The following is a 57,671-nucleotide window of genomic DNA, read 5'->3' on the forward strand; positions in this document are numbered from 1 at the left end:
AGCGGTGCTGCGGGCAACGGCAGCATGCCGTCGATGGTGCCGCAGGATGTGCTGTTGAATCCGCCGCAAACCAGTGGCGGCAGCGAGGGCATCCGCAATCCGGAGCGCGGCCCGCGCCCGACCGGCCGTGAGGGAACCGAATAATGAAGAATTCGCTAGTCATCGGCCTGATCGTCGCCGTGTTGCTGACCCTGATGGGCTCGGTGTTCGTGGTGCGCGAGGACCAGACCGCCATGGTGCTCAACCTGGGCCGCGTGGTGCGAGCCGACCTCAAGCCCGGCCTGCACTTCAAGATCCCGGTGGTGGAATCGGTGCGCGTGTTCGATCGCCGCTTCCAGGTGCTGGACACCGCCCCGGCGCGCTACTTCACCGCCGAGCAGAAAGACGTCAGCGTGGACTTTTTCGCCATCGGCTATATCTCCGATGTGCGGGCCTTCTATCGCGCCACCGGTGGTGAGGAGTCGGTCGCCAATTCGCGCCTGGCCCCGATCATCACCGACTCGCTGCGCAACCAGATCAACTCGCGCACCCTACAGCAGCTGGTCTCCGGCGACCGCAGCGAATTGATCGCCAACCAGCTCAAGGGCATCAACGGCGCGATCAAGGGCCTGGGCATGCAGATCACCGACCTGCGCATCAAGCAGATCGACCTGCCGACCGACAGCCAGGTGATCACCGACGTCTACGAGCGCATGCGCGCCCAGCGCAAGCAGGAAGCCAGCAAGCTGCGCGCCGAAGGCGAGGAGCAGGCCCTGACCATCCGTGCCCAGGCCGACCGCGAGTCCACCGTGATCGTGGCCGACGCCGAGCGCGATGCGCAGAAGCTGCGCGGCGAAGGCGATGCCGACGCCGCCCGCATCTACGGCCAGGCAGGCTCCAAGGATCCGTCGTTCTACGCGTTCTACCGCAGCCTGGAGGCGTACCGCGGCTCCATGACCGACGGCAACGGCGTGGTGGTGCTGGATAAGAACGACCCGTTCCTGCAGTACCTCAAGAGCGATCGTTGATCGCTCTGCGCTGAATCGACAACGCCTGCGGAGTGCGGGCGTTGTCGTATGTGCCTGTCACTGCCGCGCCCCCACCGTAGGAGCGCACCCGGGCGCGACGACCTTGCCAGGGATGCCCGTCGCGCCCAGGTGCGCTCCTACGCAGGGCGCGTGTCGGCCAATGGATCGGGCGCATGGCGCTTCGTGCACTGTGATGCCCATGGGTATGTCCGGAATCCCAGCTGCCTGGAGCGCCTCTCCCGTCGTGTTGACCAGACTCGACTCGGTAGGAGCGCACCCGGGCGCGACGGGCCCTATCGGCGGACCCCGCTGATTGCCGTTGATAGTCAGTCGCCATATGGATTCCCCCTAGCGCAGAACGCGGCAACCGCCGATATCCCGCGTGGTCCAAGGCCGTCAGCATCGCGCCATGGCCAACATCGACTCCCCAGGGCATCGCGCGCTGCGCCGCGGCAGGCAGTCTTCGCCCAACAGCGTGTACCTATTGACCACCACGACATGGCAGCGTCGCGCCGTATTCGCAGATTTTTTGCTTGCAGCAACTGCCTGCCGGGCATTCACCGCAGCAACGCCTTGCGATGCCAGGCTGCTGGCCTGGGTGTTGATGCCGGATCACGCACATTGGCTGTTGCAGCTGGGGAGCGTCACCGCGTTGGCCGACGCCGTGTCCCGCATGAAAGCGTGCGTAGCGCGTTCGGTGAACGATCAGCGGCAGCATCACGCACCGGTCTGGAGCCGCAGCTACCATGACCACGCGTTGCGCAAAGACGACGACCTGCACGCAGCCGCGCGTTACCTCATCGCCAATCCGCTCCGGGCCGGGCTGGTCACCCACGTCGGTGATTATCCGTTCTGGGACGCAATCTGGCTCTGAGCGTCGAGCCGCCAGCAGGCCTAGTGCATGCCCACCGTTTGCCGCGCGCCGCCGCGTAGGAGCGCACCTGGGCGCGACCGGCTTTACCGGGAATGCCTGTCGCGCCCGGGTGCGCTCCTACGCGGGGCGCGTGGAGGGCGCTGACGCGGCACACTGCAGTTCCCCACGTCCTGGTGTTGCTGATGCATGAATTTCTGTCCGCGTTATGCCTGATCGCCGTCATCGAAGGCCTGCTGCTGTTTGCCGCGCCCACCGCCTGGAAGCGCATGGTCGAGCAACTGTTCAGTCTGCCCACCGCGCAATTGCGTGTGATTGGTGGTGTGACGCTGGTGCTGGGCGCGATTGCACTGTGGATCGTGCGTCACTGAGTGGGTGGTCCATTCCGACCGCAACGGGCAGCGTAGGAGCGCACCTGGGCGCGACGGCTTTACCGGGAATGCCGGTCGCGCCCAGGTGCGCTCCTACGAGCCATTGGGGTTGTCGCGACGGGATCTCCCGGGCTAGGGGCCCGCAGCGCTCGGAGCACCGCGTAACCGACGGCCAGCCGCAATCTGACCCGCCCCCGATCCGCCGGCCGCCAGGGGTAGTGCACGTCACCGGAAACCCGGATAATGCACAAAAGCCGGCCGGGCACGCTCACACAGGGCACCTCGTTCGGCTTTTTCCGTGTCAGGGCTTCACGCGCCGCTGCAACGCTCCCCGATGGAGCCGCGCGCCAGGCGGCGCCGCCAGCCGTGAACCGGTCCCATCCCGCGGCCCCGATGGCCGCAGCAAAACTCAGGAGTTCACCCGTCATGGGTCAGTCAGTTGTCGTGCTCGGTGCCCAGTGGGGCGATGAAGGCAAAGGCAAGATCGTCGATCTGCTTACCGAAGAGATCGGTGCGGTGGTCCGCTTCCAGGGTGGCCACAATGCCGGCCACACGCTCGTCATCAACGGCAAGAAGACCGTCTTGCATCTGATTCCGTCCGGCATCCTGCGCGACGACGCGCTGTGCCTGATCGGCAATGGCGTGGTGATCTCCCCGGCCGCGCTGATCAAGGAAATCAGCGAGCTGGAAGGTGCCGGCGTGGAAGTGCGCTCGCGCCTGAAGATCTCCCCGGCCGCGCCGTTGATCATGCCGTACCACATCGCCCTGGATCAGGCGCGCGAGAAGGCCGCCGGCGGCAAGGCCATCGGCACCACCGGCCGCGGTATCGGCCCGGCGTACGAAGACAAGGTCGCCCGCCGCGGTATCCGCATCGCCGACCTGCATTACCCGCCGCAGTTGGAAGAGCTGCTGCGCACCGCGCTGGATTACCACAACTTCGTGCTGACCAAGTACCTGGGCGTGGAAGCGGTGGACTTCCAGAAGACCTTCGACGAAGCGCTGGCCTTCGGCGACTACGTGCAGCCGATGAAGTCGGACGTGGCCGGCATCCTGCATGATCTGCGCAAGCAGGGTAAGCGCGTGCTGTTCGAAGGCGCGCAGGGCGCGTTGCTGGACATCGACCACGGCACCTATCCGTACGTCACCAGCTCCAACACCACCGTCGGCGGCGCACTGGCCGGCACCGGCGTTGGCGCCGATGCGATCGACTACGTGCTGGGCATCGCCAAGGCCTACGCCACCCGCGTGGGCGGTGGCCCGTTCCCGACCGAGCTGGACGATGAAGTGGGCCAGGGCATCCGCGACCGAGGTGCCGAGTACGGCGCCTCCACCGGCCGCCCGCGCCGCTGCGGCTGGATGGACATCGTCGCGCTCAAGCGTGCGGTGGCCATCAACGGCATCTCCGGCCTGTGCATCACCAAGCTCGACGTGCTCGACGGCATGGAAAAGCTCAAGGTCTGCATCGCCTACGAATACCGCGGCAAGCGTACCGAATACGCCCCGCTGGACGCGCAGGGCTGGGAAGAGTGCACCCCGGTGTACCTGGAGTTCCCGGGCTGGACCGAAAACACCCACGGCATCACCGAGTGGGACAAGCTGCCGGTGGCCGCGCGTGCCTACCTGCGCGCGCTGGAAGAACTGGCCGGCTGCCCGATCTCGATCGTCTCCACCGGCCCGGATCGTGACCACACGATGGTGCTGCAGGATCCGTTCGCCTGATCGGCTGACGCCAGACGCGGCATCGTCCAACGGCCCGGCTTGTCCGGGCCGTTGGCATTTGAGGATTGCTGAGATTTGCCATGACTTCCGGCGGTGCCTGCGGGCACTGTTCCGGCGGATCATCCGCGGCCTGGCGCCGCTTGCCTGCCCACTTCGCCCACATCGAGAATTTCCCATGCGTCTTCCCCTGGTGACCGCCATCGCACTGGCCCTGGTCGGTACAAGTCCGGCTGCCTGCGTGCTCGCCGCCGCGCCCGCGCCGACGAGCGCCGCCGCCTCGTCCATCACCACCCAGTTACCGCGTACGGCCAAGCCCACGCATTACGCGGTGGAGATCACGCCGCATGCCGACAAGATGACGTTCGACGGCAAGGTCGCCATCGACGTCAGCGTGCTGCAGGCCACCGACCGCATCGTGTTGCAGGCGGCCAACCTGAGCTTGGCGCATGGCACGCTCACCCAAAAAGGCGGCAAGCCGCAAGCTGCCAAGGTCAGCACCGATGCCGAGGCGCAGACCGCCACGTTCGCGTTCGACAAGCCGCTGGCAGTGGGCGAGTACGTGCTGTCCATCGACTACAGCGGCGTGATCAACACGCAGGCCAACGGCTTGTTCGCGCTGGATTACACCACCGCGCAAGGTGCGCGCCGCGCGTTGTTCACCCAGTTCGAAAACTCCGATGCGCGCCGCTTCATTCCCTCCTGGGACGAGCCCAACTTCAAGGCCACCTTCGACCTGGCGATCAATGCGCCGGCCGGGCAGATGGCAGTGAGCAACATGCCGGTGGCCTCGTCCAAGCCGGGCGCAAACGGCCGCACCCGCATCGCATTCCAGACCTCGCCCAAGATGTCCACATACCTGCTGTTCGTCAGCGTGGGCGATTTCGAGCGTGCCACCGTCACCGCCGACAACGGCACCGAGATCGGCGTGATCGCGCAGAAGGGCAAAGTGGACCAGGCGCAGTTCGCGCTGGAATCCGGCCGCGATGTGCTGCACGAATACAACGCCTACTTCGGCATCCCGTACCCGCTACCCAAGCTGGACAACATCGCCGCGCCCGGGCGCAGCCAGTTCTTCAGCGCCATGGAAAACTGGGGCGCGATCTTCACCTTCGAATACTCGTTGTTGCTGGATCCGGCGGTGGCCAACATCGACACCAAGCAAGGCGTGTTCACCGTCGCCGCGCATGAGATCGCGCACCAGTGGTTCGGCAACCTGGTGACCATGGCGTGGTGGGACGACCTGTGGCTCAACGAGGGCTTCGCCAACTGGATGGAGGCGCGCACCACGGCAAAACTGCATCCGGAATGGGATATCGACAAGACCGGCCCGGCGCTGAAGAGCCGCGCGGCGATGCGGCGCGATGCGTATGCGACCACCCACCCGGTGGTGCAGCACGTGGCCACCGTGGAGCAGGCCAGCCAGGCCTTCGACGCCATCACCTACCAGAAGGGTGAGGCGGTGATTGCCATGCTGGAAGACTACGTCGGCTCGGACCACTGGCGCACCGGCGTGCGCAGCTACATCAAGCAGCACCAGTACGGCAACGCGGTGACCGACCAGCTGTGGCAGCAGATCGACGCGGTGGCCCCGGGCAAGCAATTTACCCAGGTGGCGCACGACTTCACGCTGCAGCCGGGCGTGCCGTTGATCAAGGCCAGCAGCCGCTGCGTCGGCGGCCAGACCGCGGTGACGCTGGAGCAGGGCGAGTTCACGCTGGACCGCCCCGACAATCAGCCGTTGCGCTGGCATGTGCCGGTGGTCCTGCGCAGCGGCAATGGCGCGCCGCTGCGCGTGCTGGTAGACGGCACGGCCCAGGTGCAGGTGCCCGGCTGCGACGCACCGGTGGTGGTCAATGCCGGGCAAAAGGGCTACTTCCGCACCTGGTATGCGCCCGCGCAGTTCAAGGCGCTGACCACCAGGTTTGCCTCGCTACCGGTGGTGGACCAGGTGGGCGTGTTGAACGACACCAACGCACTGGCCGGTGCCGGCGTGCAGGCGCAGGCCGATGTGCTGGATCTCACCGCCCAGGTGGCGGCAGGCGCATCGCCCGATGTCTGGGACATGGTGGCCAGCATCTACGACGATGTGGATGGCAGCTTCGAGCGCGACCCGGCTGCGCGGACGGCATGGCGTGCCTATGCCGTGCCGCGACTGTCGGCCGAATTCGCAACGCTGGGCTGGGACAACCGCGCTGGCGATTCGGCGCAGATCCAGCAGTTGCGTACCCGCCTGATCGCCACCCTCAGCGACATGGGCGATACCGCCGTGATCGCCGAGGCGCGCCGGCGCTTTGCCGCCTTCCAGGCCAACCCCGCCTCGCTGTCGCCGGAGCTGCGCGACAGCGTGCTGGGCGCGGTTGCGCACAATGCCGACGCCGCCACCTGGGACGCCTTGCATGCCTTGGCCAGGCAGGAAACCTCGTCGATGGTGCGCGACACCTATTACGACTTCCTCTCCATGCCCAACGACGAGGCGCTGGCCAAGCGCGCGCTGGAACTGGCATTGACAGCCGAGCCGGGCGCCACCACCGGTGCGAGCATGATCGACCGGGTCGCTTCCCGGCACCCGGAACTTGCCTTCGACTTCGCAGTGGCGCATCGCACGCAGGTGGACACCCTGGTGGATTCCACCTCGCGCGCCCGCTACTACCCCGGCCTGGGCATGGACTCGGCCGAGCTTGCCACCGCCGACCGGATCAAGGCCTATGCCGAGCAGTACATCGCGCCGACCTCGCGGCAGGCCGCAGACAACGCCATCAACACGATCCAGACGCGGGTGAAGCTGCGGGCGGCGTCGCTGCCGCAGATCAAGGCGTGGTTGAAGGCACGCAAGCGCTGAGTGTTGCGGTCATCGCAGCACAGGAAACAGCCCGGTCTTGCCGGGCTTCACAACTATCCGTCTTCCAGACGAACTCAAGATGCGCGTTGCCGCAGCAGCGAAGCGGGGCGGCACGACGTCACATCGCTTCATCCTGGAAGCGATCGCCGAAACGGCGGAATCGGTCGAGCGTCGTGCCGATTTCGATGCGGTTGCCGAGCAGCGTTATGCCGGCATCGTGGCGTCCGGGAAGACCATCGCCTGGGACGACATGCGTGGCTATCTGGAAAAGCGCATGGCCGGCGAGCCGGCAAAGCGTCCCACGGCCCGCAAACTAGCCCGCTAGCATGGCGCGTATCGCGCTGGCACCGGAGGTTGCACCGGATCTAGAGCGGATCTTCGACCACCCCCAGCGCCATGAGGCCGCACATGTCGCAGCACGCCTGCACGAGGTCATTGCGGCAATCGATGTGCTGGAAACCAATCCGCTGATCGGCCGGCCGGCGGCGGCAGGTGCGAACTGGTGATCGGTCACGGCGCGCACGGCGATCTGGCGCTGTACTGCATGTCGCGCAGATCGGCACGGTGTTTGTGCTGGCCGTTCGCTCGCAACGTGAGGCGGGCTTTGCGGGGCCGTGATGTTCGCAGTTCCCCCATCGCCGTAGCCAAGGCAGACGTCGCCGCGTCATGCCCCAAACGCACCATCGATCGTATGCATCGCCCCGGTGACAAAACTCGCTTCCGGGCCGGCGAGCCAGGCCACCATGCCGGCCACTTCGTCGGCGCGGCCATGGCGTTTGATCGCCATGAAGCTGTGCATCAGGTCTTTCATCGGCCCGTTTTCCGGGTTGGCGTCGGTATCGATCGGACCCGGTTGCACCACGTTGATGGTGATGCCACGCGGCCCGAAGTCGCGTGCCAGCCCGCGTGCCAGCCCCTGCAGCGCGGATTTGCTCAGCGCGTAGGACGCCATGCCGGGCAGCGGCATGCGGTCGCCGTTGACCGAGCCGATCACGATGATCCGCCCGCCGGGTGGCATCTGCCGCGCGGCCTCCACGGCGGCGTGGTAGGGCGCGTGCACGTTGATGCGGAACAGCCGGTCCACCGCGTCCGGATCCTGGTCCAGGGCATCGCCGAACAAGGCGATGCCGGAGTTGACCACCAGCACATCCAGCGGCCCGCTGCGGCGCACCGTGTCGATGACCGCATCGCGGTCGGCACTGTCGGCCAGCACCGCGGTACTGCCGGTGTCACCGGCCAGGCGCTGCGCCGCGTCGGCAGAACCGGCATAGGTAAACGTCACCCGTGCGCCCTCGGCCACGAAGCGCCGCACGATGGCGGCCCCAATCCCCCGGCTGCCACCGAGCACCAATACCGACTTGTCTTTGAACGCTGACATGCATCACCTCGCAATTAATGTAGCGAGTAATACATAATAGATTTCGTCTGCCGTCAAGGATTTTGTAACTATGACTACAGAAATTCCCCGGGCCCGCGGCCGGCCGCGCGCATTCGACCCGGACCAAGCGGTCGCCACCGCGCAGCAGCTGTTTCATGCGCGCGGCTACGACGCACTGAGCGTGGCCGACCTCACCCAGGCGCTGGGCATCAACCCGCCCAGTTTCTACGCCGCCTTCGGCAGCAAGGCCGGCCTGTATGCGCGCATCCTCGACCGCTACGCGCAGACCGGTGCCATCCCGTTGCCACAACTCCTGGACACCGCCCGCCCGCTGGCCGACGCCCTGGCCGACGTACTGGAGCAGGCCGCCCGCTGCTACGCCGCAGACCCTGCCGCCACCGGCTGCCTGGTGCTGGAAGGTACGCGCAGCAACGACGCGCAGGCGCGCGAGGCGGCCTGCGGTTTTCATGTCGCAGCCCAGGAGTTGATCCGCTCCCACATCGCCAAGCAGCGCCCGCACGACGCCGACCGGCTGGCGGATTTCGTCAGCACCACCATGGCCGGGCTGTCCGCCAGCGCGCGGCATGGGCAGAGCCTGGAGCGTCTGCTGGCGAGTGCGCGCTTGGCGGGGGAGGGGATTCGGGCGGCGCTGCGCGGATAAGAAGAGTGCGAGCGGGCAGAGGGCTTTCGATGGCGTGCGCGCACCTGCTCGCTAATCGAGGTGCGCTTGCCGCTACCCAGTACGGTCAATCGGCAGGTGGTACGAGATGGTCGTGATCTGCCGTCGCTCAGGCGAAGTCGTTGTCGGGTTACTGGCGCGGCGAATCAGCAAGAGGGCCGGGTAGAGCCCATGGTCCATTCCATGTTTTAGGCTGGCTTTAACACAGGCCACTTCAACCTCCTTGTGCAATGCTGGTGAGCACATGGAGCCGCGCGCAGCGTGTTGGTTGAACGTTTCAAACTATCCGAATTGCTGTCCAACCCGGATGGTCGCGCTGAATGCCTATTAGATGGCATCGTTGCGAGACCCAGTGTCTATTTCGGTCCCACAGTGAGAGCGCCGCCGAACCATTTTCGTCTGCGATCAGTCACTTGACCGAGCCTCCTCATGCAGCCACAGCCCGCAGTACTCGTCCTCTCCGTTGAAGGATGCCCGCGACGAAGCGGGCGCATTGCATCGTGGCGGCCCGCTTCAATCAGCTCGACTGCAGCGAAGGTGAATTCGAGCGGATTCATAAAAAACGGCACAAGCGATCGGTTGCGCATCAGTAGCCTGCCAATCGCCGCAATTCCATGCCTGCTTTGAATCGGAAGAATTCATCCAAGCATTGCCTCTTTCAGCGCTGGATCGCTGATATAGACATAACACCCCTTCATGCCTCGGCTCATCAAAGTTTTGTAGGTATTCCGGATGATGCGATCTACACGGTCATGAATCTCCGGATTCCCTTTGGATTGTGACTTATATCCTCGTATCGAACGGTCTTGCTTTGAACGCTTACTGGGATCGGTGACTAAGCGGTCGCCGCGCCAAACCAAGTCGGGACCAATGATCACGCCTACATAGTCCAACTCCAACCCCTGGCAGGTGTGGATACAACCGACCTGCTCGACGGAGTTTTCAGCGATTGCCCATAAGCTGCCATCGCTCCCGAGATTCCATTGCGCCTGATAGCCATGCTCGGGAATTTCAATGTCCCAAGCGTTCGCATCGCTTTTGCTTTTCCAATCCCAGCAGTAGCCAGCGACAACCCGAGACTTGTTGTTAAGCTTGTTTTTCTCCCGGATCAGATTATGCAGTTGCAACGGGGAATCGACGACGCGGAAATCAAAGGCACTCCGGTCGAAGTCGGAATTAGCGGTTTGGCGAATACCGAGAACGTTGTCTAGCCAGGCGATGTATCCGTCCGAACCGGCGCAGCGGAATTGCGACGCCAGCTCCAGTTCGGTCACTTCAGCATTGAGAACTCCGGCCCAGCGGCGCAATTCGCCGGTATGGCCGATGTCTGACAAGGTGACAACCTGATCGTCGTCCACGAAGAAGATGGCGCAATGGGCGCTGCGGATCAGTTCCATCACCTGGTTCTCGCCAAGGTTGCCGTACAGGCCGCTCTTCTGATTGAGGCGATGTGCCTCGTCCACCACCAGCGCGCCAAACACATTTGGCTCGGTCTGATGAAAGTTGCCTGAGCCGGAGAACAGGTTGCCGATTTCAATCTTACGCACATGTCCGGCCAGTTTTTGCGCATACACCGCGCGTGGAGCGGCGTTTTTGGACACATACTTGGTCGTGAGGCCACGCTTGGTCAGCTCAACCAGTAGATTTACTGCCACGACGGACTTTCCAGTGCCGGGTCCGCCCTTGATGATCACGACCTGTTTGCGTTCCGCGCTAGCCTGCGCTGCCCGTGCCAGGCAGGTTTCGTATACCAGCTTTTGCTCGTCGATCAGCACGAATTCCTGGTTACCCTTGAGCATGCTGACCATGCTGTCGGCAAGCATCTTGGAGGGGCGAATGCGGCTTTGCTCGATCTTATAAAGCAATTCGCCGCTATCGCCTTTGCGGACATGCTGACGAATGAACTCGCGCAGCTTGCGCTTCTCCTCCACGCCCCGTAGGAACAACGGCGCCTTGTCGGTGTAAGTGGTATAGCGCGGATCGTCGATGGTTCCATCGCGAAAATGGTTGTGCAGGTACGCGCATGGTTTCAGCTCTACGCCTCCTTCGTGCACTGCTTGGTTGAAGCCTTGCAGCAGGGCAGCGTAAGACCAAGCCTGGTAAGAAGGGTGCGGACCCTCGCTCTCGTATGGTCCGCCACGCTGAGCCTTGACGATGCCGTCTTTATCGGTAACGGATGAAGTGGACCACTGCTTGAGCTCTACGATGATCGCGCGCGCCTCATTGGTCTCACCCAGCCCGCTCAGGATGAAGTCGATGCGCTTTGCGGTTTGAGCGATGCCAAATTCGATTCCAATGCCCATGTCATCGGGCAGGGCATCATCACTAAGCACGTCTGCCATTTGCGTGAGGGAATGCCGCCACGCTCTGAACTCGCTCTCGGGCGCATATCTTCCCGTCTTGACGGTGTAAGCGTTGGAGACCACCCGTTCGATGGGTTGCTGTTGCGAGAGCTGAAGGAACGCGGCTTTGGTCGACTGGTAAACGATCACGCTTGGCTTTTCCCCAGGTTTGCATGGAACAAAGCAGCATTGTGCACTTGCCGATACGTCACATGGCAAGTGATGCAGCCTCGTCTAGAACTAGATCTGAAATTCCAGTTCGGCCAAAACGGACATGAGGTTCTAGTCTCTGCTCTTGTACTTGACCTATTTCTGTGGACATAGCAATCTTTGCCTTACGGAGCCTCGGAACTCCTCGTACAGCGGGTTGCCACCTCCGAAAACGGTGGTTTCTCTTGATTTCACGGATGCGAGAGATCCTATGACCGAGGCCCATCGCCACTTGGACGCCGATCCTGGCTACTTTCTGCCGGAGCACGCGCAATATCGCCTTCAGCAACTGCGCGACCACATGCGCTTTTTGGCACGTCTAGCGCAGCCGCGCACTCAGGCCGAGGAGCAGGCCAGGCAGCCTGCCATCTGCATGGACGAGATGGCGTTCTGCCTTGAACTACTGGCCGAGCAGGTAACGCAGGCGCTGGCGCAGATGAAGTGGCCCGCGCGCCTGGAGCCCGATGCTGCTTACAACGCCACCGACGCAGGGGAGGCTGCAAGAGCCGATTAGCAACGGCCTTGCCGCGCACACGGAAACAGGCAATGGCCGATATGTAGACGCTGCGTTTGCCTTCGGCGTCAAGCGGAGCAGGTGGATGCGCTGGAAGAGTTGCTGACCATCACCGCCCATGGCGATGTGATCGCTGCCGGTAACGCTGATCGGCTGGAACGCTGCACCTCAGTGTCGGCCAGCTGTATCTGCAGTGCGCTGTTATCCGGGAAAGGCGATCAGTATTCCGCCAGTGAGCCGGTATACCAGTAGGCTTTGCCTTTGATCGTGCGTTTGTCGAACTTGAGCGTGCCTCGCTTGCCCTTGATTTCAAGCGTGAACGACGGCGGCAAGTCGGTGCGCCCGGGGTTGGTGAAAACGATGCGCATGTGGTTGGCAGTTGGCTTGAAGTACCACTGCGTGCTTTCCGATGGAAGCCCGCGTGATGCAATGTCCGGCCAGGTCATGACCAGGCCGCCGATGCCATCAGGGTCGCCTCCGCTATAGACCAGAAAGCTGTAGCCAGCGGTATCTGTTTCAAACGACAGGACATCGCCGGTGGCGGCAGCGGACGTACTTGTCAGCAGGGCGATCAACAAGATCAGACTGGTCCATAGACTGCGCATGTGTGTTTTCATCGTTCGTCCCTGCGATGGATGTCTATTGTTTGCCGAGTCGCTACGGGTAGGCATAAGGACCCACGATCCAGGACGCATTGCCTGGAATAACGCGCTTGCCAACGGTCAGGCGGCCACTTCTGCCCTCTATCTCGACGGTAAAAGATGGGGGATATTTAGGATCACCTGGATTGACGAATTTGGCGCCTGCGCGGGTGTGTTCCTTATCCATGTGGTACTTCACACCGGTGAAAGGCAGGTCCCTGTGTGCATAGCCGGGCCAGCGAATCATGGCGCCGGCAATGCCGTCGTTTTCCTTGCTTCCACCACCGACATACAGTTCGACTTCGTAGGTGTTGTCAGCGCTTCGAAAGGTGACCACCGTACTTGTGGCCAGTGCAGGAGCGCTGGTAAACGCAAACGTCAGGAGCAGCGTCAGTAGCATAGCCACCTTGGGCGTGATTCGATTTCGCATGCGACATCCTTCCTTGGTATGAAGCTGGATCTTATCTGATCGAAATACTGTAGCGGGCACAGGCGCACAGCATCAGCTGTGCAATTGCCACTTACTACGCCGAATGAAGCGGCCGATCACACCGGCGCAGACTTCAAAATCCCAGACAGACTCTCGCGCAGGATCAGCTGCAGATGCATGCGGTTGAGTTCCATGCCGCTGGTCATCACGCTGTGCAGGCCGCCGCACATGGCGGCGACGGCGAAGACGCGGGCCTGGAATTCCTGTTCGCTGCTGGCCGGGTCGGCGTGGCCGCGCAGCAGGCGCTTGAGCAGGGCGCTGAGGTGTTCGATCAGGGATGCGCTCTGCCGGCGCATGAAGGCGGCCAGCACCGGGTCGCGCAGGGTGGCCAGGTGCAGCTCCAGGTCGATGCGGGTGCGCTTGATGTTGATTTCCTGCAGCAGCCATTCTTCGAGCAGGCCGGCGATGAAATCCACCACGTGCACGTTGGCAGGGCGTTCTACCAGCCACATCTGGCGGATGGCGCGCATGTAGTTGCGCTCGAGCAATGCGCGCACCAGCGCGTCCTTGTCTTCGAAACGTTGCAGCAGGCTGCCGCAGCTGACCTTGGCGCGCTCGGCGATTAGTTCGAAGCTGGTGGCGCTCAGGCCGATGACGTCGATGCACTGCTCGGTGGCGTCCAGCACCTCTTCCAGCAGCAGTGCTTCGCGCTCTTTTGCCGTGCGCAGCAACAGGACGTTGGACATGGGCAGCAGGGTGTCGGGGGGCTGCAGTATACCGGCGCGGCGTTACCCATCCGTTGCGTTCGCTTGTTGCCGTGCCATCAGTCATGCATGCGTGTGCGTATTGAAACACCGGTCACAGATGCGCTGGTCGACCATGTTTTCACGGCGGCTGTGCGACACGTGAGGTCGACGTTGTGCAGGAGAAGCATGTGAGTGAGAACAGTGCGGTAGCCGGTGTCTCGGCGCAGTGGCCGGCGCGGTTGTGGGTGGTGCGGCATGGGCAAAGCGCGGGCAATGTGGCGCGCGATGTGGCCGAGTCCAACGGCTCGGCCTTGATCGACCTGGAGCATCGCGATGCGGATGTGCCGTTGTCGGCGCTGGGCGAGCGCCAGGCCGAGGCGTTGGGGGCGTGGATGGCCGGTTTGCCCGAGCACGAGCGCCCGACCCTGATCCTGAGTTCCACCTATGTGCGTGCGCGCCAGACCGCCGCTGCGGTGGCGCGTGCGCTGGGGCAGCCGGCTGAGTCGGTCAGCGTGGACGAGCGTTTGCGCGAGAAGGAATTCGGCGTGCTCGACCGTTACACCACGGCCGGCATTCTTGCGACCTTTCCGGAGCTGGCCGAGCAGCGCAAGCTGGTGGGCAAGTTCTACTTTCGCCCGCCCGGTGGCGAGAGCTGGTGCGATGTGATCTTCCGCCTGCGCGGGGTGGTGGGCGACCTACAGCGCAACCATGTGGGCGCGCGCGTGCTGATCGTGGGGCATCAGGTGATCGTCAATTGCTTCCGCTACCTGATCGAGCGGATGGACGAGGCCACCATCCTGGGCATCGACCGCGAAGGCGATGTGCCCAATTGCGGCGTCACCGAATACGCGGCTGTGGCCGATGGGCAATCGCTGGAATTGCTGCGCACCAAGTTCGTGCCGCCGGAGCTGGCCGACGAGCCGGTGACCACCGAGTCCGACCGCCCGGCCGGGGCACGCTGATGGCCGCCCCGCGCGTGCGCATGCTCACCATGGCCGCATTGCGGGCCATGCCGTTGCCGGCCCCGGGTGGCGACAAGGAGCAGCGCGGGCGCGTGTTGATCGTGGGTGGCTCGATGCGTGTGCCCGGTGCGGTGCTGCTGGCCGGCGAGGCCGCGCTGCGCACCGGTGCCGGCAAGTTGCAGATCGCCACCGCCGCCAGTGTGGCGCCGGGCATGGCCTTGGCGGTGCCGGAGGCGCTGGTACTGGGGTTGGCGCAGAACGGGCAGGGCGAGATTGTGCGCGGGCATCGCGCGCTGGACGGGGCGATGGCGGCCTGCGATGCGGCAGTGATCGGGCCGGGGATGGCGTCGTCGGCCACCACCACGGCGATGGTCAGGCGCGCCGCCGAGCAGGCGGTGTGCACCTTGGTGCTGGATGCCGGTGCGCTATCGCGTGGCCTGCGGGCGCCGATCGGGCGGCCATTCGTATTGACGCCGCATGCGGGCGAGATGGCGACCCTGGCCGGCGACGACAAGGCAGCGGTAGAAGCGGCACCGGGCGCGTACGCGCTGAAGTTTGCGCAGAAGCTGCGCAGCGTGGTGATTGTCAAGGGTGCAGACAGTTTTATTGCCGGCCCGGATGGGGTGGTGTGGATGCATCGCGGGGGCGCGTCCGGGTTGGGTACGTCCGGGTCTGGTGATGTGCTGGCGGGATTGATCGCCGGGTTTGCCGCGCGCGGCTGCGATGCGTTGGCCGCTGCGTTATGGGGCGTGTTTGTGCATGCGGCAGCGGGCAGGCAGTTGGCCAGGCGGATTGGTCCAGTGGGGTTTTTGGCGCGCGAGCTTGGGCTGGAAGTGCCTGGGATTTTGGATCGGTTGGCGCGGGGGTGATCGACGCTCGTCGCGTTGATGCGGCGCGCAGACCAAGCCCCTCTCCAGTGGGAGAGGGGTTGGGGTGAGGGTACGTTTGCTGGAGTCGTGGGGCTGTCTTTCCAGTTGGGGTTTAGGTTGTTGCTTTGATCGCAGGGGGCGGGTTGCACTCTTGGCAGACGTACCCTCATCCGGCTCTTCGGGCCACCTTCTCCCGAGGGAGAAGGGAGTGTCCGATGGTGGAAGGGTGCACGGTTGCGCTCGTTTGTTGCGCGATGTTGCGCCGCGTTGGTCGGTTAGGCTTGGTCACCAACCTGGGAGGGTGCACGGTGAAGCGAACGATTGCGTGGTCGATGGTGGGGGTTCTGGGGGTTTGGGGCGCTGCGACTGAGACGGTGTTGGCCTCTGTAGCAACAACAGCAACAGCAACAGCAACAGCATCGGCATCAGCATCAGCATCAGCATCAGCATCAGCAGCAGCAGCAGCAGCAGCATCAGCAGCAACAACAACAACAACAACGCCGACTCCGGTGCCGGCATCGACGGCATCTGCATCCACGCCCGCATCGAAGGCGGTAGAAGCTGCAGTTGCGGATGCTGCTGCTCCGCCAGCAGCACCCGCCGGCGCACTACGCGTTTACACCTCCGCCCAAGGCGCAACGCAGCAGATGCGCGTCAGCACTGTCGATGCGCCCAGGGCCGGGCATGCGTTGACCGAGAAGGAGAACTCCATCTTCGTCAATCCGCAGCGGCGCTTCCAGGAGGTGCTGGGCATCGGCGGGGCAATCACCGATGCCAGTGCCGAGACCTTCGCCAGGCTGCCCAAGCCTGCGCAGCGCGCATTGCTCACTGCCTACTACGACCCACAAAAGGGCATCGGCTATACGCTGGCGCGCACCACCATCCACAGTTCGGATTTCAGCAGCGGCAGCTATACCTATATCAAGGAAGGCGATGCGGCGCTGAAGAGTTTTTCGGTCAGGCACGATGAGCGTTATCGCATCCCGATGTTGCGCCAGGCCATTGCGGCGGCCGGCGGCAAGTTGACGACATTTGCCAGCCCGTGGAGCGCGCCGGCCTTCATGAAAGACAGCAACAACATGCTCAAGGGCGGCAAGTTGCTGCCCGCGTATGCGCCGGCCTGGGCCACCTACTACACGCGCTTTATCGCGGCCTACGAGAAGGCCGGCATCCCGATCTGGGGCATCAGCCTGCAGAACGAGCCGATGGCGGTGCAGACCTGGGAGTCGATGGTGTTTTCCGCCGAGGAAGAGCGCGACTTTTTGAAGAACCACCTCGGCCCGACGATGGAGCAGGCCGGCTATGGCGACCGCAAGATCATCGTGTGGGACCACAACCGCGACATGATGCTGCACCGCGCGCACGTGATCTTCGACGATCCGGAAGCGGCGAAATACGCGTGGGGCATGGGCTTCCACTGGTACGAGACCTGGGCCGGGTTCGCGCCGATGGTGGAGAACGTGGCGGCGGTGGCGCAGGCGTACCCGGACAAGCCGCTGTTGCTGACCGAAGCGGCGGTGGAAAAGTTCGACCCGGCAAAGTTGCAGTACTGGCCCAACGGCGAGCGCTATGGCACTGCCATCATCAACGATCTCAATCATGGGGCGGTGGGCTGGACCGACTGGAATGTCCTGCTCGACCAGCACGGCGGACCGAACCACGTGGGCAATTACTGCTTTGCGCCGGTGCATGCCGACACACGCACCGGCGAAGTGATCTACACGCCGAGCTATTGGTATATCGGCCACTTTTCCAAGTTCATCCGCCCCGGTGCGCGGCGGGTGAGCGCGGCCAGCAGCCGCAGCAATCTGGCAACGACGTCCTTTCTCAACACCGATGGCAGCCTGGCGACGGTGGTGATGAATGCCAGCGATGTGGCGATCCGTTACAACCTGTACGTGGGCGAGGCATCGAGTGAACTGGAGATTCCGGCGCATGCGATCCAGACGGTGGTGATGACGCAGTAAGCGCAGGCCGTGGGCGGAGCATTGGTGGGGTTGCGTACCCTCATCCGCCCTTCGGGCAGCTTCTCCCGGTAGGAGAAGGTAGGCTTCGCATGATCGAAGCCGTCTTTGCGTAGCTGGTCGAACTACCTTGCGGTTCGGTCTTGCTGATGCATCAGCATTCAAGATTGCCGCCAAGACCAATAGCGCCATCGAATAAAACCCTGCGGACCGCTGCGCATGCAGCGATCGGCAGGGTTCTAGTGGCATTACGCGAAAAAACGCGCTTTCAGCTTGCTTACGACAGCAGCAAACCACCGGTGGCACCGAACACTTCGCCCGTCACATAGCTGGATTCCTGCGAGGCCAGGATCACATATAGCGGCGCCATCTCCACCGGCTGGCCGGCACGCTTGAGCGGGGTTTCCGAGCCGAACTCGGGAATCTTTTCCGGCGGCTGGCCACCGCTGGGTTGCAGCGGGGTCCATACCGGGCCGGGGGCGACGGCGTTGACGCGGATGCCCTTCTCGGCGACCTGTTGAGCCAGGCCCTTGGTGAAGTTGACGATGGCCGCCTTGGTGGACGCGTAGTCCAGCAGCGTCGGCGAGGGCTGGTAGGACTGGATCGAGCCGGTGTTGATAATGGATGCGCCCGGCGGCAGGTGCGGGATGGCCGCCTTGCACAGCCAGAACATCGCGTACACGTTGGTCTTGTAGGTGGCGTCGAACTGCTCGGTGGTGATGTCGGCGATGTCTTTCATCGCGGTCTGCTTGCCGGCGATGTTGACCAGCAGATCCAGCCCACCGAGCTCCTTGACCGCGCGTGCGACCAGTTGGTTGCAGAAGGTCTCTTCCTTCAGGTCGCCGGGGATGCTGATCGCCTTGCGGCCTTCGGCCTCGATCAACTTCACCACTTCCGCAGCGTCCTGCTCTTCTTCCGGCAGGTAGTTCAGAACGATGTCGGCGCCTTCGCGTGCGTAGGCGATTGCAGTGGCGCGGCCGATGCCCGAGTCGGCGCCGGTGATCAGCGCCTTGCGGCCCTTCAGGCGGCCGAAGCCCTGGTAGCTCTGCTCGCCGTGGTCGGCCTTGGGCTGCAATGCATGGATGGTGCCCGGCGCTTCCTGGGTCTGCTCGGGGAACTTGGGCTGCGGAAACTGGGTAAGCGGGTTCTGCATTTCGTACTGGTTCTTGGTGCTGGACATGCGCTGGCTCCTGCAGTGGGGGATGGCAGGGCCGCAGCGTGCTGCGGCCGATGCGGAGCAGTCTGGAAACCACGGCGATGCGTGCGGGTGAACGAATGTTGTGCATGATGTGAACGCGCCACGCAGATGGCGTGCGTGCGGTGCTGCTGCGCCGTGCACGCAGGCCACGACCGGGAGGACCGCAATGCAGTGTGTAGGGATCGATGGCGCCGGCAGCGGCTGGCTGGCAGTGTGGCAGGCCGGCGATGGATTGCAGTTTGCCGGCTACCCCACGGTGGCCGCGGTGGCGAGCGCATTGGGGGACGTCGCTGTGCTGGGCGTGGACATTCCGATCGGTCTGAGCGAGCACGCGCCACGCGCTGCGGATGTGCAGGCGCGGCGCTTTATGGGTGGGCGCCGCGCATCCAGCATCTTTGCCGCGCCCTTGCGCGGCATGCTGCATGCACCCACGCAGGTGGAAGCGTCTGCGTTGCATCGGGTGTTGGACCACGACGGGCAGCGTGGCTTTGGCGTGCAGTCGTTTGCGCTGCTGTCGAAGATCCGCGCCTGGGACGATGCCTTGCGCGCCGATCCGGCGTGGGCGGAGCGCGTGTTCGAAGTGCACCCCGAAGTGTCGTTCGCCGTGCTCGCCGGCGGGCACGGCCTGGCGGCGGGCAAGAAGAGCAGTGCAGGCCACCAACAGCGCGCCGCCTTGCTGGGCCAGTGCTATGGCGCCAGGCAGGTGGCCGCGTTGCTGGAGCGCGTGCCGCGTGCGCTGGCCAAGCCGGACGATGTGCTGGATGCCCTGGTGGCCTGCTGGAGCGCGCAGCGCATTGCCGCAGGCACCGCCGGCAGCCTGCCGGCGGTGGTGGAGCGCGACGCCTGCGGGCTACGCATGGGCATTCACTACTGACTCAGCGCGTCTGCGTCGACATCGAATACGGCCGCTGCGCCGGATCGGTGGCCCATTGCGTGTTCGGCGTGGCCTGCATGCGGAAGCGCAACTCGCCGCCGGCCTGGATTTCTTCATGCGTGAGGTAGGCGCGGGTCAGCGGCTGGCCGTTGAGGGTGGCGCTGCCGACGTAGCTGCGCGCCTTGCTCAGGCCATCGGCGATCACGCTGAAGCGCTTGCCATTGGGCAGCTTGAGCGTGGCGCGCGGCAGGAACGGCCGGCCGATGATGTACTGGTTGCTGCCCGGTGCCACCGGATAGAAGCCCAGCGTGGTGAACACGTACCAGGCCGACATCTGGCCAAGGTCATCATTGCCGGCCAGGCCTTCGGGGCCGGCGTGATACTGGGTGTCCATGATCTGGGTCAGCCGCGCCTGGGTGCGCCAGGGCTGGCCGGCGTAGGCGTACAGATAGGCGACATGGTGGCTGGGTTCGTTGCCGTGCGCGTACCAGCCGATCAGGCCGGTGATGTCTTCCATATGCGCGAACACCTTGGGGTCGACCTTGGCATCGAACACCGCATCCAGGCGCGCCAGCAGCTTGTCGTCGCCGCCATGTGCGGCGGCAAGCCCGGCGACGTCCTGCGGCACATACCAGGAGTATTGCCAGGCATTGCCTTCGGTGTAGTCGCTGCCGTAGCCGCTAGTGGATGGATCGAATGGTTCGCGGAAGTTGCCGGCACGGGTACGCGCGCGCATGTAGCCAGTGGCCGGGTCGAAGGCGTGCTTCCAGTTGCCGGCGCGCTTGCTGAATTCTGCGGCGATGGCGGGCTTGCCGAGCTTGTCGGCCATGCGCGCGATGGTCCAGTCGTCGAAGGCGTATTCCAGCGTCTTGGAGGCGGCTTCGCCTTCTTCGTCGATGGGCACGTAGCCCAGCTCGCGGTACTGCGCGATGCCGTCGTAGGGGCCGTAGTTGGCGCTGGCGACCATGGCATCGAGCGCTTCGTTGGCATCGAAGCCGCCGATGCCTTTCATGTAGGCGTCGGCAATCACCGGCACGGCGTGGTAGCCGATCATGCACCAGGTTTCCAGGCCGTGGAACGCCCAGATGGGCAGGATGCCGTAGGCGCTCTCGCGGCGCGAGGCGAGCAAGGAATTGACCATGTCGCTGCTGCGTTGTGGCGGCTGCACCAGGGTCAGCAGCGGATGCAGCGCGCGGTAGGTGTCCCAGAGCGAGAAGGTGGAGTAGTTGGTCCAGCCACGCGCCTGATGCACGGCGTTGTCCGGCCCGCGGTACTGGCCATCGCTGTCCATGAACAGGGTGGGGCCGAGCAGGGTGTGATACAGCGCGGTGTAGAGCTGGGTGCGTTGTTGCGGCGTGCCTTGCGCATCGATCGCCGACAGCGCCTGTGTCCACTGCGCGCGCGCATCGGCGCGCACGCGGTCGAAATCGAAATCGGGCACTTCCGCATCGAGATTGGCGATGGCGCCGGCCTCGCTGACCGGCGACAGCGCAACCTTGACCACCAGCGGTGTGCCGTCGTTGGCAACGTCGAACACGCCGACCAGCTGGCGGCCTTCGATCTGTGCGCGCTGCGCGGGGTTCTTCTCGCCCGGCGGCGGAAAGCCCTTGTACGGGACGTCCTGCTCGGTGTCGTGCAATTGGGTGGCGGTGAGCGGGCGGGAGAAGCGCATGGCGAAGTACAGCTGGCGGCCGGGTGCCCAGCCGCGGGTTTCGCGAAAGCCGGTCACGGTGCCATCGCCGCGTACGCGCAGCCGCGACCACTGCACCTTGCCGGGGTAGTCGTACAGGCTGGTGCGCAGGTCCACCAGTACATGCGCCGGCGTGCCCTTGGGGAAGGTGTAGCGATGCACACCCACGCGCGCACTGGCGGTGAGTTCGGCGCGGATGTTGCGGTCTTTCAAGGTCACCGCGTAATAGCCGGGCTGCGCCTGCTCGCTGGCATGGTTGAACTGCGCGGTATAGCCGCTGCCCGGTGTTGCGACATCGCCGCGTTCGAGTTTGACCTGGCCGGTCTGCGGCATCAGCAACACATCGCCCAGGTCCGAATGCCCGGAGCCGGAAAAGTGCGTGTGCGAGAAGCCGACAATCGTGGTGTCGCCATGCCGGTAACCGGCGGCCCAGCCATAGGCCTCCTTGCGCGGCTTGATCTGCGTGTCCGGGCTCAGCTGCACCATGCCGAACGGCAGCGTGGCACCGGGATAGGTGTGGCCTTCGCCACCGGTGCCGATAAAAGGATCCACCGCGCTGAAACCCGCGTCGTCTGCGCGTGGCGCCGCGCTGCCGGCAAAGCTGACGCAGGCGGCAAGCAGCGCCAGCCAACGCAGGAGAGAGAAGGCGATTGAGCGATGCTGCATGCGAACGGTTCCAGGCGGATGCAGCGCCGGACCGTAGCACAGCTGTCGGGCCTGATCGCATGACATCCATGCCTGCATCGTTGAGCTCGCTAACCGGTGCGCGGCGGGCGGCGGTGATGCCTGCGGCTGTCTTTGAGAGGTTGCCGGCGCTGCGCGCAGGAGACAGCGGATGCGCAGATCCGTCGCCTTTCTGCACGGAACGAGCGCAATGCCAGCAGCTGCGAGAGAGCGTGCGAATGCGGGGCCTCGGCTGCGGGCAATCGCAACGGCAGGCTGCTGAAATCGCGCAAACCGTCCGCATATCACCCGGATGGATCTGTTCGATACTCCCACCGCGCCCGTGCAGCTGCTGCACGATACGCAGGGCGGCGTGCGCTACTGGCCGCAGCTGCTGGCGCCTGCCGTGGCGCAGCAGTGCTTTGCCGCATTGCGCCAGGCGACCGACTGGCGCAGCCAGCGCCGCGAGATGTATGACCGTGTGGTGGAGGTGCCGCGGCTGCTGGCATCGTATCGGCTGGACGCACCGCTGCCGCCCGGGCTGCCGCTGCAGGCGCTGCTCGATGCGGTGCAGGCCGTGTTGCCCGCGCCGTACAACGCGGTAGGCCTGAATCTGTATCGCGATGGCCGCGACAGCGTGGCGATGCATCACGACAAGCTGCAGACGTTGCTGGCGCCGCATCCGATCGCATTGGTGTCGCTGGGCGCGACGCGGCGGATGCAGCTGCGCGCAAAGGACGGCAATACGCGTGCGATCGGTGTGGAACTGGCGCCCGGCAGCCTGCTGGCGATGAGCCATGCCTCGCAACTGAGCCACGAGCACGGCATCGCCAAGACCGCACGTGCGGTGGGCGAGCGCATCAGCGTGGTGTTTCGCGTGCGCCCGGCCGAGCGCATGGCCGCCGGCCAGCACGGGCCGCACTGGGAGCCGGTACAACCGTAGCGTGGCTGACAAGCGTGGTGTGGCTTCGTCGGCACGGTGCGGAGCAGGCCGGAGTCTCCCGGGCAACAGGAGCGACGGGATCACACGAGTGCCGCGTACCGGCTGCGGGCCCAGTGCCGTGTTCGCTTGACGGCCAGCGCAGCAGCTACGTCGGCCACCTTCTGCGCGTACGGTTGCGGTTGATTGTGCCGGTCACCGCTGGTGAGCGTGCGGTACCGCTGGCAGCCGCGTGAGGTGTTTTGCCTGTGCAAACACCGCACTGGTGCGCGCGCCGGTGCTGCTCGTGCATGCGCTCTGTCGCGCACGGCATGGCCCGTTCGGGTGATTGCCATCACCCTCACGGCTGGCCATGCTTGCATGTACTCCCCCCTCAGCGTCGCCACTCCATGTCCCTGGCCGATACCCGCCACCATCAGATGTTTCCCGAGCTGGACTCGGGCCAATTGGCGATCACGCGGCGGTTTGCCAGCGGGCCGGCGCAGCGTTTCGATGCGGGCGAGCTCGTCTTCGACGTGGGTGATGCGCACGCGCCGGTGTGGGTGGTGCTGGAAGGCGCCATCGAAGTGGTGCGTCGCGACGGGTTGGGCAACGAAAAGCCGATCACCTTGCAGACGCCCGGCCAGTTCACCGGCGAGGTCAGCCAGCTGGCCGGGCGCGCCTCACTCGCCGGTGGGCGTGCCGGGCCGCAGGGCTGCCTGGCGCTGCCGTTCGACACCGCGCATCTGCGCGCGCTGATGATCAGCTCGGCCGAAGTGGGCGAGGTGGTGATGCGTGCGTTGATCCTGCGCCGCGTCGGCCTGATCGAAGGCGATGCCTCGGGCTCGGTATTGATCGGCGAGCCGGACGATCCGCATCTGACCCGGTTGCAGGGCTTTCTGACCCGCAACGGTTACCCGAACACGGTGATCGATGCCTCCGACGAGGAAGGCCGCGCGTTGGTGCAGCGCTTCGGCATCCAGGAGCAGGAACTGCCGGTGATGGTGTGCCCGAGCGGGCGGGTGCTGCGCCAGCCCAGCGATGCCGAAGCGGCGCATTGCCTGGGCATGACGCCGGACATCGACCCGGACAAGCGCTACGACGTGGCCATCGTCGGCGCCGGCCCGGCCGGTCTGGCGACGGCGGTGTATGCGGCCTCCGAAGGCCTGTCGGTGCTGGTGCTGGACCAGCGCGCCATCGGCGGCCAGGCCGGTGCCTCGGCACGCATCGAAAACTATCTTGGCTTTCCGACCGGCATTTCCGGCCAAGCGCTGGCCGGGCGCGCCTATAACCAGGCGCTGAAATTCGGTGCCGAGCTGGCAATTCCGATCGAGGCCGGCACGCTGGAATGCGGGCGCGACGATGGTGCGCTGAAGCTGGATCTGGCCGACGGCAAGCAGCTGCTGGCCAGCACCGTGGTGGTTGCCTCCGGGGCGCGTTACCGGCGCCCGGAGATCGACGGGCTGGAGCGTTTCGAAGGCCATGGCGTCTCGTACTGGGCCTCGCCGGTGGAAGCGCGGCTGTGCGAGGGCGGCGTGGTGGCGCTGGTGGGCGGCGGCAATTCCGCCGGCCAGGCAGTGGCGTTTCTGGCACCGCGGGTGAAGGAACTGCACCTGATCATTCGCGGCGAAGGGCTGGAATCGTCGATGTCGCAATACCTGATCGACCGCATCGCCGTGCTGCCGAACGTGCAGCTGCATACCGGCACCGAAGTGTCCGCGCTGGAAGGCGACCCGGAGCGCGGCCTGCAGGCGGCGGTATTGCGCACGCGCGCCGATGGGCAGACCACGCGGGTGGAATTGCGGCACCTGTTCCTGTTCGTCGGCGCCGACCCCAACACCGGCTGGCTGCAGCAGTGCGTGGAGACCGATGCGCGTGGCTTCGTCGTCACCGGCAACGCACGCGGCGATGGCGTGCCGGCCTGCCTGCCGCTGGAAACCAATCGCCCCGGCGTGTTCGCCATCGGCGATGTGCGGGCCGGCTCGGTCAAGCGCGTGGCCGCGGCGGTGGGCGAGGGCGCGGCGGTCGTCGCGCAGATCCATCAATACCTGGCACACCAGGCCAACCCGGTGCCGGCATCCGAACTTGTCAGTTCCTCACAGGAGTCCACCACCTCATGAGCGACCAGTGCACACATACCGCGCAGATCAGCGAGGTCACGCCCAGCGCACGTGGCTGCGAAGACTGTCTGGCCATCGACAGCACCTGGGTGCATCTGCGCCTGTGCCGCAGCTGCGGCCACGTGGGGTGCTGCGATGATTCGCCGCACAAACACGCCACGGCGCATTACCACGCCACAAGCCACCCCATCATCGAAGGCTACGACCCGCCCGAAGGCTGGGGCTGGTGCTATGTGGACGAGGTGGAAGTGGAGTTGCCGGACCAGACGCCGCAGCTGGGGCCTATACCGCGGTATGTGTGAGGCGGCGCGGTGGTTTGGCGGGGTGTGGATGGGGGGCTGGGCGCCGCTGGGAATCGGGAATCGGGAATCGGGAATCGGGATTGGGGAATCGGGAATCGTAAAAGCGGTTTGCGTGCTGTTTGATTGGGTCGGGCGGGGATTTTGTGTGGGGCGATGGCAAGTCTGCTGAGGGGGACGGTTCGCTTGCTTCGCGGCGCCCACTTACTCCGGCCAGTGCACCTGCGGTAGTTCGCCGATCGTTGGGCGGGCGAACAGATAGCCTTGCTGCAGGTGGATGCCCATGTCGCGCAGGGTGCGGTATTCGTCCGGGTGCTCGATGCCTTCGGCAATGACGGCGATGCCGAGTTCCTCGCACATGCGGGTGGTGTGGCGGACGATGGCCTGGCGGCTGCGGTCGGCGTCGATGCCGCGCACCAGGGCGATGTCCAGCTTGAGCAGGTCCGGCTGGAAATCGGCCAGCAGGCCGAGGCCGGAATAGCCGGCGCCGAAGTCGTCGATGGCGGTCTTCAGGCCGCGCGCCTGGTAGGTGCGCATGATGTCGAGCAGATGCGCCGGCTCGGCCAGGTGTTCCTGTTCGCTGACCTCGAAGATGATGGCGTCCAGCGGCCAGCCGTACTGCGCAGTGGCCGAGAGCGTGGCGCGCAAACAGTGTTCGGGGTTGTAGACCGCGTTGGGCATGAAGTTGATTGACAACAGGGCCGGCAGCGCGATCTGCGCGGCGCATTCGATCGCCTTGATGCGGCAGGCCTGGTCGAAGGCGTAGCGGTTGCGCTCATCCACGGCGGCCAGGATGCTGCCGGCCGATTCGCCGTTGACGCCGCGCACCAGCGCCTCACCGGCGTAGATGCTGCGGGTGGACACGTCCACGATCGGCTGGAACGCCATGGTGATGGCGGTGGGAAAGTCCTGGCCGTCGCGGCAGGCGTTGCAAACGGGGAGCGTGGGCATGGCTGAGCAATCGTGCGGCGTGGAGGTAGCCTAGCGGTATCGGCCGCAACAGCGCGTCATTGAGTCTGCACACGCATCCTCGCGCCATCCTCACCTGGGGCGTCACCGGGCTCGGCGATAATGCGCCATTCCCCGCATCGGACGCCCCATGACCGCTCTCACCGAACGTTACGCCCTGGCCGTGGATTACGCGCGCATTGCCCATGCCGGGCAGGTGCGCAAGGGCACGCAGATTCCGTATCTGAGCCATTTGCTGGGCGTGTCCACACTGGTGCTGGAATGCGGCGGCGACGAAGAGCAGGCCATCGCCGGGCTGCTGCACGATGTGGTGGAAGACTGCGGCGGCGGTCATGAGGCCTCGATCCGCGCGCAGTTCGGCGATGCGGTGGCCGACATCGTGATGGCGTGCACCGATGCCACCGCCGAAGACAAGGCCGAGGTGGACAACACCGCCAGCGCGCGCAAACGCGATTGGCGCGAGCGCAAGCTGGCCTACCTGGAGCACCTGCGCAACACGCCCGAGCGCGCCTTGCTGGTGTCCGGCTGCGACAAGCTCTATAACGCGCGCACCATCGTGCAGGACCTGGAAAACCCGGACGTGGGCCAGGACATCTTCAACGTATTCACCGCAGGGCGCGCCGGCACGTTGTGGTACTACGGCGAGCTTGAGGAGATCTTCCGCACGCGTGGCGCGGCGACTGCACGGCTGTTCAGTGGTGTGGTGGCGCGCATGCAGGCGCTGGCGGAGACCGGCGAGCAGCCGGTGCCGGCGCACGCGCTGGGGTGATTGCGTTGTAGAGCGGCTGGTTGGTGAGTTGGCTGCAGGGCCCTTGCCCGCCCACCCTCGCGGGACACGCCGCCAGTACGTCCGTGTAGGCTCTTACGCGGCATCCATGCCGCGTAAGGTCCCGCGACGGTGGGCGGGCAAGGACCTGTCGGGATGGTCGGTGTGCATGGTTTTCGATAAGGCAACCGACTGACTTTCTGGTGAGGTGTTCTCGCCGCTCTTGACGCTGTGGGTGTGCTGCAGGGCCCTTGCCCGCCCACCCTCGCAGGACACGCCGCAAGTACGTCCTTGGAGGCTCTTACGCGGCATCCATGCCGCGTAAGGTCCCGCGACGGTGGGCGGACAAGGGCCAGTTGAGTTGGCCGGCGCGCATGGTTTTCAACAAAGCAGCCGGCAACTGTCTTGTGCGGTGTCCTTGCCGATTGCGGGACCGTGTGGTGGCATGGATGCCGCCATCTAGCCCCCACGAACGGGTTTACGGCATAGCCAGCGAGCGGTGAGGGCACCGCGCCTTCGACCGATGCATTCCAGGGCGAGCAGCAAGTTGCTTGAGTGGAGCGCCGCAGGACTCGCCGTCAACACTGACACCGGCTGTATGCGGCACGCGGTAGGCTGGCGCATTGTCGAATGTCGGTGTGTCACTCATGTACAGCGCAGCGTCGTCTTCCTCCGGCCTGGTGCGCGTGCGCGGTGCGCGCGAGCACAACCTCAAGAACGTGGACGTGGACATCCCGCGCGATGCGCTGGTGGTGTTCACCGGGGTGTCCGGCTCGGGCAAGTCGTCGCTGGCGTTCGGTACCGTGTTTGCCGAAGCACAGCGGCGTTACCTGGATTCGATCTCGCCGTATGCGCGGCGCCTGATCGACCAGGTCGGCGTGCCGGAAGTGGATTCCATCGAAGGCCTGCCGCCGGCGGTGGCCTTGCAACAGGCGCGCGGCGCGCCGAGTGCGCGCTCGTCGGTGGGCAGCGTCACCACCATCTCCAACTCCCTGCGCATGCTGTATTCGCGTGCGGGCAGCTACCCGCCGGGGCAGGACATCATCTACGCGGACGGTTTTTCGCCCAATACCCCGGCCGGCGCCTGCCCTACCTGCCATGGCCTGGGGCGCATCTACGATGCGACCGAGGCGACCATGGTGCTGGATCCCACGCTGAGCATCCGCGATCGCGCGGTTGCCGCCTGGCCCGGTGCCTGGCATGGCCAGAACCAGCGCGACATCCTCACCACGCTGGGCCACGACGTCGACCTGCCGTGGCACAAGCTGCCGAAGAAGACCCGCGACTGGATCCTCTACACCGACGAGCAACCGGTGGTGCCGGTGTACGCCGGCTACAGCCTGGACGAGGCCAGGCGCGCGCTGCGCCGCAAGGAGGAGCCCAGCTACATGGGTACCTTCACCAGTGCGCGGCGCTATGTGCTGCACACCTTTGCCACCACGCAGAGCGCGCAGATGAAAAAGCGCGTGACGCAGTACCTGATCAGCACGCAGTGTCCGCAGTGCGACGGCAAGCGGCTGCGGCGCGAGGCGCTGTCGGTGACCTTCGCCGGCCTGGATATCGGCGAGCTGTCGCGGCGGCCGCTGGACGAGGTGGCCGACCTGCTGCGCCCGGCTGCGGAAGGTGCCGGTGGCAAGCGCAACGACAAGCGCAAGCAGGCCGACACGCATCCCGAGCAGGCGATTGCCGCGCAACGCATCGCCGCCGACCTGCGCGCGCGGATCGAGGTGGTGCAGGCGCTGGGCCTGGGCTATCTCAGCCTGGAGCGCAGCACGCCGACGCTGTCGCCGGGCGAGCTGCAACGGCTGCGGCTGGCCACGCAGATCCGCTCGCAGTTGTTCGGCGTGGTGTATGTGATGGACGAGCCATCGGCGGGCCTGCATCCGGCCGATGCGCAGGCCTTGCTGGGCGCGCTGGATCAGCTCAAGGCCGCCGGCAATTCGGTATTCGTGGTCGAACACGAGGTGGATGTGATCCGCCACGCCGACTGGATCGTCGACGTTGGCCCGGCTGCCGGCGTGCACGGCGGGCAGGTGCTGTACAGCGGCCCGCCCGCGGGACTGGAGCAGGTGGAGGCCTCGTCCACGCGCCGTTACCTGTTCGGCACCCCGCCGCAGGTGCACAGCCATGCGCGTGCGGCCACCGGCTGGCTGCAGCTGCGCGGCATCACCCGCAACAATGTGCGCGAGCTGGATGTGGACCTGCCGCTGGGGGTATTCACCACCGTGACCGGTGTGTCCGGCTCGGGCAAGTCGTCGCTGGTGAGCCAGGCATTGGTGGAATTGCTGGCCGCTCATCTTGGACAAACCCAGGCAGAGGAAGACGAAGCGCTGGACCCGCTGGAGCGCGGCACGCAGGTGCCGCTGGGTGGTGCGATCGTCGGCGGGCTCGACCAGGTGCGCCGCCTGGTGCGGGTGGACCAGAAACCGATCGGCCGCACGCCACGTTCGAACTTGGCCACCTACACCGGCCTGTTCGATCCGGTGCGCAAGTTGTTCGCCGCCACACCGGCCGCACGCCGCCGCCGTTACGACCCGGGGCAGTTTTCGTTCAACGTTGCCAAGGGCCGCTGCGCCACCTGCGAGGGCGAGGGCTCGGTGCATGTGGAATTGCTGTTCATGCCCAGCGTGTACGCGCCATGCCCCAGCTGCCACGGCGCGCGCTACAACGCCAAGACCCTGGAGATCGCGCTGCGGGGTCACAACATCGCGCAGGTGTTGGCGATGACCGTGGACCAGGCCGCCAGCTTCTTTGCCGACGACGCTAGCGTGCTGCGCCCGTTGCAGGTGTTGCGCGAAGTGGGGCTGGGCTATCTGCGGCTCGGCCAGCCGGCCACCGAGCTGTCCGGCGGCGAGGCGCAGCGCATCAAGCTGGCCACCGAGCTGCAACGCGCGCAGCGGCACGACACCGTGTACGTGCTGGACGAGCCGACCACCGGCCTGCATCCGGCCGACGTGGATACCTTGATGCGTCAGCTGCAAGGCCTGGTGGAGGCCGGCAATACGGTGATCGTGGTCGAGCACGACATGCGCGTGGCCGCCAGCAGCGACTGGGTGCTGGACATGGGCCCGGGCGCGGGCGGCGCGGGTGGTGCTGTCGTGGCGGCGGGTGTACCGGATGCGGTGGCGCGGCAGCGCGGCAGCCGCACTGCGCCGTTCCTTGCAGAGGTGTTGCGTGGAAATACGATCGGCTGACAAATCTTTCGAAGGTTGTAGCGATTGCGTCAACGTGTTGCCCAGACGCGCCTTCGATGACGCGTGAATCGATCTCGGCATGGCAGCGAGTTGCTCGCGTCGAAGAACTGATCAGACCGCACTGCATCGCATCGCATTGCAGGGCACGGCATCACTGCTCCTGACCACGCACACCGACCAACCCGACGGGTCCTTGCCCACCCACCGTCGCGGGACCTTACGCGGCATGGATGCCGCGTAAGAGCCTACAAGGACGTACTTGCGGCGTGTCCCGCGAGGGTAGGCGGGCAAGGACCCCACAGCAAACCCGCAGATCGTCCGCTGCAAACCGAGGCACACGCACCGTCCAATCCCCCCTCAAGACCCAGTTCCCTCTCAATGCGACCGAGAGCGTGAGCGCAATAGGGATGTGTTCCCGAGCCAACCTGGGCGCGATGCCCTCTGCGTGAGCGGGATACGCCGCATATCCATCCCCTGAGCTGAGCCATTCCGATTGCGACTGGCGCTCAGCCCATCAATTCAAAACTCGCAGACACGCCCTCGGCCTCTGCAGAGGGCGCCACCCAGAGATCGAATACGCCAGGCTCTACCGTCGGCTTCAATGCCTGGCCGATAAACAGCAGGTCCTCACGGCGCAGCACGAACTCCACCACCGCGCTGCCGCCCGCCGGCACCGCCAGCTTGCGGAAGTCCTTCAGCTCGCGCACCGGGCGGGTGATGCTGGCGCTGCGGTCGCGGATGTAGAGCTGCGCCACTTCTTCGGCATCGCGCGTGCCGCGGTTGTGGATGCGCGCGCTGATGCGCAGGCTGCCGGCCGCCGCCATGCGTGCATCGCTCAAGCGCAGTTCGCCGTATTCGATGCGGCCATAGGTCAGGCCGTGCCCGAACGGAAACAACGCGGCATTGGGCGCGGTGCGGTAGCGGGTCTTGAACGGTTGCAAGGCATCCGGGCGCGGGTCGGCACGGCCGCTGGGCTTGTGCGCATAGCTATAGGGCACCTGCCCGGCGGTGTGCGGAAAACTCACCGGCAGGCGCCCGGACGGACCGTGCGCGCCAAACAGGATGTCCGCCAGCGCGGCGCCCGATGCCGAGCCCAGGAACCAGCCGACCAGGATCGCCGGCGCCTTGAGCACCGGGCCATCGATCACCAGCGCACGGCCGTTGCTGAGCACCACCACCACCGGGGTGCCGGTGGCTGCCACCGCAGCCAGCAGCGCTTGCTGCACGGCGGGAATGACGATCTCGCTGCGCGATTGCGCTTCGCCGGAGTAGCGCATCGGTTCGCCGATCGCCAGCACTGCCACATCCGCAGACGCCGCTGCGGTGACGGCCGCCTGCACGCCGCCGGGCAGGCCATGTTCGAAGTCGCAGCCTTCCACCACCTGCAGGCTGTCCGGGTTGCCCAGCCGCGCGCGCACGGCGGTGGCCAGGTCGTTGCCGCTGTCGTCGCCGCCGAACAGCGTCCATGGGCCGGCGCTGTCGGTCCAGTTGCGTGCCATCGGCCCAATCAGCGCGATGCGTTGCCCCTGCGTCTTGAGCGGCAGCAGCTCGCCATCGTTCTTGAGCAGCACGATGGATTTACGCGCCGCCTCGCGCGCCAGTGCCAGGCTGTCCGGGCGCCGCTGCCGCGCCTGCGCGCGTGCCGGCACGATGCGCAGGAACGGATTGTCGAACAATCCAAGCTCGGCCTTGAACTGCAGCACGCGCCGCACCGAGGCATCCAGCTGCGCCATCGTCACGTCGCCGGCGGCCACCAGCGCCGGCAGATGCTGCAGGTACAGCCCGCTCTGCATGCTGATGTCCACACCGGCCAGGAACGTCAGCCTGGTCGCCTCGCGCGCATCGCTGGCAAACCCGTGCCCGATCAGTTCCAGATCGCCGGTGTAGTCGGACACCACCAGGCCGCGGTAGTCCCACTCGCCGCGCAATACCTCGCCCAGCAACCAGCGATTGGCGGTGGCAGGGATGCCGGCGATCTCGTTGAAGGCCACCATCGTGGTCACTGCGCCGGCATCGAAGGCAGCCTGGAACGGTGGGAAATAGACCTCGCGCAGGCTGCGCTCGGAGATGTCGACGGTGTTGTAGTCCAGCCCGGCCTCGGCGGCCCCATAGGCCGCGAAATGCTTGGGGCAGGCTGCAAGTGCGTCGGCATGATCTAGGCCCTCGCCCTGGAAGCCGCGCACGCGGGCCTGCGCAAAACGCCGGCCGAGCAGCACGTCTTCGCCACTGCCTTCCACGCCGCGCCCCCAGCGCGCATCGCGCGCGATGTCCACCATCGGCGCGAAGGTCCAGTCGATGCCGACCGCACTGGCCTCCAGTGCGGCCGCACGCGCGGTGCGTTGCGCCAGCGCCGGCTCGAAGCTGGCGGCCTCGGCCAGCGGCACCGGAAACACCGTGGTGAACCCATGGATCACATCGGCGGCAAACAGCAGTGGAATCTGCAGGCGGCTCTGCAGCGCGGCCTGCTGCAGTTGCTGATGCCACAGCACATTGGAGCCATTGAAGATGCCGCCCACCCGCCCGGCACGCGCGGCGGCAAGCTGGCCCTCGGCCGTGGGCACGGTATTGATCGGATTGGCCGCTGCGGCCGCATCGGTCTGCTGCGCCGAACCGGACAGCGTCAGCTGGCCGGCTTTTTCCTCCACGCTCATGCGTGCGATCAACGCATCGATAAAGGCCGGCGCCGCAGCCGCGCGACGCGGCAGCGCAACTCCCACCGGTACCTGTGCCAACACTGCTGCCGAGGCGGTGCCCAGCAGCAACCCGCGACGCGTGATCCCTTTTCGCATGCCCGCCATCCCCGTCTGTCCAGGCCAGACGCTAACGGATCGCCAGCGAAAAGCCGTGATGCGCTGCACGATGGGTGCCGGGCGGGCTGACTCGGCAACGATGGCGACAGCACGGCGCCTTCACCGTTTCCGCACTAGCGTGCGCCATCGATCAACGGCGGTCAGGACACACGATGCTGGACGTGGAAACACGCGTGCGCTTTTACGAAATGATGCACCTGGACATGCCGTGGTGGGAGTTCGTGCTGCGTGCGGTAGCGGTCTATACCGTGGTCCTGCTGTTGACGCGCATGACCGGCAAGCGCGCGCTGGGTCAATCCACGCCGTTCGACGTGCTGCTCATCGTGCTGCTGGGAACCGCGGTGCAGAACTCGTTGATCGGCAAGGACGTCTCGCTGCTGGGCGGCATGATCCTGGCGGCCACCTTGCTGGTGTTGAACTGGCTGGTGGGCATGGCCACCGCGCGCAGCCGGCGGATCGATACCTGGGTGCAGGGCACCCCGGCGCTGCTGGCGCGTGGCGGTGAGATCTACTGGAAGGAACTAGTCCGCCACAACGTCAGCTACGCCGATTTCGAAGTGGCAAAACGCAAGGCCGATTGCCGCGACGATGCCGATATCGACATGGCGATCCTGGAGACCTCCGGGGAGATCAGCATCCTGAAAAAGCGCTAGCGCGCCGGCAGGCCGGCGTGCATGCCGGCGGTGCCGCCGCACCAGCGTGGCAGCCAGCCTGGCGCATGTGCGCCACGGCATGGCGACCGGCGGCTCAGCGGGCCTTGCAGAACAACGACAGGTCCACCGACTCGGCCATGCGCTGGTAACCGGCATCGTTGGGATGCAGGAAGTCGCGGGTCAGCGCGGCGGGTAGCCACTCCGGCCTGGCTGGGTCGCGCAGCGCGGCGTCGAAGTCGATCACCGCATCGAATGCCTGCCCGTCGCGGATGAAGCCGTTGAGCGTCTGGCGCGTGGCCGCCGCCACCGGTTCGTAGCGGTCGGAGTTGCCGAACGGGGTCAGCGTGGCGCCGATCACGGCGATGCCGTGTTGCTGCAGCCGGGTCACGATCTGGCGATATCCCAGCACCATGTCGGCGGCATTACGGCCGGCAATCGCATCCGGCGGACCGCTGTGGCGGATGTCGTTGATGCCTTCGAACAGGATCACCTGGTCCACGCCGGGCAGTGCCAGCACGTCGCGATCCAGCCGCGCCAGCGCGCTGGGGCTGCGGCCGTCGTCGAGCAGCTTGTTGCCGCTGATGCCGGCGTTGAGCACCACCACGCTGCCGGGGCAACGCTGCTCCAGCCGCCTGGCCAGCAGGGCCGGCCAATCGCCATTGGCGCCGCGTGTGGCGGTGGCGCCTTCGGTGATCGAATCGCCCAGCGCCACCACTACCGTCTGGCGTGGGTGCGGTGGTTGCACGTAAAGGGCGGAGATGACGTTCTGGCGATACGCCAACGCCTTGCTGTCCGGCACTTCGGCCTGGCCCTTGACCACCCGCACCGCCGTGCGGCGTACCGCCGGGCGCGCCGGCGTGGGGAAATACAGGCTGACCGCCACCTCGCCCAATGCCGGTGCACGCAGCGGCACCGGGTCGCTGAGCAGCACGCCACCGGGCGGCACCGTCACGCTGGCGCGCCGCTCGAAGCGCAGCGGTTGCGCGTCCCCGCCGCCGCCGAGCAGGCGCGCGGTGCCCGCAGCGATGGTCAGCGGTGCGGTGCCCAGCTCGTTGCTGATGCGCACGCGCAGGGCCACTGCCGCACTGCCCAGGCGCATGTCCTGGCGCACCGTTTCATCGGCAAATTGCAGCGGCGTGTCGGCACCGCCGTCGAGCCGGTCCGGCGTTGCCGAAGCAATCCAGGCCGGCACCCAGCGTGGCGCGGGGTGCGCCGTGGCCGGGCCTGCCAGCACCACACTCAGTGTCGCAGTCATCATCCATCGCCAGCGCATGCGCAGGACTCCTTTGTCGGTCAGGAAAAGAACACGCCGCCGTTGACGTCCAGGTTGGCGCCATTGATGAAGCTGGCCGCATCCGAGGCCAGGTACAACGCCGCATCGGCGGCTTCCTCCGGGCGGCCTTCGCGCCGCAGCGGGGTGGCATTGGCGACGAAGGCACGCACTTCCGGCTTGGTGAAGTCGTCATGGAAGCGGGTGGAGATCATGCCGCAGCACAATGCGTTGACGCGGATGCCGCGCGGGCCCAGTTCCTTGGCCATCGCACGCGAGAAGGTCATCACCGCCGCCTTGGCGGTGGCATAGATGGCCGCGCCCGGCCCGCCGCCATCGCGCCCGGCAAGCGAGGCGAAATTGACGATCGCACCGCCTTCGCGCATATGCGGCGCCACCGCCTGGGTGGTCAGGTAGACCGACTTGAGATTGAGGTCCATCACCTGATGGAAGAAGGCCTCGTCGATGTCGGCCAGCGGCTTGCGCGCCAGCATGCCGCCGGCCACGTTGATCAGCACGTCGATGTGCTGGCCGAAGGCGGTGCGCGTGGCGGTCAGCAGGCCGGCCACGGCGGTGGCATCGGTGACGTCGGCGCGGTGCAGGATGCCCTGCCCGCCGGCAGCCTGCAGCTGTGCCAGGGTGTCGCGCGCGCTGGCGTCGTCGTTGGCGTAGTTGATGCAGACCTTGGCGCCGGCCGCGGCCAGCTTGAGCGAGATGGCGCGGCCGATATCGCGGCCACCGCCGGTGACGATGGCGACCTTGTCGTGGAAGTGCATGCGGGTGTGTCCTGTTGGTGTGGGGAAAGCGGGGTAGGCAGCGGGCACGCTCAGGTGCCCGCTGCGTCGAGTCGGTGGATGCGGCCGGTGACCAGCCACAGCGCGGCCAGCGAAGCCGGCACCAGCGCGGCGACCAGAATGAACATCGGTGCGTACGAGGTTGCGGTCATCACCGGGACCAGCCAGGTGGTGATCAAGGTGCCGGCCACCGCGGCCATGCCGCCGATGCCGGCCAGCGAGCCGACCGATTTGCCGGCGAACAGATCGCCGGGCAGGGTCTGGATATTGCCGATGGCGATCTGGAAGCCGAACAGCACGGCGGCAATCGTCAGCACCGCCATGCGCGGGTCGGCGGCCTGCACGGCGCCCAGCAGCGCCGGCGCCATGATGGCCCCGCCCAGGGTGATGGTCCATTTGCGCGCGCGGTCCACGCTCCAGCCGGCCGCGATCAGGCGCCCGGACAGCCAGCCGCCGCACAGGCTGCCCAGCATCGCACCGACGAACGGCACCCAGGCGAATGCGCCGATCTGCTTGATGTCGAAGTGGAAGGTCTCGGCCAGGTAGATCGGCAGCCACGACACGAACAGCCACCAGATCGGGTCCAGGAAGAACCGCGCCAGCACGATCCCCCAGCTTTGCCGGTGCGACATCAGCTGGCGCAGCGTGGGCAGGTAGGCCGGCGGCGGCGCGCTGCCGGCGTCGGGCGCATCCAGGATCAACGCACGCTCGGCCGCGTCGACCCAGGGATGCCGGTCCGGCCCGGCGCGGTAGATCACCAGCCACGGCAGCAACCACAGCATGCCCAGCACGCCGATCAGCACGAACGTGCCCTTCCAGCCGAACGACAGGAACAGCAGCGCAATCAGCGGCGCCGAAACGATCGCGCCGATGGAGGCGCCGGCATTGAAGATGCCCTGCGCCAACGCACGCTCGCGCGCGGGAAACCATTCCGCATTGGCCTTGACCGCGCCCGGCCAGGCGCCGGCTTCACTGATGCCCAGCAGCGCGCGCACCACCGAGAACGCCATGATGGAGTGCGTGACCGCATGCAGCGCGATGGAGAGCGACCACACCGCGATGGACAGGGCAAAGCCGAGCCGGGTGCCGATGATGTCGAACAGCCGCCCGAACACGAACTGCCCGGCGGCATAGAACAGCATGAAGATGGTGACCAGCAGCGCGTAGTCTTCCTTGGTGGCGCCGATGTCGCGCGAGATCGCCGGCCACATCACTGCCAGCGCGTTGCGGTCGATGTAGTTGATCACCGTGGCCACCGCGATCAGCGCCACGATCAGCCAGCGCACCGCCGAGCGCTTGCCCGTGGGGCGCGTGCGGGGGGAGGCGGTGCTCATTGCGCACCTGCAGTGCGATCGAAGCGCGCGTAGCCGCCGCGCCAGCTGTAGCGCTGACCGGCGGCCTGCACCAGGTGGCTGCGTTGTGCATCGGCATCGTCGGCCACCGCCAGCGCGATGCGCTGGCCGCCGACCAGGGTGAGCACGATCACCTCGGCATCGTCGCCGCGCACGCGCTCGATGGCGCGGATGCGGCTGTTGGCGCCGTGCACGTATTCGGCGGTGCCGTTGTATTCGCCATGCGGTTCCAGCACGCCGAAGAAGCTGACATTGGCCTGCCCATCCACGCGCTGAATCAGCGCCGGTTCGCGGCGCAGGTTGAAGTTCGGGTCGTTGGCTCCGCTCTCCACCAGCAGGGCACGCGCCGGCGCGCTGCTGCCGAAGCGGTAGCTGTAGAAGCGGCCGGCGAGCAGCCAGCTCAGGCTGCGCGTGTCGGTGCTGGCGTCGCTGGAGGCGTCCACCCACAGGTGCTGATAGCCGTTGGCCTTGCCCAGTACCGGGCGTTGCGTCAGTGCGCGCTCTGCGGTGAAGCCGACCTGCATGATCTGCCCGTTGAAGTGCAGCGGCAGGTCGTAACGTGCCGGAGCGCTGGCGTTGACGCGCAGCAGGTCGACCACCACCGGCAGGCGCAGCTGCGGGTGCGACAGCAGCGCCTGGGTGCGGGTGAAGCTGACCCCGTCGTAGGCCTGCTGCATGCGCGCCGACACGATCTGGGTGTCGGCAGTGCTGGCGAACAGCAGCTGCGTCGGCGCGTGTTGCTCGCCCACCTTCCAGTCGCCGTTGAAGTGGCTGGTCTCGTTCACCACCAGCGTGTTGTGCGCAACGGTCTGCTTGGCCCAGCTGGTGTTCTCCGGCAGATAGATGCCGCCGGCCTTGGCTTCCACATTCAGGAAACGCGCCGCGCCGTAGTCGGTGACCACGCGCTGGCCGTTGTCGTAGAACAGCCAGTTCAACTTGTCGAAGTGGCCGTGGCCCATGCCTTGCGAGGTGTTCTTCATCACCAGCGTCTGGCCGTCTTCGCCGCCGCTGCGCAGGATCGCCAGCGCGCCCTGGTCGCCCTGTGCGCCGTCGCGCAGCAACACGCTGCCGAAGGCGAACGGTTGGGCGCGGTCCTGCGCGAGTGCGGTGGCCACGGCCAGGCCTTCGGGGGTGAGCAGCACGCGGCGCTGGCGTTGCGCGATGGACAGCAGCTGCGCGTCGTGGGTCTGCGCGTAGGCGATGCCGATGCCGGCCACCAGTTCTTCGGTGTCCAGGCCCTTGTCGAGGATGGCGTCGTTGATCGGGAAGAAATAACCGCCGTAGCTGCTCTGCACCAGGCTGTTTACGGCCTTGAGCAGCACGCCGTCGCGGCGCTGGAAGATGTGCTGCTGCGGCTGATTGCGCTCGATCGCATTGGCAAACAGCACGAACGGCGCCAGGGCATAGCGTTGGTAGTACGGGCCTTCGGCGTAGTAGCCGTCCGGCGAGAACAATTGGTCCACCTGCGCCAGGAAGCCGGCCTTACCATCGCGCCTGCTGCCGCGCAGTGCCTTGTCCACCAGCGCCTGATCGCGCAGCACATAACCGGTCATGCCGACCGCGGCCACTGCCCAGGTGGCGTGGTTGTGGATCTTGTCGAAGTTGTCGGCGCTTTCGTCGCACAGGAAGTGCGCCATGCGCGCGAACACGTCGCGGTCGATGGTGGCGCGGTCCTGCGCGCTGAGCGTGTCGCGGATGGCGTCGTAGCCCTGGCTTGCGTAGACCAGCCACACCGAGTCGTTCAAGGACTGCCAGAACAGCCGCCCCGGCACCTGGCCGCGCCCGGCCGGGTGTGCGCCCAGCGTGGGATACAGGCGTGCGTAGGCCAGCAGCACGTCGCGCGCATAGTCGGCATAGGCGCGATCGCCGGTGAGCCGGTACAGCGCGCCGGCGGCCTGGATGGCCTGGTAGTTGCGTTTGTGCTGCTCGTGGCTGGCGCCGCCGCCGGGATCGCTGGGCACCGGCACGTCCACCCCGGCGCGCATCGCCGCGCGCACGCTGGCTTCTGCGCGTGCCTGTTCGCGGGCGAACACCGGCAGCCTGGCGCCAGCGCTGGCCATCTCGCGCCATTGCTGGGCGGTGACCAGCACCGGCGCGGCGTCGGTGGCCCGCGGTTGCGGCTGCGCTGCTTGTTCGGCCGCGGGTGACGGGGCGGCGCTGCAGGGCAGGGCGCTGCCGGCGCCGACCAGGACCAGCAGCAACAGGCGGGTGGAACGGGTCATAGCAGGGGCTCCGCTGCGTCGGCGTGCAAGGCCGGGGTGCCGACGAACTGATTGCCGCTGGCGATGAGGTGAGGTGTGCCGGTGGTGTGCTGCGCCAGGATCGCGGCGCTGTCGACGAAGCGGTTATTGCGCAGCGCAATGCGCTGCACGCCGTGCAGGCGTATCGACGCACCTGCGTTGCGGCCGACCTGCGTGAAGTGCGAGTCGCTCACCTGCAGCACCGGGCCGAAGGTGCTTTCGTCGCGGCCACCGCGATACAGGTCCAGCACCGGCCCGGCGACACGGTGGAACTGCGACTGCCGCACCGTCACCTGTTCGACGTTGTAGGTGCCGCGGTCGTCGGTCTCGGCGTGTGCGGACAACACCTTGCCGGAGACGTCCTCGACCAGCAGCCGGTCCAGCAGGATGTGGTCGGCCAGGCTGCCCTTGCCGAGCGCGATCACGTCGAAGCCGGGTTGCGCGTCCAGATGATGCAGGTGCGTGTCGCGCAAGGTGAGCTGGTACTGCGCCACCGCGCTGCCCGGTGCGGTGCGGATCACCGCATTGCCCGGCTGCGCGGGTGCGGCGCGGCCATCGATCTCGAGCCGGGCCAGGTGGAGCGAGCCGCCGGGCGCGATCTGGAACAGCGCCGGCTGCGAAAAGCGGATGCGCGCGCGGCCGCGTTGCGGGCCTTCCAGCGTCAGCGGCCGGTCCACGTCGAGGATGTCATTAACCTGGTAGCGGCCTGCGTCCAGTTGCAGGCGATCGCCGGGGCCGGCCTGCGCCACGGCGTCGGTCAGGCTGGACTGCCCCGGCCGCACGCGGGTGCGGCGGCCGCTGTCGGTGACTGCCTGCGCTGCCTGCTTGGGGTACCAGCTCACGCCCACCTGTGCGCGCGCGATGTAACTCAGCGCCGGGTCGGCGCCGACGCCAGTGGCGTTGTCGGCGACCAGCAAGCCGGTGCTGGCGCGGGTCATCGTCACCTGGCGGCTGTTGACGCCGCCGGGCAGGCGGGTGGAGGCCAGCGGGCTTTGCAGGTTGCTGGTGAAGCCAATCCCGGACAGATCGCCCAGCACGCGCACCGGGTCGCTGGCGGCCACGATCAGGTTGCCGGCAAAGCGGCTGTTGATCGGCGCGGCGGTGCGCTCGGCATCCATGCCGGCACCGAAGTACAGCTGGTTGACGGTCACGAAGGTGTTGCGCTCGATGCGCGCCTGGTCCACCTGCACGTAGCGGTTGGCAGGCGAGTTGGGCACCCCGTACATGATGCTCAGCGCCGACGAATAGCCATCGCCGGCCAGGTTTTCCAGGTAGTTGTGGCGCACGGTCTGCTTGCGGTTGATCACGCGGATGCCGCCGGTGTTGGCCTTGCCGTCGCCGAAGAACACGTTGCGCTCGACCAGGTTGCCATCGCCATGCCGCAGCACCAGCGCGCCGCGCGATTGCTTGAACACATTGCCACGGTAGGTATTGCCGCCGGACTTGTTGGAGACCACCTCCACCTCGCCGTCGCAGCCTTCGAACCAGTTGTTGTCCACCACCGAGTTGGAGGCGCTGTCGGCATCGCTGCTGGTGCCGATGCGTAGCGTCTCGCCGCCATTGGCGCCCAGGTTGGGGCGTGGCCCGAACCAGTTGTGGTCGATGCGATGGCGGTTGTCCAGGCCCTGGGTGGCGTCGCGCACCACCACCAGGGTGGGGCCGGCATTGGTCTTGCCGACCAGCTGGTTGTGGTCGAAACGGTTGTCGCTGTCGTACAGCGCCACCCAGTTGTCCGAGTCGCTGCGGGTGGGCTTGCTGAAGCCATCCACCACCACCCCGGTGATGCGGCTGTGGCGCGCGCGCTCCTTGCTGGAGATGCGGTACGACAGCACCGCATCGCCGGGGCTATGGCCGTCGCGGAACACCAGGTCCGACACCACCAGGTAGGTGCCGGCCATGTGCAGGTCGGAGGTGCCGCTGATGATCACCTTGCCCGGCGTTTGCGCGGTGAGGGTGATTGGCTGCTCGGCAGTGCCTTGCCCGCGCAGCACGATGGTGAAATCCCGCCACTGCCCATCGGCCAGCACGATGCGATCGCCGGCACGCAGCGCGGCCGCCGCCACGACGTACTCGCTCTGGTCGTGCACCAGGTACGAGGTGGCCTGGGCCGAGCCGACCCAGGCGGACGCGCACAGCAGCAACAGGCAGGCAAGGGAAACGGGGGATCGCATCGGGATGCTCCTGGACGCTGGCGCGTCGGTGATGGCCGAGGGTAACAGTGCAAACTGGTTCGTCAACCAAAACGATAGTCCAGTTGGTCCGTATTGAAGCCCGCGATCGGCTCGATGTCATGCTGCAATTGCACAAAATAATCCAAGTAACTGGCCTAGTCAGGTGGCTCGTTCGATAAATCGCAGAAATGGTTGACTTGGCGTTGATCCGCGTGGAGTCTCCACCCCGCTCGGTCTCGAGTGTCCTTTGGGAGGAGGAATTGTGCGGTATCTGAAACTAGTCCAATTGCGTAGACCAATTATTCGAAATGCCTTGGCCCAGGCGCTGCTGACTGCGGTTGCACTGGCAAGCGCGCAGGCAGCCCTGGCCCAGCAAAGCGATGCCGCCCAGCAGGCACCGGAGCAAGCGCCCACCACGCTGGACCAGGTCAAGGTCACCGGCATCCGCAGCTCGATCCAGTCGTCCATCGACAGCAAGCGCGAGCAGACGGTGGTGGCCGACGTGCTGTCGGCCGAGGACATCGGCGACCTGCCGGCGCTGTCGATCGGCGAGGCGATCGAGACCATCACCGGTGCGGCCACGCATCGCGAAAAGGGCGGCGCGTCGGAGATCTCCATCCGTGGCCTGGGGCCGTTCCTTGGATCGGCCACCTTCAACGGGCGCGAGGCCAGCAACGGCAGTGGCGACCGTTCGGTGAACTTCAACCAGTTCCCCTCCGAACTCATCAACACCGTGGCGATCTACAAGACCCAGCGCGCCGACTTCGTCGAAGGCGGCATCGCCGGCACGGTCAACATGCAGACCGTGCGGCCGCTGGAATTCGGCAAGCGCCGCGTGCAACTGGACGGGCGGGCGACCTATGCCGATGGCGACAGCAAGTTGCGCGATGCCGATGGCGTGGGTTGGCGCGGCACCGTCAGCTACCTGGACCAGTTCGATCTGCGCGGGGCCGGCAAGCTGGGGGTGTCGCTCGGCCTGCAGCGGCTGGAAGGCACCAACCCGGAAGAGGTGATGAGCAGCAGCTCCACCTGGACGGCCTGCAACGCCAACGAGGTGGTGGGCGCTAGCCGCAACTGCACCGCCGTGACCCCGGCGCAGGTGCAGGCGGGGACGCCGTATTACCTGGCGCCCGGCAGCCGCGTGTACCGCCAGATCAGCGAGCACGATCAACGCGACGCGGCCTTCGCCGCGCTGCAATGGCGGCCCTTCGACGGCCTGGAGGTGGCCCTGGATTACCAGGATTCGCAGCGCACCGTGACCGAAGACCGCGCCGAGCTCAATTTTTCCGAAACACTGCGCAACCTCAACAACCGCCAGGTGGGCGACAACGGCGCCTTGCTCGGCCATACCGGCAGCAGCACGGTGGAATCCTCCACCGACTACAAGGTGCGCGACGAGCAGTACCGCGGTGGCGGGCTACGCGTGGAATGGCGCCCGAACGCGGCCTGGATGCTGTCCACCGACCTGTCGTATTCGCGCACCGAGCGCAGCGAGATCGACCGCCTGATGCGGCTGCGCTCCAATGCCACCGACATCAACGGCAACCGCGTGCCCGGGATCAACGGGCAACGCGTGGACTACACCTACGCCTATGCCGGCGATGTGCCGGGGATCGTGGTCGATCCCGCGTTCGACCTGAATAACCCGGACAATTTCAGTGCCGCTGCGCGCGCGCGCCGCGACGAGTTGCGCCGCGAGCACACCATCCGGGCCTGGCGTTTCGATGGCGCCTTCACCCCGGAAAGCGGGCTGCTCACCTCCATCAAGGGCGGCGTGCGCCTGTCCGAGGCGACCTACCGCGACCTGGACGACCGCGTCGAACGCAACGTCACCGATCCGGCCACGATCCGCGCCGCCAACCTGGCCTGCCGGCAACCGTTCCCGCAGGAGGATTTCCTCTCCAGCGCCAGCGGCAACACCATCCGGCAGTGGGCCACCTTCGACAGCCGCTGTCTGTTTGGTGCCATCACCGGCGTGGACGACACCGGCCGCAATGCCGACCCGCGCGGCACCGCCGACTCCGACGTGGAAGAAAAGACCCGCGCGCTGTATGTGATGGGCGAATTCGCCAGCACGCTGTTCGGGCTGCCGCTGGACGGCAACCTGGGCGTGCGCTGGGTGCGCACCGACGTCAGCTCGGTGGGGTTGCGCGGCGAGCTGGACGTGGTCGACAACCCCGACGGCACCATCCAGCTGGTGGAAACCGGGCGCTTCGCCGCGCAGACGGTGCGCGCGTCCAACCGTGTGTTCCTGCCCAGCTTCAACGCCAACATCGGCCTCACCGAGCAGACCCAGCTGCGCTTTGGGCTGTACCGGGCCATGGCGCGCCCGGATCTGGTGGCGTTGTCTGCCGGGCGCACCTTCATCCTGGAACCGGGGACCGAATTCACTACCGTCGGCGAGGCGATCGGCAGCATCACCGCCACCGGCAATCCGCGCACGCAGCCGCTGCTGTCGTCCAATGCGGACGTGTCGCTGGAGTGGTATCCCAATGCCGACTCCCTGCTCAGCGCCGCGGTGTATTACAAGCAGTTCACCGGTGGCGCGGTGCCCACGGTGGTGGACGAGCGCTTCGTCATCGACGGCACCGCGGTGGTGGTGCCGGTGGTGCAGGACGTCACCACCCGGCAAAAGAGCGATCTCACCGGGCTGGAGCTGACCGGCACCCACCGCTTCTCCTACCTGCCGGCGCCGTTCGACGGCCTGGGCGTCAAGCTGAGCTACAACTACGCTGATTCCAACTACAAGACCCAGGATCTGCGCCTGGGCGACCAGATCGACCCGGCAACCGGCCTGGTGAGCAGCGGCATCGTCGCGCCGGCCAATATCTTCGGCCTGTCGCGGCACGTGTTCTCCGGCCAGCTGTATTACGCCATCGGCGCGGTCGACCTGCAGGCCATCTACAAGTACCGCTCCGAGTATTTCCAGAAGTTCGTCGGCGCCCCGGCGCAGAACCGCTACGTGCGCGACAGCGGCACCCTGGACCTGCGTGCCAGCTACCGCGTCAATGCGCAGCTGTCGGTGTCGCTGGAGGCTTCCAACCTGACCAACGAGCCGCGGATCTCCGACATGCCGGTGCCCGGCAGCTTCCGTGAGTACAACACTTACGGGCGACGTTATTATTTGGGGGTGCGCTACCGGTTCTAGCGTCGCCCACCTGTCCGGCACCCGTGTGCCGGGCCGATCACCCTGAGGGTTTGAGTCGCCGATGTCCGAAAACCGCCTGTACCACTCCGTTGCCGCCAAGATCCGCGCGCTGATCGACACGGGCGAATTCCCGGTCGGCTCGCGCCTGCCGGGCGAGCGCGAGTTGGCCGAGCGCTTCGGCGTCAGTCGCGTCACCGTGCGCGAGGCCGAGATCGCGCTGGAAGCGCAGGGCCGCATCGTGATCAAGATCGGATCGGGCGTGTACGTCAAGCCACGCCTGGCCTCGGACGAGGGCGCATTGCCGGATGTCAGCGCGTTCGAGCTGACTGCCGCGCGCGCGGTGATCGAGGCGGAGGCGGCCGCATTGGCCGCCAGCCACATCACCGATGCGGAGCTGGATGAGTTGAACGGCATGATCCAGGCGCTGTCCGCACCGGGGCTCAGCGATGCGGCCGCTGCCGACTACGACCGTGCCTTCCACCTGGCGATCGCGCGGATTAGCGGCAACCCGGTGGTGGCGCACTGCGTGCAGCTGATCTGGCGCATGCGCAACGAATTGCCGCGCGTGCGCGAGGTGTATGCGCGGGTCTGCCACGACGACGGCGCCACCCGTGTGGACGAACACACCGCCATCCTGCAGGCCCTGCAGCAACGCGACCCGGTCGCGGCACGCACGGCCATGCGCAACCATTTCCAGCGCCTGTTCGAATCCATGCTGGAAGCGACCGAGAACGATGCACTGGCGGAGATCCGCCGCCGCACCCAGCAGGACCGCGCGCATTTTCTGGCGGCCACGCGCACCTGAGTGCATCTAATGGCTGGTGGACGCGCTGCGTCGACCACCAGCGGCACTTTCGTGCCGCTGACGCTGGATCCTCCGAAAGACACATCCTCCAATCAGCTGGACGCGCCGTCTGCGCCGGTTCGGCGCCACCGACACGCGGCTGATCTGAGTGTCGCGCCTGCGGTTGCCGCGGACGCTGCAGTGATAACACGCTGCAGCGTCCGCCCTCAGGCAGACCGCTCTGCCTGAGGGGCGCGCGGGTACCTGCAAGCGCAGGCCTCAGTCCGCCATCACCTTGTCCGGCGTCATCGGGGTGCTGCGGATGCGCTTGCCGGTAGCATGGAAGATCGCATTGCAGATCGCCGCCGAAACACCGACCAGGCCGATTTCGCCCACGCCTTTTGCGCCCAGGCTGCTGACGATGCGGTCGTCCTCGTCGGCAAAGATCACATCGATGTCATGGATGTCGGCATTGGCCGAGACGTGATACATCGCAAAATCGTGATTCATGAAACGGCCGAAACGGTGATCGGACTGGGTGTGTTCGTGCAGCGCCTGGCCGATGCCCCAGACCACGCCGCCAACGATCTGGCTGCGCGCGGTGATCGGGTTGAGAATGCGCCCGGCTGCAACCGCGCTGACCACGCGGGTGACGCGGACCGTGCCCAGCTCTTCATCCACCCGCACTTCCACGAACACCGCGCCGTGGGTGGCCCGCGTGTACTTGCGTTGCTTGAGCACATTGGGCAGCAGCAGGAACTTGTCTTCGATCTGTTCCAGTTCTGCTGCACGCAACAGCTCGGTCAAGGCAATGGTGGTGCCGGCATCGGCGCGCAAGGCCAGCGTGCCGTCGGCAAACACCACCTCGTCCAGCTTGGCCTTGCCAAAGCGCGAATTCGGCAACGCCTGCGCCAGGCGCAGCAACCGTGCGCGCAGCTTTGCGCACACGCCATCCACCGCCGAGCCCACCGTGGTCACATGCGACGAGCCGCCTTCGATCGGTGCGACCGGCAGGGTCGAATCGCCGAGTTGGAAGGTGACCTGTTCCAGCGGCAGGCCCAGTGCTTCGGCCGCGATCATCGCCATCACCGTATAGGTGCCGGTGCCGATATCGCTGGCTGCGCTGCTCACCACCAGCCGGCCATCGGCGTGCAGCACCGCATGCGCGCGCGCAAACATCTGCATCGCATCCCATTGCCCGGTGGCCATGCCCCAGCCGACCCACTCGTTGCCTTCCTTGCGTGCACGCGGCTGCAGCGGACGCTGCGCCCAGCCGAAGCGTTCGGCACCTTGCTGGTAGCACGCGCGCAGCGCCTTGGTGGAGTAGGGCTTGTCGTCGGCCGGGTTGACCTCGGCATAGTTCTTCAGGCGCAGCGCCAGCGGATCCATGCCCAGCTCATAGGACAGCTCGTCCATCGCCACTTCCAGCGCATGCACGCCGTGTGCGGCACCGGGTGCGCGCATGTCCATCGGGCTGAACTGGTCCAGGCTCACCAGGTTGTAGCCCAGATGCACGTTGTCGCAGGCATACAGCTGCCCGCTCCAGTTGACCACCACTTCGACGTAATCCTCGATGCGCGAGGTCTCGGCAATGGCCTCGTGCCAGATCGCGCGCAAGCTGCCGTCGCGGTCGGCGCCGAGCTTGAGCCGCTGCAATGTCTCCGGGCGATGGCCGAAGGTGAACATCTGTTGCCGCGTCAGCACCACGCGCACCGAGCGGTCCAGCAGGATCGACGCCATCACCGCCAGCGGCAACTGATACTGCGGGCGCAGTCCGGAACCGAAGGCACCGCCCACGTACGGATTGCGCACGGTGACCTTGCGCTTGCTCAGGCCGAACACATGCGAGACATACCAGCGGCTGTTCTGCGAGCCCTGGGTCTTGTCGTAGATGGTGAAGTGGCCATCGGCATCGCGGATCACCGTGGAGGCGAACAGCTCCATCGGATTGTGGTGCTCCACGCCGCTGTAGTAGTCGGCCTGCACCTGGACAGCGGCATTGGCAAAGGCGGTGTCTGGCTCGCCCTTGTCCTTGGGCGGCGGCGAGAAACCGGCCTTCATGGCCTTGGGCTTGTGCGCGCGGTCCAGGTTGGTCATCAGGTTGGTGTCGTGCGGGTCCTGCAGCAGTTCCACCTCCACCAGGTGGGCCGCGTGGCGCGCCGCTTCAAAAGTGTCGGCCACCACCAGGGCGATCGGCTGGCCGCTGTACAGGATCTTGTTGTCGTACAGGGGCCGGAACGGCGAGCCGGCCGGTGCGGTCATGTCCTTGTAGAACACATCCATGCCGCGCATATGCGGGCGGTTTTCATGGGTGACGATCTCCAGCACGCCCGGCACCGCACGCGCGGCATCAAGATGGAAGGCGACGATCTCGCCCTTGGCGATGCTGCTGTTGACCACCACGCCATAGGCCAGATCCGCCACCGGCCATTCGGCGGCATAACGTGCCTGGCCGGTGACCTTGGCACGCCCGTCGATGCGGGTGACGCCGGTGCCGGTGGGGCGATAGCCGGTGCCGCTGTCGGCAACCGGCGGGATCAGGTCGTTGTCGGGTAGATCGGTGCTGCGTGCGTTCATGGCGCTTCCTCCAGCGCGCTGGTTCGCCCGCGGTTGTCGATGGTGCCCTCGCGGGCGACGTCCAGGGCACGCACGATCGCGCGGCGTGCCATCGGCAGCTTGAAGGCGTTGTTGCCTTGCGGTTGCGCACCCTGCAGTAGGGCATCGGCTAGGCTGCCGAAGCTCTCGGCCGTGGCCGGTTTGCCCACCAGCTGCGCTTCGGCGTCGGGATTGCGCCAGGGCTTGTGCGCCACGCCGCCCAGGGCCACGCGCACTTCGCGGATGCTGCCGTCCTCGGCCAGGTCCAGCGCCGCCGCCACCGACACCAGCGCGAATGCATACGACAGGCGCTCGCGGATCTTCAGGTAGGCGCTGTGCGCAACGAAGCGCTGTGCATCGGGCAGGTCGATATGCACGATCAACTCGTCCGGGGCCAGGGTGCTGTCCAGCTCCGGGTGCTCGCCGGGCAGGCGGTGGAACTGCGCGAACGGGATGTCGCGCTCGCCGTTGGGGCCTTGCACGTGCACCACTGCGTCTAGCGCAGCCAGCGCGACGCACATGTCCGACGGGTGCGTGGCAATGCACTGCGCGCTGGCGCCGAGGATGGCGTTATAGGTGGTGAGCCCGCCGATCGCCGAGCAGCCGGTGCCGGGCGCGCGCTTGTTGCATGGAGTGGCATGGTCGTAGAAATACAGGCAGCGGGTGCGCTGCAGCAGGTTGCCGCCGTTGCTGGCCATGTTGCGGATCTGTGGCGAGGCGCCGGCCAGGATCGCCGCGCTCAGCAAGGGATACCGCGTCTCCACGTCCGGGTGATAGGCAGTGTCGGCATTGCGTGCGAGTGCACCTAGGCGCAGGCCGCCTTCGGGGAGCGCACTGATGCTGTCCAGCGGCAGGCGATTGATATCGACCAGGCTGCCTGGCCGCATCAATTGCAGCTTCATCAGGTCGGTGAGATTGGTGCCGCCGGCGATCAGGCGCACCGGGGCTTCGGCAGGCACCGGATGCGGGTCGCTGGCGCGCACCGACAGGGCAGTCAGCGCCGCATCGACGCTGTCCGCGCGCGTATAGGTGAGCGGAATCATGCCGGCACCGTCCCTGGCGTCCACGGTGTGGCGGCACTCTCGCTGCTGTCGCTGGGCTTGCCCATGACCTGCATCACCGCATCGGTGATCTGCGGGTAGGCGCCGCAGCGGCACAGATTGCCGCTCATCAACTCGCGTACCTGGTCGCGGTCGTGCGCTTTGCCCTCGTTGATCAGGCCCACTGCCGAGCACAACTGCCCGGGCGTGCAGTAGCCGCACTGGAAGGCATCGTTCTCGATGAAGGCACGCTGCAGCGGATGCAGCTGTTCGCCCTCGGCCAGGCCTTCGACGGTGGTGATCTCGGCGCCGTCCTGCATGACCGCAAGCGTCAGGCAGCTGTTGATGCGGCGCCCATCGACCAGCACCGTGCAGGCGCCGCATTGGCCGTGGTCGCACCCTTTCTTGGTGCCGGTGAGGTCGAGCCGGTCGCGCAATAGATCGAGCAGGCTGACCCAGGCTTCGAGCTGCAAGTGGTAAGGCTGACCATTGATGCGCAGGTTGACCGGGTAGGTGGGCGCAGCAGTGGCGGTGGCCGGCGCCAGATGCGTGGCAGTGGCGGGTGTGGCATTCATGCGAACCCCGTGGCGATGGCTGAGAGGAGGACCCTCACCTTGATGCCTGCGTGGTCAAGGTGTGGTGTAGGAGAGTGAGGTCTCTTTCACGCGTGCGTGAACCCTGAGCGTGGTCATGCGCGGAACATGGCGGCGTTGCTGCGCATGACATCGCTTGATCGCAGGCCGGTGCCATCGTCGGTGCGTCATCGTGGTGTCACCTGCAGTGGCCAGGCTAGCCGGCCCAGCGCACAGGGGAACGCGCCCGCATGAAAGCCAACGCCACCCGCGCCTGGACGCAGGTATTCACCCAGCACGGGTCGGTGCTGCGCGGCTTTTTCGTGCGTCGCGGCGCCAACGAGGATGCCGAAGACCTGGTGCAGGAAACCTATCTGCGGCTGTTGCGTGCGCATCAGGATCAAGGCGAGGCGATCGCCAATCCCGAGGCGTATCTGTACACGGTGGCGCTGAACCTGGCGCGCGAGCAGGCCGCGCGACGCAAGCAGGCGCCACTGCGCATCGACGAGATGGAACAGTTTTCGCAGCTGCTGGCCGCAGGCGACGACGTGGAAGACGCCGCGCACCGGCAACAGCGCCAGCAACGCCTGCAGGCCCTGCTGGCTACCTTGCCGGAGCGCACCTGCGCGGTATTGGTGATGCAGTACCGCGACGGGCTCAGTTACAAGCAGATCGCCGAGCGCATGGGGGTGTCTGCGCATATGGTCAAGAAGCATGTGGTGCGTGGCTTGTCGGCCTGCAGACGGGCGGTCGCCGACAGCGGGGACAGCTGGTGAGCAAGCCGGTGTTACCGAGCCGCAGCGTTGTCGGTGAAGCCGCGCACTGGCATGCGCTGCAACGCATGCAGGCGCTGGATGCGACGCAACAGGCCGGCTTTCTGCAATGGCTGACCGCATCGCCGCGGCATGTGCGCGAATACATGGCGGTGCTGCGTGTGGCCGGTGAGCTGGGCGATGCCATGCGCGGCATGGACCTGGACGTGGATGCCCTGCTTGCTGCCGACCGGCGCAAGAGTGGCGATGCCGCGCCGCCCAACGTGATCCCGCTGCCGCTGCGGTCACAAGTGCCGCCAGCAATGCAACCCGCTGCCCGGCCGCGCCGCAGCGAAGGCCAACCCAGGGCACGCATGCGCAGCTGGCGCATGGGCCTGGCCGCGGCGCTGTGCGGCGTGGCGATCCTGACCGGCTGGGCCTGGCCACGCACGCAGACCTACGCCACTGCGCACGGCGAGCAGCGCAGCGTGCAGTTGGCCGACCGCAGCGTGGTGCATTTGAATGGGCAAAGCAGCCTGCGTGCCACCATGACGCCGTGGAGCCGCCACCTGCAGCTGCTGCGTGGCCAGGCCAGCTTCGTGGTCGCAGCGGATCGGCGCCCGTTGCAGGTGCATGCAGGCCATCTGCGTGTCGAGGATATCGGCACCACCTTCGATATCGCCCTGTATCAACACCAGGCACGCATCGAGGTCGCCGAGGGCCGTGTCCATGTCTGGCGCGACGCGCGCGATGGACAGCCGATGCTCGCCAACCTGGGAGCAGGGCAGAGCGCACGGATCGATGCGGCCACCGGCAAGATCGAACTGGCCAGCGAAGAGGTGGCCGCCATGCATGCCTGGCGGCAGCGGCGCATCGTGTTCCGCGACGCGCCGCTGGCCACGGTGGCCGAAGACTTCAATCGTCTCAACCGCACGCGTTTGTCGATCGACGATGCTGCCGCCGGTGCGCTGCGGCTCACCGGCAATCTGCGCGGTGACGATCTCGCCGCGCTGCGTGCCTTCCTGGATGGCCAGCCGAACCTGCGCGTGGTCAGCGCGCCGGGGATGCTGCGCGTGAGCAGCCGGCCTGCGCCGGGAACGGCGACGCGATAGCCACGGCGCTGCACGACGCCGTAATGCGTGCAGCGCGTGCGCATGCCGCATCGCGCGCGTAGCCCACATGCATTGATCCTGCGCGCAGTGGATGGGGTTGCCGATGCCATTGCGCTGCGTGCGTACCGATGGCCGTCTGCGGCTGCGTCCACGCACATGCAAGACCTCACGTCCTCACGTGCACGCAAGGCGCAGCGCGATGCAGATGCAGTGCGTCGCGCCCGCACCGTTCGGTGCCTGCGCAGATGTCACAGAAAATTCATCAAAAAACGGTGCCCGATCGTCGCTGTCGATGCTCGTAGTCCAGGTACAACGCAGCATTCCCGCCTGGCGGGTGGTGTTGCGCATTGCTTCCTCCCCTACTGGATTCCACGATGCGCCGTACGTTGTTTCTTTCGATCGCTCTCGCCCTGCACGCCGGCACTGCTGGCGCCCAGACGGCTGCTGCCACCGTCGCGGTCGAGGCGATTCCGGCCCAGCCACTGGCGCGCGCGCTCAATGCACTGTCGCGCCAGACCGGGCTGCAGTTTGTCTATGCCGCCGGCGTGGCCGGCAACCCGCAGACCCGCGCCACCGCGGCCGGCGTCGCACCCGAGCAGGCCCTGCAGCAATTGCTCGACGGTACCGGCCTGCGCTACCGCTATCTCGATGCGACCACGGTGACGATCGAAACCGCCGAGCCGGCGCCCGGCCTGCCGCCAGCGGCTCCGGCAACGGCCGCGGTCGCCACGGCACCGGTGCCGCGTGCAGACGCGCCGGTGCAGGAACTGGACAGCATCCAGGTGCTCGGCAGTTACGCCGGCAGCCTCAGCGCCGCGTTGCGCCAGAAACGCTACGCCGACAGCGTGGTGGATGTGATCGCCGCCGAAGACATCGGCAAGCTGCCCGCGCAGAACGTGGCCGAGGCGCTGCAGCGCGTGCCGGGCGTGTCGATCGTGCGCGACCGCGGCGAAGGCGTGTACGTGCGCGTACGCGGCCTGGGCCCGAATTTCCAGGTCACCACGCTCAACGGCCAGACCATGGCGGTCAATGAGAACGTGCGCACCTCCGGCCAGACCGGGCGGCAATTCCGCTACGACACGCTGCCGGCCGAACTGGTCTCCGGGCTGGATGTGATCAAGAGCCCCACCGCCGATCTGGACGAAGGCGCCATCGGCGGCATCGTCAACGTGCGTACATTCCGCCCGCTGGAGCTGGGCAAGACACTGACCAACGTATCGCTGGAATCCAGCCAGGCCCAGCGCACCCAGACTAACGATCCGCGCGTCTCCGGGCTGTTCAACTGGGTCAATGCCGAGGGTACCTTCGGCATGCTGATTTCCGGCGCGTATGCGCAACGCACGCTGCGCCAGGACCGCGTCAACGAGGTGAGCTGGGACTATTACCGCAACGGCGTGCCGGGTGTGCCCGGTGCCAATTATGTGCCGACCGGCCTGCGCCCGACGCTGGAACTGGAAGAGCGCGAGCGCACCGGCGTGGCGGCTTCGCTGCAATGGAAGCCCAGCGCGGCATGGGAGACCAATCTAGATCTGCTCTACGCCAAGCAGACCGTGCATTACGACGAATACAGCATGGGCGTGGGCTTCGACAGCCTGGCCAAGCTGAGCAATCTGCGGGTACAAAACGGCGGTATCACCGGCTTCGATTATCGCAACGGCCAGGTGCAGATCTCGCGCGAGACCTCCGGCATCACCGACGACAACCGCAGTGCACGCCTGTCCAGCACCTGGAGCGGCGACCAGTGGACGCTGGGCGCAGTGGCGTTCCACTCGCAGGCGCACAGCTACGACTCCGATCCGATCCGGCGCACCCGTCTGCGCAGCGGCACCAACCTGTCGATGCGCGTGGACATGCCGCAAGCCGACGGCGACAACGTACCGGACTGGAGCTTCACCAACGGCTTCGATCCGACCAACCCGGCCACCGTGGCAGGGCGCCGGCTGGAATGGCGCGAGATCGATGCGCGCGACAAGGAAGACGCGCTGCAGTTCGATGCCAGGCGCACACTCGACGGCAGCTTCTTTCGCGACTTCAAGGTGGGCGCCAAGTACCGCCAGCGCTCGCGCACCTACGATCGCGCCGACCTGCTGCTCAACAGCATTGCCGGGGTACGTTTCCCGGGCAGCTATTTCACCGCGTTGCCGGTGGGCGACATGCTGTCGGACGCCAACGGCAACCTGCCGCGGCAATGGCTGGCGCCGATCGAATCCGCGTTCTGGGGCAATTGGCCGACCAGCGCCGATCTGAGCAACACGCCCAACAGCGCCGACCTGCAGAATTCCTACGAGGTGCAGGAAAAGATCGCCTCGGCGTACGCGATGAGCAACTTTGCCACCCAGCTGGCGGGCCGCGAACTGCGTGGTAATGTTGGCGCGCGCGTGGTGCGCACCGAGCAGGCCACCGATGGCCATGCCGATGTCAACGGCAGCGCACAGCCGGTGCATTTCGAGCGCAGCTATACCAATGTGCTGCCTTCGTTCAACGCGGCCTGGGACGTGCGCGAGGACATGGTGCTGCGGACTTCCGCGGCCAAGGTGATCACGCGCCCTGACCTTACCGATCTGTCGTCCAAGCTGACCTTTAATTCCAGTGGCGAACGCCTCACCGCCAGCGGCGGCAACCCAGCGCTGCAGCCCTTCGAAGCGTGGCAGTACGACCTGACCTTCGAGTGGTACATCGACGGCACCTCGGCACTGACCGGCGGTCTGTTCTACAAGGACATCTCCAGCTTCATCCAGACCCAGATGTCCAACCTGGTCTACCAAGGCCAGACCTATCTGCTGTCGTCCAAGACCAACGGCAGCAAGGCGATGGTGCAAGGCGCGGAAGTGGCGTATCAGCAGGTCTTCAGCGGCCTGCCGTCGCCGCTGGACGGCCTGGGCATGCAGCTCAACTACACCTGGACCGACAGCAAGGCGACCTATCACGACGGCACCGGCAGCTTCACCGACAGCCTGGAAGGCGTGGCCAGGAACACCTACAACGCCGTGCTGTTTTACGAGAAGGGGCCGTTGATGGCGCGCGTCAGCTACAGCTGGAGCGACGACATCCTCAACGCGGTGGGCACCGCCAATGTGGCCACGCTCAACAGCGACCGGTTCGGCAGCCTGGATGCCAATGTCGCCTACAAGGTCAACGACACGCTCTCGGTATTCGTCAACGCGATCAATCTCACTGGCGAAGTGCAGCGCCAATTCGTTGGCGATCACTTGTTCGGCGGCTATACCGACTACGGCCGCACCTGGTCGCTGGGGTTGCGCGCGCGCTTTTGAGAAGGGCTGGAGAGCTGACGAGCAGTTGTCAGCGACGTGCGCTGTGCACCCCGGGACGCTGTGCTTGCGCGTGACATGCGGCCATGGAGGCCTTGCGACGAGCGCAGCCGTCGTGATCGCCGATCCAGTTTGTTGGCGTCAGCCAATGCCTCCACCGGGCGCCTTGCTGCAAGGCGCCATCTGCAAGGGCCATGGCTTCGGCTGTGGCGCTGTTGCCAGCCGCACATCGCCTCGTATCGCGGTGTGCAACAGCTGCATCACGTGTTGAGACCACTCATGTCATTACTGCTTCGTAGCTGTATCGGTTTTTTTTTCTTGGTCGTGGCCGGCCTGGCCATGCCGGTAGTGCATGCCGCCACCACGTCGGAGACGCTTGAAAAAGTCGTCATCCTCAAGCGCCACGGCGTGCGTGCGGCGATGTCCAGCCCGGAGCAACTGGGTCGCTATTCCGCACGTCCCTGGCCACGCTTCGATGTGCCGGCCGGCCACCTGACCGCAAACGGTGCGCGTCTGGAGGCATTATTCGGTGCCTACTACCGCGCCCGTTACACGCCGCTGGGTCTGTTCGATGGCGATGGCTGCGCCAATGTCTATTACTGGGCCAATCGCACCCAGCGCACCATCGCCTCGGCGCGTGCGTTGGCAAGCACGCTCACCCCGGGGTGTACGAACACGGTGCACCACGTGGCCGATGACGCGTCCGATCCACTGTTCGACGGCGCGCCGGCATTGCGACAACCCGCTGCGGCGGCATTGATGCGCGCGGCCATTGCCGGCCGCGTCGGTGGCGATGTGGTCGCCTGGAATGCGGCGCAACGCGATGCGATCGACAGCTTGCAGCAACTGTTGCTGCAATGCGCGCAGCGGCCGTGCCCGACCCAGGCCGGTGCCGGCAAGCAACGCCTGGATGCGGTGCCCGCAGGCATGGGCGCTGCCCACGACGGTATCGCCGGTGTCCAAGGCCCGGCACCGGCAGCCTCCGGCATCAGCGAAAGCCTGTTGATGGGCTGGGCCGACGGACAGGACTTTGCCGCGTTGGGATGGCAAGGCGTGGACGAAGCCAGTCTGCTGCGCGCGTTCGCCCCGCATCAGGCCGAGTTCGCGCTGCGCCTGCGTGCGCCGACGGTGGCGCGCATGGCCAGTACGCCGCTGGCGGCGCGGCTGCTGGCGACATTGCAGCAAGGCAGTGTTGCCAGTGGCAATCGCAATCCATCGCAGGCCACGCCGATCGGTGGCGATGCACGGCTGGTGGTGCTGTCCGGTCACGACGGCACGCTGACCCTGCTGGCCGGTATGTTCGATCTGCATTGGCAGTTGCCCGGTTACCAACCCGACCAGACCGTGCCTGGCGGCGCCTTGGTATTCGAGCGCTGGCGGCGTGCCGATGGGCAGCGGGTGATCCGCTTGCGCTACACCGCGCAGACGCTGGCGCAACTGCGCGAACGCCGCGCACTGACACCGCAGGCGCCGCCGCCGTCATCGCAGGTGTTCATTCCCGGCTGCAGCAGCGCCACCCCGGAGTACGACTGCCCGCTACCAACCTTGGCGACATTGATCGACGCCGCGATCGACCCGCATTACCTGAGCGAATGACGCCGCGCGCGCCGGCCGCGGCCGGCGCGCGTGGTTGCATCGGCGCATCGACGCCGTTTCCCTGGCCACCGTGCCAGCCGCTGTTTCTCATCACTGCAAGAGGCGATTTATGCTCCACCAGCGACGTACTCTCGTCAGTCTCGGAACCGCTCTGAGAGCAACTACCAAAACTACTGCGCGTTCGCCAGGCGGGCGCGGCCGGTGCTCGGAATCCTCATGTACCACTCGTACACTGCGGTTCCTCCGCGCCGTCCGCACCCACCTGACAACCGCTCGCTACGTTTTGTTAGCTGCTCTCACACTTGCCTGCGCAGGCGTCGCACAGGCGCAAACGGACTTCGGCGTACTCGACGTACTGACCTACAACGTCGCCGGCCTGCCCGAAGGCCTGTCCAGCGGAACGCCGGCCACCAACACCGCACTGCTCGCACCGAAACTGGCGCCTTACGGGCTGGTCAACGTGCAGGAAGACTTCAACTACCACGCCACGCTGTACGCCGGCGACGCGCATCCCTACCGCACTGCCACCAGTGGCGGTGCCGCGTTCGGCGACGGCCTCAACACGCTCAGCAACTATCCCTTCAACGACTTCACCCGGGTCAAGTGGAACCAGTGCAACGGCACCGACTGCCTGACTCCGAAGGGTTTCAGTTACATGCGCGTGCGCCTGGCCGACGGCGTGTTGCTGGACGTCTACAACGCGCACCCCAATGCCGGGGTCGAAGCGGGCGACCTGTCCGCACGTCGCGCCAATATCGGCCAGCTCTCGCAGTTCATCCAGACTTGGTCGGCCGGCAATGCGGTGCTGGTGATGATGGATTCCAATACGCGCTACACCCGCAGCGACGACAACATCCGCGAGTTGATCGCCTCCAACGGTTTGACCGATCCGTGGGTGGAACTGATCAAGGGCGCAGCACCGGCGGCCGGCGCCGCACCGCTGTTGTGCGGCACGCCGCCCACCAATAGCTGCGAAGTGGTCGACAAGATCCTGTACCGCGATGCGCCGCAATTGACCTTGGTGGCCAACCGTTACCAGCTCGATGGCGGCGGCTTCTATGACAGCGCCGGCAAGCCGCTGTCCGACCACTACCCGCTGCATGCGCAATTCGGATGGGCCGTGGGCGACCGATTGCGCACCAGCGACCAGTTCGGTGGTCCGCATGGCGTTCCGTTCAACGATCTGGCCGGCAACCCGGGCGTGCGTCCGCTCAGTGGCGTGACCCTGCGCGGCGGTGCACGCCTGGATGGCGTCGGCGTGATCCTGGACAGCGGCAAG

General features: G+C 66.2%; 46 protein-coding genes and 1 other RNA gene (2 of these 47 cut by a window edge). 28 read left to right on the forward strand and 19 right to left on the reverse strand.

Annotation, left to right across the window (positions count from 1 at the left end; genetic code table 11):
- The 8 genes from hflK to ABQ039_RS05495 form a co-directional block, all read left to right on the forward strand.
- A protein-coding gene (hflK, locus tag ABQ039_RS05460; protein WP_046341957.1) for an FtsH protease activity modulator HflK crosses the window boundary here: on the forward strand, positions 1-144 show its final stretch. It extends 996 nt beyond the left edge of the window; only the last 144 of its 1,140 coding nucleotides appear in the window; its start codon lies off the left edge, out of view; its stop codon occupies positions 142-144.
- Positions 144-1,007: a protease modulator HflC gene (gene hflC, locus ABQ039_RS05465; protein ID WP_016903921.1), complete on the forward strand. Its 864-nt coding sequence runs from the start codon at positions 144-146 to the stop codon at positions 1,005-1,007. Before hflK ends, hflC begins: the two co-directional genes overlap by 1 nt.
- Before the next feature lie 409 nt (positions 1,008-1,416).
- Positions 1,417-1,881, forward strand: coding sequence for a transposase (locus ABQ039_RS05470; RefSeq protein ID WP_065046697.1), 465 nt, complete (start codon positions 1,417-1,419; stop codon positions 1,879-1,881).
- Positions 1,882-2,063: 182 nt separating this feature from the next.
- Positions 2,064-2,249: a DUF2065 family protein gene (locus ABQ039_RS05475; RefSeq protein WP_039524090.1), complete on the forward strand. Its 186-nt coding sequence runs from the start codon at positions 2,064-2,066 to the stop codon at positions 2,247-2,249.
- 426 nt (positions 2,250-2,675) lie between these two features.
- Positions 2,676-3,968, forward strand: a complete 1,293-nt coding sequence (locus ABQ039_RS05480; protein ID WP_024938603.1) for an adenylosuccinate synthase — start codon at positions 2,676-2,678, stop codon at positions 3,966-3,968.
- A gap of 175 nt (positions 3,969-4,143) precedes the next feature.
- A complete protein-coding gene (locus ABQ039_RS05485) occupies positions 4,144-6,807 on the forward strand; it encodes a M1 family metallopeptidase (protein ID WP_184611150.1) in 2,664 nt (887 codons plus the stop codon).
- Positions 6,808-6,844: 37 nt separating this feature from the next.
- Entirely contained in the window at positions 6,845-7,132 is a 288-nt protein-coding gene (locus tag ABQ039_RS05490) for a ribbon-helix-helix protein, CopG family (protein WP_184611148.1), read from the forward strand.
- A gap of 1 nt (position 7,133) precedes the next feature.
- Positions 7,134-7,313 carry a hypothetical protein gene (locus tag ABQ039_RS05495; RefSeq protein ID WP_374057843.1) on the forward strand — a complete coding sequence of 60 codons (180 nt, stop codon included), beginning with the start codon at positions 7,134-7,136 and terminating at the stop codon, positions 7,311-7,313.
- A 158-nt stretch (positions 7,314-7,471) separates the two neighbouring features.
- On the opposite strand, the gene bdcA is transcribed toward ABQ039_RS05495, so the two are convergent.
- Positions 7,472-8,185, reverse strand: a complete 714-nt coding sequence (gene bdcA / locus ABQ039_RS05500) for an SDR family oxidoreductase (RefSeq protein WP_005913962.1) — start codon at positions 8,183-8,185, stop codon at positions 7,472-7,474.
- Positions 8,186-8,255: 70 nt separating this feature from the next.
- Between bdcA and ABQ039_RS05505 the strand changes: the two genes are divergently transcribed.
- A complete protein-coding gene (locus ABQ039_RS05505; protein WP_184611146.1) occupies positions 8,256-8,846 on the forward strand; it encodes a TetR/AcrR family transcriptional regulator in 591 nt (196 codons plus the stop codon).
- Between the two features lie 656 nt (positions 8,847-9,502).
- Here ABQ039_RS05505 and ABQ039_RS05510 read toward each other — a convergent pair.
- A complete protein-coding gene (locus ABQ039_RS05510) occupies positions 9,503-11,356 on the reverse strand; it encodes a DUF2075 domain-containing protein (protein ID WP_104568837.1) in 1,854 nt (617 codons plus the stop codon).
- A gap of 271 nt (positions 11,357-11,627) precedes the next feature.
- On the opposite strand from ABQ039_RS05510, the gene ABQ039_RS05515 reads away from it, so the two are divergent.
- The gene (locus ABQ039_RS05515) at positions 11,628-11,930 is read left to right on the forward strand and encodes an XAC0095 family protein (protein ID WP_184611145.1); all 303 of its coding nucleotides are present in this window, start codon (positions 11,628-11,630) and stop codon (positions 11,928-11,930) included.
- Between the two features lie 218 nt (positions 11,931-12,148).
- On the opposite strand, the gene ABQ039_RS05520 is transcribed toward ABQ039_RS05515, so the two are convergent.
- The 3 genes from ABQ039_RS05520 to ABQ039_RS05530 all read right to left on the reverse strand — a co-directional run bounded on the left by ABQ039_RS05520 (position 12,149) and on the right by ABQ039_RS05530 (position 13,747).
- Positions 12,149-12,547 carry a hypothetical protein gene (locus tag ABQ039_RS05520; RefSeq protein ID WP_144410703.1) on the reverse strand — a complete coding sequence of 133 codons (399 nt, stop codon included), beginning with the start codon at positions 12,545-12,547 and terminating at the stop codon, positions 12,149-12,151.
- A 40-nt stretch (positions 12,548-12,587) separates the two neighbouring features.
- A complete protein-coding gene (locus ABQ039_RS05525) occupies positions 12,588-13,001 on the reverse strand; it encodes a hypothetical protein (protein ID WP_184611143.1) in 414 nt (137 codons plus the stop codon).
- 116 nt (positions 13,002-13,117) lie between these two features.
- Positions 13,118-13,747, reverse strand: a complete 630-nt coding sequence (locus ABQ039_RS05530; RefSeq protein ID WP_054590864.1) for a TetR/AcrR family transcriptional regulator — start codon at positions 13,745-13,747, stop codon at positions 13,118-13,120.
- Positions 13,748-13,920: 173 nt separating this feature from the next.
- On the opposite strand from ABQ039_RS05530, the gene ABQ039_RS05535 reads away from it, so the two are divergent.
- The gene (locus tag ABQ039_RS05535; protein WP_184611141.1) at positions 13,921-14,709 is read left to right on the forward strand and encodes a histidine phosphatase family protein; all 789 of its coding nucleotides are present in this window, start codon (positions 13,921-13,923) and stop codon (positions 14,707-14,709) included.
- Positions 14,709-15,578 (forward strand): NAD(P)H-hydrate dehydratase, encoded by an 870-nt coding sequence (locus tag ABQ039_RS05540; protein ID WP_184611139.1) that lies wholly within the window; start codon positions 14,709-14,711, stop codon positions 15,576-15,578. The genes ABQ039_RS05535 and ABQ039_RS05540 overlap by 1 nt, the downstream gene beginning before the upstream one ends.
- A gap of 285 nt (positions 15,579-15,863) precedes the next feature.
- Here the strand turns inward: ABQ039_RS05540 and ABQ039_RS05545 are convergent, their stop codons facing one another.
- Entirely contained in the window at positions 15,864-16,187 is a 324-nt protein-coding gene (locus ABQ039_RS05545; RefSeq protein WP_374057844.1) for a hypothetical protein, read from the reverse strand.
- A gap of 38 nt (positions 16,188-16,225) precedes the next feature.
- On the opposite strand from ABQ039_RS05545, the gene ABQ039_RS05550 reads away from it, so the two are divergent.
- Positions 16,226-17,545 carry a glycoside hydrolase family 30 protein gene (locus tag ABQ039_RS05550; protein WP_221232419.1) on the forward strand — a complete coding sequence of 440 codons (1,320 nt, stop codon included), beginning with the start codon at positions 16,226-16,228 and terminating at the stop codon, positions 17,543-17,545.
- A gap of 274 nt (positions 17,546-17,819) precedes the next feature.
- Here the strand turns inward: ABQ039_RS05550 and ABQ039_RS05555 are convergent, their stop codons facing one another.
- Positions 17,820-18,722 carry an SDR family oxidoreductase gene (locus tag ABQ039_RS05555; protein ID WP_054590867.1) on the reverse strand — a complete coding sequence of 301 codons (903 nt, stop codon included), beginning with the start codon at positions 18,720-18,722 and terminating at the stop codon, positions 17,820-17,822.
- Between the two features lie 184 nt (positions 18,723-18,906).
- On the opposite strand from ABQ039_RS05555, the gene ABQ039_RS05560 reads away from it, so the two are divergent.
- Positions 18,907-19,614, forward strand: coding sequence for a DUF429 domain-containing protein (locus ABQ039_RS05560; protein WP_184611135.1), 708 nt, complete (start codon positions 18,907-18,909; stop codon positions 19,612-19,614).
- A 1-nt stretch (position 19,615) separates the two neighbouring features.
- Here the strand turns inward: ABQ039_RS05560 and ABQ039_RS05565 are convergent, their stop codons facing one another.
- Positions 19,616-21,970 carry a GH92 family glycosyl hydrolase gene (locus tag ABQ039_RS05565; protein WP_184611133.1) on the reverse strand — a complete coding sequence of 785 codons (2,355 nt, stop codon included), beginning with the start codon at positions 21,968-21,970 and terminating at the stop codon, positions 19,616-19,618.
- 310 nt (positions 21,971-22,280) lie between these two features.
- Between ABQ039_RS05565 and ABQ039_RS05570 the strand changes: the two genes are divergently transcribed.
- The 3 genes from ABQ039_RS05570 (at position 22,281) to ABQ039_RS05580 (ending at position 25,308) form a co-directional block, all read left to right on the forward strand.
- Positions 22,281-22,910, forward strand: coding sequence for an alpha-ketoglutarate-dependent dioxygenase AlkB (locus ABQ039_RS05570; protein ID WP_160954639.1), 630 nt, complete (start codon positions 22,281-22,283; stop codon positions 22,908-22,910).
- A gap of 386 nt (positions 22,911-23,296) precedes the next feature.
- Positions 23,297-25,006: an FAD-dependent oxidoreductase gene (locus ABQ039_RS05575; RefSeq protein WP_184455257.1), complete on the forward strand. Its 1,710-nt coding sequence runs from the start codon at positions 23,297-23,299 to the stop codon at positions 25,004-25,006.
- Positions 25,003-25,308 (forward strand): UBP-type zinc finger domain-containing protein, encoded by a 306-nt coding sequence (locus tag ABQ039_RS05580; RefSeq protein ID WP_016904212.1) that lies wholly within the window; start codon positions 25,003-25,005, stop codon positions 25,306-25,308. The genes ABQ039_RS05575 and ABQ039_RS05580 overlap by 4 nt, the downstream gene beginning before the upstream one ends.
- 201 nt (positions 25,309-25,509) lie before the next feature.
- Here the strand turns inward: ABQ039_RS05580 and ABQ039_RS05585 are convergent, their stop codons facing one another.
- A complete protein-coding gene (locus ABQ039_RS05585; protein ID WP_024938629.1) occupies positions 25,510-26,256 on the reverse strand; it encodes an EAL domain-containing protein in 747 nt (248 codons plus the stop codon).
- A 148-nt stretch (positions 26,257-26,404) separates the two neighbouring features.
- On the opposite strand from ABQ039_RS05585, the gene ABQ039_RS05590 reads away from it, so the two are divergent.
- Complete coding sequence (locus ABQ039_RS05590; RefSeq protein ID WP_016904210.1) at positions 26,405-27,043, forward strand: HD domain-containing protein; 639 nt, start codon at positions 26,405-26,407, stop codon at positions 27,041-27,043.
- A 644-nt stretch (positions 27,044-27,687) separates the two neighbouring features.
- Positions 27,688-30,234: an excinuclease ABC subunit UvrA gene (locus tag ABQ039_RS05595; protein ID WP_184611266.1), complete on the forward strand. Its 2,547-nt coding sequence runs from the start codon at positions 27,688-27,690 to the stop codon at positions 30,232-30,234.
- Positions 30,235-30,740: 506 nt separating this feature from the next.
- Here the strand turns inward: ABQ039_RS05595 and ABQ039_RS05600 are convergent.
- Entirely contained in the window at positions 30,741-33,023 is a 2,283-nt protein-coding gene (locus ABQ039_RS05600; protein ID WP_184611131.1) for a glycoside hydrolase family 3 N-terminal domain-containing protein, read from the reverse strand.
- A gap of 173 nt (positions 33,024-33,196) precedes the next feature.
- On the opposite strand from ABQ039_RS05600, the gene ABQ039_RS05605 reads away from it, so the two are divergent.
- Complete coding sequence (locus ABQ039_RS05605) at positions 33,197-33,697, forward strand: DUF421 domain-containing protein (RefSeq protein WP_016904665.1); 501 nt, start codon at positions 33,197-33,199, stop codon at positions 33,695-33,697.
- Between the two features lie 94 nt (positions 33,698-33,791).
- Here ABQ039_RS05605 and ABQ039_RS05610 read toward each other — a convergent pair whose 3' ends face one another.
- From ABQ039_RS05610 to ABQ039_RS05630, 5 genes are read right to left on the reverse strand one after another with little or no spacing between them, the layout of a single operon-like run.
- The gene (locus ABQ039_RS05610; RefSeq protein ID WP_184611264.1) at positions 33,792-34,955 is read right to left on the reverse strand and encodes an SGNH/GDSL hydrolase family protein; all 1,164 of its coding nucleotides are present in this window, start codon (positions 34,953-34,955) and stop codon (positions 33,792-33,794) included.
- A 35-nt stretch (positions 34,956-34,990) separates the two neighbouring features.
- Positions 34,991-35,743 (reverse strand): SDR family NAD(P)-dependent oxidoreductase, encoded by a 753-nt coding sequence (locus tag ABQ039_RS05615; RefSeq protein ID WP_024938633.1) that lies wholly within the window; start codon positions 35,741-35,743, stop codon positions 34,991-34,993.
- A 50-nt stretch (positions 35,744-35,793) separates the two neighbouring features.
- The gene (locus tag ABQ039_RS05620; RefSeq protein WP_102581829.1) at positions 35,794-37,095 is read right to left on the reverse strand and encodes an MFS transporter; all 1,302 of its coding nucleotides are present in this window, start codon (positions 37,093-37,095) and stop codon (positions 35,794-35,796) included.
- The gene (locus ABQ039_RS05625; protein WP_184611129.1) at positions 37,092-39,335 is read right to left on the reverse strand and encodes an oligoalginate lyase; all 2,244 of its coding nucleotides are present in this window, start codon (positions 39,333-39,335) and stop codon (positions 37,092-37,094) included. The genes ABQ039_RS05620 and ABQ039_RS05625 overlap by 4 nt, the downstream gene beginning before the upstream one ends.
- Entirely contained in the window at positions 39,332-41,524 is a 2,193-nt protein-coding gene (locus tag ABQ039_RS05630) for a polysaccharide lyase 6 family protein (RefSeq protein WP_349778565.1), read from the reverse strand. Before ABQ039_RS05630 ends, ABQ039_RS05625 begins: the two co-directional genes overlap by 4 nt.
- A gap of 313 nt (positions 41,525-41,837) precedes the next feature.
- Here ABQ039_RS05630 and ABQ039_RS05635 point away from each other — a divergent pair, with 313 nt between their 5' ends.
- The gene (locus ABQ039_RS05635) at positions 41,838-44,672 is read left to right on the forward strand and encodes a TonB-dependent receptor (protein ID WP_349778566.1); all 2,835 of its coding nucleotides are present in this window, start codon (positions 41,838-41,840) and stop codon (positions 44,670-44,672) included.
- A gap of 61 nt (positions 44,673-44,733) precedes the next feature.
- On the forward strand, positions 44,734-45,477 hold the full coding sequence (locus tag ABQ039_RS05640) for a FadR/GntR family transcriptional regulator (protein WP_024938638.1): 744 nt from the start codon (positions 44,734-44,736) through the stop codon (positions 45,475-45,477).
- Between the two features lie 258 nt (positions 45,478-45,735).
- Here ABQ039_RS05640 and ABQ039_RS05645 read toward each other — a convergent pair whose 3' ends face one another.
- From ABQ039_RS05645 to ABQ039_RS05655, 3 genes are read right to left on the reverse strand one after another with little or no spacing between them, the layout of a single operon-like run.
- Positions 45,736-48,033, reverse strand: coding sequence for a xanthine dehydrogenase family protein molybdopterin-binding subunit (locus ABQ039_RS05645; RefSeq protein ID WP_160955124.1), 2,298 nt, complete (start codon positions 48,031-48,033; stop codon positions 45,736-45,738).
- The gene (locus tag ABQ039_RS05650; protein WP_184611127.1) at positions 48,030-49,118 is read right to left on the reverse strand and encodes a xanthine dehydrogenase family protein subunit M; all 1,089 of its coding nucleotides are present in this window, start codon (positions 49,116-49,118) and stop codon (positions 48,030-48,032) included. The genes ABQ039_RS05645 and ABQ039_RS05650 overlap by 4 nt, the downstream gene beginning before the upstream one ends.
- Complete coding sequence (locus ABQ039_RS05655) at positions 49,091-49,666, reverse strand: (2Fe-2S)-binding protein (protein WP_226426696.1); 576 nt, start codon at positions 49,664-49,666, stop codon at positions 49,091-49,093. The genes ABQ039_RS05650 and ABQ039_RS05655 overlap by 28 nt, the downstream gene beginning before the upstream one ends.
- Positions 49,667-49,914: 248 nt before the next feature.
- On the opposite strand from ABQ039_RS05655, the gene ABQ039_RS05660 reads away from it, so the two are divergent.
- Both ABQ039_RS05660 and ABQ039_RS05665 read left to right on the forward strand, forming a co-directional pair.
- Positions 49,915-50,439, forward strand: coding sequence for an RNA polymerase sigma factor (locus tag ABQ039_RS05660; RefSeq protein ID WP_024938642.1), 525 nt, complete (start codon positions 49,915-49,917; stop codon positions 50,437-50,439).
- Between the two features lie 65 nt (positions 50,440-50,504).
- Positions 50,505-51,527, forward strand: coding sequence for a FecR family protein (locus tag ABQ039_RS05665; protein WP_374057858.1), 1,023 nt, complete (start codon positions 50,505-50,507; stop codon positions 51,525-51,527).
- Between the two features lie 174 nt (positions 51,528-51,701).
- On the opposite strand, the gene ABQ039_RS05670 is transcribed toward ABQ039_RS05665, so the two are convergent.
- Positions 51,702-51,875, reverse strand: coding sequence for a hypothetical protein (locus ABQ039_RS05670; RefSeq protein ID WP_184611123.1), 174 nt, complete (start codon positions 51,873-51,875; stop codon positions 51,702-51,704).
- 26 nt (positions 51,876-51,901) lie between these two features.
- Between ABQ039_RS05670 and ABQ039_RS05675 the strand changes: the two genes are divergently transcribed.
- From ABQ039_RS05675 to ABQ039_RS05690, 4 genes are all read left to right on the forward strand, one after another.
- Positions 51,902-54,799 carry a TonB-dependent receptor gene (locus tag ABQ039_RS05675; RefSeq protein WP_184611121.1) on the forward strand — a complete coding sequence of 966 codons (2,898 nt, stop codon included), beginning with the start codon at positions 51,902-51,904 and terminating at the stop codon, positions 54,797-54,799.
- A 276-nt stretch (positions 54,800-55,075) separates the two neighbouring features.
- The gene (locus ABQ039_RS05680) at positions 55,076-56,392 is read left to right on the forward strand and encodes a histidine-type phosphatase (protein ID WP_184611119.1); all 1,317 of its coding nucleotides are present in this window, start codon (positions 55,076-55,078) and stop codon (positions 56,390-56,392) included.
- A gap of 216 nt (positions 56,393-56,608) precedes the next feature.
- A non-coding RNA gene (locus tag ABQ039_RS05685) (sX9 sRNA) lies at positions 56,609-56,684 on the forward strand.
- On the forward strand, positions 56,676-57,671 hold the 5' portion of the coding sequence (locus ABQ039_RS05690) for a jacalin-like lectin (RefSeq protein WP_184611117.1). It continues 279 nt past the right edge of the window; 996 of the gene's 1,275 nt are visible here — the first part of the coding sequence; it begins with the start codon at positions 56,676-56,678; the stop codon falls past the right edge of the window. The genes ABQ039_RS05685 and ABQ039_RS05690 overlap by 9 nt, the downstream gene beginning before the upstream one ends.

Origin of the sequence: Xanthomonas sp. WHRI 6108, assembly GCF_040202385.2 — a bacterium.
GTDB classification, from domain to species: domain Bacteria; phylum Pseudomonadota; class Gammaproteobacteria; order Xanthomonadales; family Xanthomonadaceae; genus Xanthomonas; species Xanthomonas arboricola.

Excerpts from the sequence above, each read along its gene's own strand:
- ABQ039_RS05580 (WP_016904212.1), top strand. The coding sequence starts at position 25,003 with ATGAGCGACCAGTGCACACATACCGCGCAGATCAGCGAGGTCACGCCC.
- ABQ039_RS05630 (WP_349778565.1), bottom strand. The coding sequence starts at position 41,524 with ATGCGATCCCCCGTTTCCCTTGCCTGCCTGTTGCTGCTGTGCGCGTCC.
- bdcA (WP_005913962.1), bottom strand. The coding sequence starts at position 8,185 with ATGTCAGCGTTCAAAGACAAGTCGGTATTGGTGCTCGGTGGCAGCCGG.
- ABQ039_RS05565 (WP_184611133.1), bottom strand. The coding sequence starts at position 21,970 with ATGCAGCATCGCTCAATCGCCTTCTCTCTCCTGCGTTGGCTGGCGCTG.
- ABQ039_RS05595 (WP_184611266.1), top strand. The coding sequence starts at position 27,688 with ATGTACAGCGCAGCGTCGTCTTCCTCCGGCCTGGTGCGCGTGCGCGGT.
- ABQ039_RS05620 (WP_102581829.1), bottom strand. The coding sequence starts at position 37,095 with ATGAGCACCGCCTCCCCCCGCACGCGCCCCACGGGCAAGCGCTCGGCG.
- ABQ039_RS05550 (WP_221232419.1), top strand. The coding sequence starts at position 16,226 with ATGCGCGTCAGCACTGTCGATGCGCCCAGGGCCGGGCATGCGTTGACC.
- ABQ039_RS05470 (WP_065046697.1), top strand. The coding sequence starts at position 1,417 with ATGGCCAACATCGACTCCCCAGGGCATCGCGCGCTGCGCCGCGGCAGG.
- ABQ039_RS05495 (WP_374057843.1), top strand. The coding sequence starts at position 7,134 with ATGGCGCGTATCGCGCTGGCACCGGAGGTTGCACCGGATCTAGAGCGG.
- ABQ039_RS05485 (WP_184611150.1), top strand. The coding sequence starts at position 4,144 with ATGCGTCTTCCCCTGGTGACCGCCATCGCACTGGCCCTGGTCGGTACA.
- ABQ039_RS05505 (WP_184611146.1), top strand. The coding sequence starts at position 8,256 with ATGACTACAGAAATTCCCCGGGCCCGCGGCCGGCCGCGCGCATTCGAC.
- hflC (WP_016903921.1), top strand. The coding sequence starts at position 144 with ATGAAGAATTCGCTAGTCATCGGCCTGATCGTCGCCGTGTTGCTGACC.
- ABQ039_RS05540 (WP_184611139.1), top strand. The coding sequence starts at position 14,709 with ATGGCCGCCCCGCGCGTGCGCATGCTCACCATGGCCGCATTGCGGGCC.
- ABQ039_RS05610 (WP_184611264.1), bottom strand. The coding sequence starts at position 34,955 with ATGATGACTGCGACACTGAGTGTGGTGCTGGCAGGCCCGGCCACGGCG.
- ABQ039_RS05665 (WP_374057858.1), top strand. The coding sequence starts at position 50,505 with ATGCAGGCGCTGGATGCGACGCAACAGGCCGGCTTTCTGCAATGGCTG.
- ABQ039_RS05590 (WP_016904210.1), top strand. The coding sequence starts at position 26,405 with ATGACCGCTCTCACCGAACGTTACGCCCTGGCCGTGGATTACGCGCGC.
- ABQ039_RS05655 (WP_226426696.1), bottom strand. The coding sequence starts at position 49,666 with ATGAATGCCACACCCGCCACTGCCACGCATCTGGCGCCGGCCACCGCC.
- ABQ039_RS05600 (WP_184611131.1), bottom strand. The coding sequence starts at position 33,023 with ATGCGAAAAGGGATCACGCGTCGCGGGTTGCTGCTGGGCACCGCCTCG.
- ABQ039_RS05640 (WP_024938638.1), top strand. The coding sequence starts at position 44,734 with ATGTCCGAAAACCGCCTGTACCACTCCGTTGCCGCCAAGATCCGCGCG.
- ABQ039_RS05585 (WP_024938629.1), bottom strand. The coding sequence starts at position 26,256 with ATGCCCACGCTCCCCGTTTGCAACGCCTGCCGCGACGGCCAGGACTTT.
- ABQ039_RS05625 (WP_184611129.1), bottom strand. The coding sequence starts at position 39,335 with ATGACCCGTTCCACCCGCCTGTTGCTGCTGGTCCTGGTCGGCGCCGGC.
- ABQ039_RS05515 (WP_184611145.1), top strand. The coding sequence starts at position 11,628 with ATGACCGAGGCCCATCGCCACTTGGACGCCGATCCTGGCTACTTTCTG.
- ABQ039_RS05525 (WP_184611143.1), bottom strand. The coding sequence starts at position 13,001 with ATGCGAAATCGAATCACGCCCAAGGTGGCTATGCTACTGACGCTGCTC.
- ABQ039_RS05560 (WP_184611135.1), top strand. The coding sequence starts at position 18,907 with ATGCAGTGTGTAGGGATCGATGGCGCCGGCAGCGGCTGGCTGGCAGTG.
- ABQ039_RS05570 (WP_160954639.1), top strand. The coding sequence starts at position 22,281 with ATGGATCTGTTCGATACTCCCACCGCGCCCGTGCAGCTGCTGCACGAT.
- ABQ039_RS05680 (WP_184611119.1), top strand. The coding sequence starts at position 55,076 with ATGTCATTACTGCTTCGTAGCTGTATCGGTTTTTTTTTCTTGGTCGTG.
- ABQ039_RS05475 (WP_039524090.1), top strand. The coding sequence starts at position 2,064 with ATGCATGAATTTCTGTCCGCGTTATGCCTGATCGCCGTCATCGAAGGC.
- ABQ039_RS05605 (WP_016904665.1), top strand. The coding sequence starts at position 33,197 with ATGCTGGACGTGGAAACACGCGTGCGCTTTTACGAAATGATGCACCTG.
- ABQ039_RS05555 (WP_054590867.1), bottom strand. The coding sequence starts at position 18,722 with ATGTCCAGCACCAAGAACCAGTACGAAATGCAGAACCCGCTTACCCAG.
- ABQ039_RS05645 (WP_160955124.1), bottom strand. The coding sequence starts at position 48,033 with ATGAACGCACGCAGCACCGATCTACCCGACAACGACCTGATCCCGCCG.
- ABQ039_RS05675 (WP_184611121.1), top strand. The coding sequence starts at position 51,902 with ATGCGCCGTACGTTGTTTCTTTCGATCGCTCTCGCCCTGCACGCCGGC.
- ABQ039_RS05575 (WP_184455257.1), top strand. The coding sequence starts at position 23,297 with ATGTCCCTGGCCGATACCCGCCACCATCAGATGTTTCCCGAGCTGGAC.
- ABQ039_RS05670 (WP_184611123.1), bottom strand. The coding sequence starts at position 51,875 with ATGCGCAACACCACCCGCCAGGCGGGAATGCTGCGTTGTACCTGGACT.
- ABQ039_RS05660 (WP_024938642.1), top strand. The coding sequence starts at position 49,915 with ATGAAAGCCAACGCCACCCGCGCCTGGACGCAGGTATTCACCCAGCAC.
- ABQ039_RS05615 (WP_024938633.1), bottom strand. The coding sequence starts at position 35,743 with ATGCACTTCCACGACAAGGTCGCCATCGTCACCGGCGGTGGCCGCGAT.
- ABQ039_RS05520 (WP_144410703.1), bottom strand. The coding sequence starts at position 12,547 with ATGAAAACACACATGCGCAGTCTATGGACCAGTCTGATCTTGTTGATC.
- ABQ039_RS05480 (WP_024938603.1), top strand. The coding sequence starts at position 2,676 with ATGGGTCAGTCAGTTGTCGTGCTCGGTGCCCAGTGGGGCGATGAAGGC.
- ABQ039_RS05530 (WP_054590864.1), bottom strand. The coding sequence starts at position 13,747 with ATGTCCAACGTCCTGTTGCTGCGCACGGCAAAAGAGCGCGAAGCACTG.